Source organism: Mycobacterium sp. NGS41, from assembly GCF_059812725.1.
Map to the genome: position 1 here is coordinate 57,672 of NZ_JCALDF010000018.1, position 43,197 is coordinate 100,868.

Genomic DNA, 43,197 nt, shown 5'->3' on the forward strand with positions numbered 1-43,197 from the left:
AGCCATCGCGATCGATCACGCCCGTGTCCGTCACGCCTTCGGCAAACCGATCGGCGAGCATCAAGGCGTGTCGTTCATGCTGGCCGACAACGCAATTGCACTGCAAAATTGCCGCCTGGCGATCTGGTGGGCCTGCTGGATGATCGACAACGGCGCCAAGGGCCGCCACGAAAGTTCCATGGTCAAGGCAACGGTTTCCGAGCAGCTGTACCAAGTGGCCGACCGTTGCGTGCAAGTTCTCGGCGGAATCGGCATCTCCGATGAAACCCCGGTTGCCATGATCTTTCGCGACATGCGTGCCTTCCGCCTCTACGACGGACCCACCGAAGTCCACAAATATGCCATCGCACGAAAACTGCTGAGCAGCAACGTGAGCCGCGCATAAGCGCTACGGCGCGTCTGCGTCAGTCAACCATCCGGTACTCGACGTCGAGTGAGCGGTACGTGCGCTCCGCCCGGCGGTCACGGGTGAGCAGGATGCGTCGATTAGTCAACGCAGCCTGGCCGACGAGAGCGTCGTAGACCGAGCCGCCGAGGATGTCGCGGTCGGCGAGTTGCCCGAAAAGGTCGCCAGTCGCGGTTGCGTCGAGCCAACATTCCGCCGGAAACGCCTGCGCCAGTACCGATGCCGCTTGAGTTGCACTCAGACGCAACGGAAGCGGCAGACGAGTGAGTACCGAGTACGTTTCGAACGTCGCATGGCCTGCGAGTGCCGGACGAAATTGGACGACTGCTCGTCGGCACGTTGAGTGGGCTTCGTGGGTCGGATCGAGAGCGGCGACGGCAACGCTGGTGTCGCACGCCCAAAGGTCACCGTTGGACGTCATCGCGAAGTCGGCGCACGTCATCGTCCGTCAGCACGGCACCCTCGACGCTGCCGAGGATCGGAAGCCCGTCCCGTGTTTCGATCGAGCGTTGACGCCGCTGGACGGGCTCGATCCGCAGACCAGCTCCGTCCGGAATCAACTCGAGCTGTGTGTCCGGCGTAATGCCGAGCGCTACGCGCAGCACTTTAGGAATGACCAGCCGCCCCAGTCGGTCAACCGTCACCTGCATGGCACCAAATTACCATTCAATTGGCAAAATGGTAGCGGGCAGGCATCAGGAGGTTTCGACATGCAACGGCGTTTGTAGTGTCTTAGGGGCCTCAGCGAGGCGCCAGAAACGTGGACGCAAGCCGACGAAACGTAACGGCGCGCTGCTCGCGCGTTACTGTGCTTCGGTCGGCCTTAACAACGAGCCGACGGAACAGTTGGGCATATTCATGACCACAGCAGCGACAACGCCGGCGATCGAATCACGGGTCGGCCACTACTACCAGATGGACGGCACCTATGTGGTGGGCCGGGAGAAGGTACGTGAGTACGCCCGTGCCGTACAGGACTACAACCCCCTGCACTGGAATGTCGCCGCCGCTGCTGAGCTGGGTTATTCGGGCCTGGTGGCGCCACTGACGTTTACGTCGGTCCCGGGTATGACCTGCAATCGGCGCATGTTCGAAGAGGTGGTCGTCGGTTACACCACCTACATGCAGACCGAAGAAGTCTTCGAGCAGCACCGCCCGATCGTGGCCGGCGACGAACTTCACGTCGACGTCGAACTGACGTCCGTGCGCAGGATCGCCGGCAGGGACTTGATCACCGTGACCAACACCTTCACCGACACCGCCGGCGAGCGGGTGCACACGCTGCACACCACCGTCGTCGGCCTCACGGCCGAGGATGTCGACCCAGCGATCATGACGGCCGTGCAGAAGATGATGATGCACGACGTGGACATCGTGGCAGTCGGTGCCGATGCCGCCTACCAGAAGACGGTGCGTCCCGAGGGCGAGGTCCGAATCTCCCAGGGAGACAAGACCCGCACGCCGGGGACGCCGTCGTTCGACGATGTGAACGTCGGCGACGAGCTACCAGTTCGCCATGCCCGACTGTCCCGCGGCGACCTGGTGAACTATGCCGGCGTAGCCGGCGACGCCAACCCGATTCACTGGGATGAGGACATGGCGAAGCTGGCCGGACTGCCCGACGTGATCGCCCACGGAATGCTGACCATGGGTTTGGGTGCCGGATTCGCATCCGCATGGCTGGGCGACCCCGGTGCGGTCACTCGCTACGCGGTTCGACTGTCCCAGCCCGCGATCGTATCGGCCGCCGAGGGCGCGGACATCGAGTTCAGCGGCCGGATCAAGTCGCTGGACCCGGCGACTCGCAGCGGTGTCGTCCTCGCTGCCGCGAAGTCCGGCGGCAGGAAGATCTTCGGCCTGGCGACATTGAACGTCCGCTTCCGCTGAGTCGTAGGCGGGACGCACCTATCACGCGTTACTACCTATTCAACCGTGCCGAGGCAACGCGAGATGGCCGCCGCCGACGAATTCGTCTTTGTGCCAGGCTTTCTCGTGCCAGCTCCGCCTTCTCGTTGAACAACATTCAGCCGCAGTCTCCATAGGTTCTCAAAGCCGTGTCATGTCACGTCAATCGAGCGCGGCGATTTAAGATGACGCGATGGCGCCGCAGTCGATACGCGTGTACTGGGGTAATTACAAAGGCCGGCTGACATGCAATTTCAACTGGCCGGGGGTTATCGACTTCAGATCTGTGGTCGTCGTCACCGCTGCCGAATACCTTCCGATTCCGGTCGACCCCGGCAGGATACCGGGTTGGTACGAGCCATCTCCCGTACCCGACGACTTCAGGCGCTTCGTCGGAGCCGCAGACATGGTTGTATCCGATATCAGCCCGCACGGACCCGGGGGTACCGACCCCGGCGGGGTCACTTTTGTGGTGAATGTCAACTGGCGCGATCCCATCCCGGTCACTACCGACATCATCGTGTTCGACCCGGTCGTTGATCGAATCTTTTAGCGAGGCAGGAGAATTCCATGGATACGGAACTGTCACATGCGGATCGCCTCTTCGAGGGTCTCGACGATCTCGTGCGCGGGTACGCGCACGCGGTTTGCGACGTCACACCAGGCTCTGCGCGAGCCGATGTTCCAAACGAGTTACGTGATGCAGAACTGACTGCGATGGTGCTGATCAAGCGCCGAGTCGAGGCGCGACTGGCCGAGGTGGGTCCTTACATAGTGGGATGTGAGGAGTTGGACGAATCCGGCTGACGGCACCGCCGCGTTAAGTCATCGCCCACGTGACAATGATGCCTTCGGGGCCGCGGACGTAGCCGGTGTCGGTTCCGGTCGAAAAGTGAGCACACTTCGATTGGTGAGTCACCGATGTGGAGGATTGGGCGGAGATTCGCCGGTGATCAACTGGCGGTAGCGCGGTGGGTATTCGGGCTCGCCCCGTAGGCGCGTTTGAACGCACTGCTGAAAGCGAACGGGGTGGAGTAGCCCACCTGTCGCGCGACGGCGGCGATGGTGGCCTGGCTGGACCGCAGCAGATCGGCGGCCAACGCGAGCCGCCAACTGGTCAGGAAGGCGATCGGCGGCTCACCCACCTGCTCGGTGAACCGACGGCCGAACGCGGTACCGCTAGCTTGGCGGGGTGAACCCCGCCGGCATCGGGCGAATGCTAGGCAAGTTTTTGTCGGGGGCATCCACCATCTGTCGCGCGCTCCGAATCGCCAATGCCGCGGTTAATCGTGCACGGATCACCGCGCGGTGGGCCGACCTTCAATTCGATGGACTGGGATTCGTCTGTCCATCAGCTCGCCATGCTGGAGAGCATGCCGGGCTCATAGGACCCTGCCGGGTTGCACACAATCACGTTGAGGCGGTTGGCGGCGTTGATCATGGCGACCAGAGAGACGAGCGCGACGATCTGGTCGTCGTCGTAGTGCTCGCGCACCTGCGCCCAAGTCTCATCGGACACGCCGCGATGGGCGTCGGCGATACGGGTGCCTTCCTCGGCGAGCGCCAGCGCGGCACGTTCGGCCGGTGTGAACACGGTGGCATCCCGCCAGGCGGCGACCAGGTTGAGCCGCACCGCCGTTTCGCCGGCGGCCGCAGCCTCCTTGGTGTGCATGTCGGTGCAGAATCCGCAGCCGTTGATCTGGCTGGCGCGCAACTCCACCAGCTCCTGGGTGGACTTCGGCACCGTCGACTGTGCGATCACCTGACTGACATTGGCGAACCGCTTGGCGAACTTGGCGCCGATCTCGGTGGTGAACAGGTTGATACGAGGTTCCATAGTTGCGTCCTTACTTCTAAAGGTGCGTGCCGCAAAGGTCGTTCGCGCGGCGTCTTACGTACATAAGATGCCGGGCAGCCGATCCCTGTGACAGCACAGCCGTGTGATGCGCACCACTTCCAGGGGGTTGGGCCGCAAACGGACAGCGGATCATCGCTGAAGTACCAGACCTGACAACGACCCCTTTGCCCGCGAAGGCCGACCGCCTCGACGTACGGGACGGCCGGTCCGCTGCGCGATTCAGAAGGCGATCAAGTCGTCGATCTGGTTGATCGCCGAGGTGGCGCCCTCGACGACGCCCATGTCCAACACCTGCTGAAGCGCCTCAGCGGACTCGAAGGTGCTCACGTAGGTCGCACGAGTGCCGCCTTGGTGCTCGGTGAAGGTGTAAACGTTCCTGGATACCGGCAGCCCGGGATTCGGGTTGAAGTCCAGATCGGCGAAGCCGTCGTCGAAGGAGAAGCTCGTCGGCTCGTCCACAGCCGTGATCTCCCAATATCCGGCGTGCTTGTCGCCGTCGGGTCCGGTCATGAAGTAGGTCGTGCGGCTGCCGGGCGTGAGGTCGTGGTCGACAAAGGTCGCTGGATACGTCGGCGGACCCCACACCTTTTCCAGCTGACGCGGGTCGGCGTAGATCTGCCAGATCCGCTCCACCGGCGCAGCGAAATCGGCGGTGATCGTCAGCGTCAGGTTGTCGAAGTCCTGCTGGACGTCGGTCACGGGCATGGTTCAGCCTCCTTAGTTGGGGTCGGATGAGATGAGTCCGTCGATGCGTGCGATGCGACCACGCCACACCTGTTCCAACTCCGTGAGCATGGACGCCACCGACCGCACCGCTGCTACGTCACCGCTGGCCAGCTGCTCACGACCACTGCGTCGCTTGGTTAGCAATCCGGCCTTCTCCAGCACGGCGACGTGCTTCTGTACTGCGGCGAAGCTCATCTCGTACTTCGCCGCGAGCGTGGAAACCGAGTGCTCCCCGGCCAGGGCCCGGCGCATGATGTCACGCCGGGTCCGGTCAGCAAGCGCGTGGAACTGGGCGTCTACCCGGCGCTCGTCGTCCTCGGTCACATACCGAACATACAACCAATTGGTTGTATGTTTCAACGCCCCCTCGCCGTAGAGCCGAGAGCCCGCAGATCAGACCGCCGGACTATCGGCCAGACAGCGATGCCGAGCCAGGTGCGTGTTGGCTTTGGTATCCGCATGGCCCCGGAGTAGGCGGGCGACTAGCCCGCTATCGAATCGCGTGTGTCTAGCACTCGGTGGGTGACCGCGCGCTGCTCGACCTCTAGGCGGCCTTGACCCTCCGCACGGTCTCGGCAAGAAGCTCGTCGAGCGTATTCAGCGCCAGCGGCGGCGTGTCCGCACCGAAAAGGCCACCTTCATTCGAACTACTGATGATGATCAACCCCCGCACCTGGCTGACTCTCATGGCCTCGACGCCTTCGCTACACATGTCGTGGCCGCGGACCGAAAGCGTCCGCATCCATCGATGCGTCAAACGCACCGTGTCCTCGCCTTCGGCGACCGCCGAGTCTGCTTGGAGGAATTGGTGATTCTGCCGGTCGGCACACACCGACGGTTTCGTCGACAGATGCGCGGTGCAGTTGGCGATCTCGCTCCGCAGATCGGCCAAGTAGTCAACGCCTACACGTGCGTGCTTGACGATCACGAAGGGTCGAGGTGGTTTACCCTGCTGATCCCACTTCGATTGGTCGAAGTCCTGCCAACTTGCAAGCGGGTCGTAGTGGGGTGTGGAGCCATGATTGTCAGACGGGCACAGCGACCAGCTTGGGCCGCCGGGGACGCTGCTAGTAGCAATGCTGAAGTTGGTGCTGGCTTCGATGGAAGTGTCCGTTGACAGGGGCGGAAGCAGCGTCGAGATCTGGGCCAGGCTCCAGTCGGCGAGGTTGGGCGGCAGCGCCGAGCGTGGGCGTGGTCGTCCCGCTGCGCGGATCAATTGGGACAGAGTGTGATTCCGCGACGTCGCCGACGGATCGGTGGTGCGATACCACGCCTGAACTATGACCCCGTTGGCATGCACGGTCGCGGCCATATGGGTGACATAAGGCCATTGCCCGTCGATGTCACCCGCCTGGTACCGGGTGAGCTTCTCGCCAGACTCGGCGACCTGCCACCCCTCGACCCCGTTGTCGTCCATCGTGCGGGCAATGCCCCACATGGGACATTGGTGCGCCCACGCGGCCATCGCAGCGATGAGGTCATTGCCTTCGCCTGCGACGAGCACCCGAAGGTGGACGGACTCGCCGCCGCGCGACAACCGATTGTCAAAAGGCGTTCCATTGGCGTCGGTGGCCGGGCGGTACTCCACATCCAGTTCTGGTCCGTCCTTCGCTGCGAGCCTGGACAGATGCTGGCAATCAACCGGCGCAGACTCCCGAGCCGCTCCGGGCGGTACTGCGGCGAATCCTGGCCGGGCCGCGAACACGTCGACGGCGTCGAAAAGATTGGCGTCGACGTCAGCCAACCCAGGTATACAGCGCGCCAACCGATCTGGTGCACAGTCCGCGAGTTCTGTCGGCGCGGCTGTGAGCGTTGCCGGTGTCGCCTCGGGTTTCGGCCTGTGCGCCGTACATGAGCACAGGGTCACGGCGAGCGCGGCGATAATGCCCAGGCCCGCCGCCGAATGAGCGAAGCGCCGCGAAACTGAGACCAGGTGTTTGCCCGGCACTCCCTTATGCACCGCCTGGGATCGCGTCCAACCACGTGAAGGCGGCTACAACGAACGACACGACAACTATCGCCAGGCCGACCGTCGGCCAGATCCACATCATCCAACGGCGCACACCCGCGACGACTGTGCCGGTGCCGGCCACCAGAACCGCAACAACGGCTGCAATCCAGATAACCGCAACTCCGCTCCACACGTGATGGTAAAGGCGTGCTATCTCCGGGCTGTCACAGTTGTCGCTGCAGATGGGCATCATCATCCATAAGGACGGAAAAAGTGAGACAACCACCGACAACCCGATTGCCACCAGAAGCGCCGTGAACAAAACCACCGTCGCGACGATGTCAGCAGTTGATCGCGTTCGGGCCCGCGCGTCGGCCGGCGGCGAATGCCAGTAGCCGGAGACATTGCCGCCGTATGGGGTGCGCGGATCTGGCATCAGGCCCTGCTGAACTCGCCCGCGGTGTCCTGGCCGGTCTAGGTCATCCACACTTAAACGCGTCCCTCATGGGAGTCATCGGATCACCCTAGCGCTGGCTCGTTCGCTGCTCACCTGCGGTCGCTCAAAAGCACGCCAGGGCTGAGTTGCTCGCCCGGACAAACGCAAAAGGCCCCAATTCTGTTGTGAATTGCGGGCTTTCGCGCCTGCGCGTCAAACTGGCGCTACCTCGCCTGCACGAGCTGATTTCCGTCCGCGTCGAAGAGCTCCTTGGACCAGCGGTCGAGGACCTCGGTGCTGTCCCAGTCGTCCGGGTGAAATCCCGGGCGGGTGTAGGAGGCGATGCGACGACGGGTCTCGGCGCTCAGCAACGGCGATTTGCGGAAATCGTTGAGGCTGCGCAGCAGCCGTCGCGGGTTGTAAGACGCGCGGTCGCGGGCCATGGACCGGACCGTCTGGAGGACCATTTCGGCCAGGAAGATCACCGTGGCAATCCGCATGGCCCGCACCCGGGTCCGCTCTGTTCCGCCGACCGCTTGGAAGACATCGAAGGCCACCGCTTTGTGCTCACACTCTTCGAAGGCGTGCCACAGCAGGATCGGGCGCACGTCCGATCGGCCCAGCAGGTCCAGCATTTCGTCGTCGGTCAGCAGGAGCTCCGCCAGCGTCGCCGTGTAGTGCTCCAGGGCAGCCGTGCCGGCCAGAGCCATCTCGGTGGAGAACACCTTTTCCAGCTTGCCGAGTAACCACGTGACGTGGCGGTCCATCCGTGCGGTGGGATAACCCATGTCCTGCAGTCGGTCGTTGAGTATCCGATGCTGGTGGCGGTGGGTGGCCTCCTGGGCGATGAATCCCTTGACCGCCTGCTGCAGTTCCGGGTCGGTGATCTGGTCGCGATAGTTGCGCACGGATCGGATGAAATAGTCCTCGCCCTCCGGGAACGCCGCAGACAACATCGCCATGAAGTGGCTCATCACCAGGTCGTCGCCGGCGTAATGCTTCCGGGCGCCCGTGGGAAGCGTGAACTGGACCCGACGAGCTTTCAGTGCAGGGCGTTTGGACGGCACTGTGCTGGACATATCGGTCTCCTGTCGGTACACGATTGCATCTGACTTTATGCGTAGTCAGATAAGAATGACAGACTGTAGGCCGTGAGCCCGGCGCGGATCTATGGCGGCATGACGGCCGAGCAGCGTGAGGCCGGACGTCGAGCACGCCTGATCGATGCGGCGATTGAGCTGATGGGCACCCGAGGCGCTGCCGACACCACGGTGACCGCGCTCTGCGCCACGTCCGGGGTTACCTCGCGCTACTTCTACCAGCACTTCGCTGATCGCGACGCGCTGCTGCGCGCCGTGGCTGAGCAACTCCGCGCCACAATGCAAAGCGCCATCGTGCGGGCTATCCCAGAAGGGAGCCTCACGCCCGACGCGCTGGCGCAGGCCCCAATCCGCGCGATGCTGACCATGATCCACGACGATCGGCGGCTGGCCCGGATTCTGTTCGTAGAATCCGGCACCGAACCCACCCTGCGCCAACTCCGCAGCGAGCTCCTGGCCAGCTTCGCCGACCTCGTCTGGCAACAGGCCCGGCTACATCTGGACATCTCCGATTCCGCGGTCAAGGTCGGCCAACTCGCCGCAATCCTGGGCGTCGGCGGGGTGTTCGAAGTGCTGCGCCGCTGGGCCGACGGCGAACTCGACTACCACCCGGATCAACTCGTCGAGCACTGCGCCGGGTTGTTGGGCAGCCTCGCCGGCTACGTGTTGACGGACCGCGCCGCTGAATAGCGTCGGCATCTCGGGGTGGTCAGCAAGTTGCGGTGCCGCCTCAACAAGCGCCGCCGCCAACCGTTTCATGATGTCCTCGATTTGCGGCGGTTGGCGACGGTTTGCCGCGGGCGCGGCGCGCGCCTGATCGTGGACAACACGACCGTCACGCCACTAGGACAACAACCGCTGGCACTGGATGCTGACCTCGTGGTGGCCAGCGCCAGCAAGGCCCTGTCCGGTCACAGCGACCTATTGGCCGGGTACGTGGCCACCAACCAGCCCGAATTAATCGCCGCCGTAGAACGCCAACGGTTGCTCGCGGGCGCGACCCTGGGCGCATTCGATGCATGGTTGCTGCTGCGCAGCTTGGGCAGCGCCGGACTGCGCTTTGAACGCCAATCCGACAACGCCCAGGCTCTAGCGAAGATGCTGCGGGACCATCCGGGCGTACGGACGGTGCGCTACCCAGGGCTGGTCGAGGATCCGGCGCATCGAGTGGCCGCGGCGCAGATGCGCAGATTTGGTGCCCTCGTCGCCGTCGAGTTCGCCGACGCGGGCACAGTGCACCTTCTCGTGCAGCGCAGCGAGCTACTGATCGCGGCGACCAGCTTCGGGGGCATCCACACCTCGGTAGATCGCCGGGCCCGCTGGGGAGACTCCGTCGCGGACAGCTTCGCGCGCATCTCGTTAGGAATCGAGGACACCGATGACCTTCTGGCCGACGTAGAACGCGCCCTCGGAGCCAGCTAAGGAATACCTTTCTCGTATCGATGAGTTCGCGGACGCCGAAGCGAGTTTCATGTAACACGTCGAAACGGATCAGGGAAGCGTCTCACCGCGCCATGTTGGCGAATCGCGACAAGTGCAGTTGATGCGCGACGGTGACCGTCTTGGTCGGACCATTACGGTGTTTGGCGAGAATGAAATCCGCCTCTCCCCCACGTGGATCATCACGCTCAAACGCATCCGGGCGGTGCAAAAGAATTACCACGTCAGCATCTTGCTCCAAAGAATTATGCAAATTAATTCCATTTGCCACAAAATTATGAGTACCATCTACAGTTCCGTCATAAACGTCATATTCGCCGATGCTGGTGATTTCCACAATTCGATCCCAAAAAACGTCGGAGGTAGCCAATTCGTGGAGTTCAGCATCGTCAAGCCTCGCCGCGACCCTGTGTAGCAGCGGCCTTCCTGGTGCATGTTGTGACCGCGACTCACACAGCAGTGCCTTCGTAGCGGCCCTGAACTCGCTGGGCATGACAGGGTTGCGGGCCATAACTTTTCGTACCTTTTGCCAAACTTCCACGGGCGAGGTATCACCGCCTGGACGCCGGGTGCGCGACGCTAGCTGTTGGAGCACAAACTCCGCGGATCTACCACGCGCACCGTAGACACCAACTTTGGTCAAGAATGCCGTTTGATTCTCTGCGCCGTCAATCCACAAATTCCAGCAATCGCGATAACCCATCTTGCGCATCCGCGTCACCCGGCTTTGAACGCCCAGCCGAAGCAACAATTGCGCGACGTCGTCAATTAGACGTCGGCTGGTCGACGCGTAATAAATCTTGCCTTGGCCTGCGACATGTTCCCACCGCACTGACCCATCCGTGGCCCACAGATGCCGCAAGAACAGCGCCACCTGGTCGTTGGGGGCGCGAAATACGGCTTCTGGCACGAACTTTTCGCAACTGCGCAGCCCGAACAACCCTAGGCCGTCTAGCCAGGCCGCGATGGGGTTGCGCTTGCCATGCGTCAGCCGGTACGGCGCCGGCATCTGCAGCGTCGTCACTCGTGCGGCCGGGTACTCGTCGCGGACAGCGGTCACGCCGAAGTGCGCGGCCGATACCGTCACGGCGACGAGGTTCGCTTCGTCCACCGACGCATAGCGAATCGGCTGGTTCTTCACACACAATCCGTCGCCGATCATGTGGGCCAGCATGATCAATTCGGACTCGTCCATCCGCTGCGTGTCAACGGGTTCTGGCACCCGCCGGGGTGTTGCGATTCGATCGCCAATCTTCAGCTGCTCCAACGGAGTCCAGCCCTCCAGCTTCATGAAGGGATGGTTACCGGTTGCCTCAACCTCCCGACCTGAGGCCAGCCGAAGCCGGAACACCTCCTTGCGGCCGCTGGGGAACACATTGGTCATCGGCCTGGCGACCATGCGCAGCCGCTCGTCCAGCGACCACACCAGGGGACGTTCGCCGGTTTGCATCAGCTCGCCGAACGTGACCTCGGCGCCGTTGTCGGCGCGCAGGATTCGCGTTGCGGCGGTAAGGCATCCCGACTCGCGAAGATCGGCCAGCATCGGTTTCTTGTCGGTACGCTGCTCGGGCCCACGGTTGAGCTGGCTGATCGCGACCACCGGAACCTCGAGCTCCTTGGCCAACAGCTTGAGATGCCTTGAAAACTCCGACACCTCCACCTGCCGCGACTCATGCTTCTTGCCCGAGGTCATCAGCTGCATGTAGTCGACCACAATCAGCTTCAGGCTGGCTTTTTGCCGCAGCCTTCGCGCCTTGGCGCGGATCTCCATCATGGTCAGGTTGGGCGAGTCGTCGATATACAGCGGCGCCTCGCTGATTTCGCTCATCCGTCGCGCCAGCCGGGTCCAGTCGTCGTCGTTCATCCGGCCCGAACGCATGTCGGAGAGTTTGATTTTCGCCTCCGCCGACAGCAGCCGCATCACGATCTCAGATTTGCTCATCTCCAGCGAGAAGATGACGCTGGCCATGCGGTGCTTGATCGAACACGAGCGCATTAAGTCCAGACCCAGGGTGGAGTTGTGGGTCGGGATCATCCCGCGGCCGGCCAGGTACAGATGTGCAGCGTTGTCGACCTGAACGCAGCGCACCGCGATGCTGGGTACGCGGCGCACGGAATCGACTTGCAGCACCGGAGCCAACACCGCGGTCCGCCCCTCGGGGTAACGCGCGATCGATCCGGCTGCGCCGATGGTGTCAAAGCCGCGACGCAACCGAGACGACGTCCGGATGCCATAACTCGTCGGCCACTGGTGTTTAGCGTCGGCGACTATGACTGTGCCGTCTGAGAACTCGATCTCGTAACAGGGGCGGCCCAGCATGATGTCGGTCGCGGCCACCACCCGCGTCGGCAAGCCATCAGCATCAAGCAACTCATCGCCAACGCTGACATCGCCCATCGTCGTCCAACCGGTCGGCGTCGGCAGCGGCGTGTCGAGCGCGAGCGCTTTCCCAACACCGGGCCGCGCCGCGACGATGATCATCTGCCCCGGATGCAGACCGTTGGTCACCTCGTCGAGTTCGGTGAAACCCGTTGGGACCCCACGCGCCAGGCCCCCGTTGGAGGCGATGGCGTCGATCTCGTCCATCGTCGGCTGCAGCAGGTCCTCGAGTGGGACGAAGTCCTCGGAGAGCCGGCGGTCGGCGACGTCGTAGATCTCAGCCTGCGCACGATCGACCACCTCGGCGACGTCGGCGCCCTCGGCGCCGGCGTAGCCGTACTGCACTACCCGCGTTCCGGCTTCCACCAGCCGGCGCAGCAGCGCCTTCTCGGCGACGATGCCCGCGTAGTAGCCCGCGTTCGCGGCCGTCGGCACCGTCGAGATCAGGGTGTGCAGATAGGGCGCGCCGCCGATCCGCCGGAGCAACCCGCGACGGTCCAGCTCGGCGGCCACCGTCACGGCGTCGGCCGGCTCCCCCCGCCCGTACAGGTCGAGAATGGCGTCGTAGACGTTCTGGTGCGCGGGGCGGTAGAAGTCACCGGGCCGCAGCCGTTCCAGCACATCGGCGATCGCATCCTTGCTCAGCAGCATCCCGCCCAGCACCGACTGCTCGGCGGCGAGATCCTGCGGGGGCTGACGGCCGAAGTCCTCACTGGGCGGCGTGGCATCCATGCCCGGGTGCCCCAGCTCGTCGACGACCGCCATGCGCTCTCACCTCCTCCGGACACCCGAACATACATTCGACGACTGTTCTCCAGAGCGTAAGTCTCGGCACTGACACACCCACCCCATGCACCTGCCATCGCCTCGCGCCGGGATGACGCTAGACGTTGCTGGGAAGTACTCCAAGGGGGTGCTGTTCATTAAGCTGTGCATCGCGTGTGCATATCCGTCGACACCTGTGTTAAGCGGGGTGTGGAAAACCTGTGGATCAATGCGGGGCGGTACTACATCACTGCTGATAAACGTCCCACGACGCGGCACATCCAGTGTGGACAACAATCTCTTCGGCGTGTCGGCCCAGGTTACCGAGTCGGGCGTGTTGGTTTTCGGCCAGATTTTCGGTGCGTTAAGCCCCGGTAACTACGGGCGGCCCTCGAGTCGGCCGAAATAGTTCGCCAGAGGCGTGGCCGATACCGGAAATTGTGACTATGCGGACCGATTTCTCGACATGATGAACGTCGTGTGGCAGAGAGGAGCGGTATGTCGCAGTACTTGACCGACAAGGTCATCATCGTGACCGGCGCAGCGAGCGGCTTCGGCAAGCTGATTTCGGAGAAGTGCGCCGCCGGTGGCGCGAAGGTCGTCGGCGTGGATGTCAGTGCGGAGAGCCTGAACGAGGTTTTCGAGGGCATCCGGGCCGCCGGCTTCGAAGGCACCGCCCAGGTCGCCGATGTCACCGACATGGCACAGGTCAAAGCGGCGGCCCAGCATGCCGTCGACACGTACGGCGCCATCGACGTGATCGTGAACAACGCGGGGGTGATGCCGCTGGCGTTTTTCGCCGACCACGAACGCGCCTGGGAGAAATGGCACAAGGCGATCGACATCAACATCAAGGGCGTCGTGAACGGCATCTCAGCCGTCTACGACACGATGATCGCGCAGGGCCGAGGCCAGGTCGTCAACATTTCGTCCATCTACGGCAACGCCGGAACCGAAGGCTCGGGCGTCTACAGCGCGACCAAGGCGGCAGTCAATGCGCTCTCGGATTCGTTGCGGATCGAGGCCCAGGGCAGGATCAAGGTGACCACGATCAAGCCGACCGGCGTCCTCGGCACCAATCTGGCCAGCGGAGTCGTCAACGAAGCGGCGGCCATCGGCATCGTCGGGCAGAAGAGCCCTCAGTTCTTGGAGAACGTGGGCAAGTTGCAGACCGGAGCCCTGCAACCCGAGCAGACGCAGGTGGACTCAATGGGGTACTGGCTGATCACCCCCGACGACCTGGCAAACGCGGTTGTACACGTCATCGACCAACCCTGGGGCATCAGCATCAGCGACGTCACGGTACGGGCGAGCGGCGAGAACTACGTCTACTGACCGCCGAAATCAGCTTCCGGCGACGACCTCGAGTGCAATCTCGACATCGACCTCGGGGTGCAGATGCACCGACACCGGATGGGTACCGACGGCCTTGATATGCGCCTTGGGCAACCGGACGATTCGCTTGTCGAGGTTTGGCCCACCGGCCTTCTTGATGGCGGCGACGACGTCGCCGGCGGTCACCGAGCCGAACAACTTACCCGAATCGGACGCGGACTTCACCGGCAGCGACACCGGCCCCAGCGCCTCGATCGCCGTCTTGATTTCGTCGGCGTGCTCCCGGTCGCGCACGGTCTTGGTTTCGCGGGCGCGGCGGATCTCATCGGCCTGCTTCTGGGCTCCACGCGAGGCGACGATCGCCAACCCGCGCGGCAGCAGGAAGTTGCGGCCGTATCCGTTCTTGACTTCGACCGTGTCGCCGACGGCACCGAGGTGGTCGACGTCAGCCGTCAGAATCAGCTTCATCGTGTTGCATACTCTCCGTTGGACAAGTGGCCGGTTACCGGGCCGACGAGGTGAAAGGCAGCAGCGCCACCTCGCGGGCATTCTTCACCGCGAGCGCGACGTCGCGCTGGTGCTGCACGCAGTTGCCGGTGACCCGGCGCGCCCGGATCTTGCCGCGCTCACTGATGTAGGTCCGCAGTAGGGCGGTGTCCTTGTAGTCGATCGATTGATCCTTCTTCGCGCAGAAGACGCACTTGCGCGCCTTGACCGGCTTCTCCGGAGCCGGGCGCCGCTTACCGCTGGACTTGGCCATGTCTGTCTTTCTTTCCGTTCCTAAAGTGCCTTGAAGTATTGATCAGAAGGGCGGTTCGTCGTCGCCGCCACCGAAGGAGCCCGACGCCGGGGCGCTGCCCCACGGGTCGTCAGCCGGTGCGCCGCTTGGCTGTGCGGGCGGCGCCTGACGGGATCCGCCGCCGCCTCCGCCAAAGCCGCCGCCACCGCCGCCGCCGCTGCGGCTGGCCTTGTTGACCTTGGCCGTGGCGTACCGCAGCGAGGGACCGATCTCGTCGACCTCGACCTCGACAACGGTCCGCTTCTCGCCTTCGCGAGTCTCGAAAGAGCGCTGCTTGAGCCGGCCGCTGACGATCACCCGGGCCCCGCGAGTCAGGCTTTCGGCCACGTTCTCAGCGGCCTCGCGCCAGATATTGCATCGCAGGAACAGCGCCTCGCCGTCTTTCCATTCCCCCGCCTGGCGGTCATAGATCCTGGGTGTGGATGCCACGGTGAAGTTCGCCACGGCGGCACCCGACGGGGTGAACCGCAGTTCGGGGTCGGCGGTCAGGTTACCGACGACGGTAATGGTGGTGTCACCAGCCACAATTTTCCTCCTGAGTCCGCCCTGGTCTCGACTTGGTCATCACGAGCTTTTTAACAGACTAAGCAACCGTTCTGACAGGTGGCAGTCAGTGCTTGTCGGTGCGCATCACCTTGGTGCGCAGCACCGACTCGTTGAGGCTGAGCTGACGGTCAAGCTCGGATACCGTCGCCGGTTCGGCCTTGAGGTCGACGACGACATAGATGCCCTCGGCATGCTTGGCGATCTCGTACGCCAGCCGGCGCTTACCCCAGATGTCGATCTTCTCGACGGTCCCGCCGTCCTTGCGGACGACGTTGAGGAACGTCTCCAGGGACGGAGCAACAGTGCGTTCGTCGAGCGTGGGGTCAAGAATGACCATGATTTCGTATGGACGCATGGAAACCTCACCACCTCCTCTGGTCTGTGCGGCCACGGCCTGTCCGTGGCAGGAGGGTCGCCTGCGTCGGCAACCCCGCTAGGTTACCGGACCGCGGGGCACCCCCAAAATCCGTGCCAACGACGGTAGGGGGGGTCACTTCCTGGTCTGCAGGAATTCCGCGGCTCTGGCCCTGGTCGCCTCGTCGGCCTTTGCGAACGAGCCCGAATCGAACGGGGGCTGCGGGTCGTATTCGATGAGCAGCTGCGCGGCCTGCGCAGCCTGTCGATCGACCAGCAGCTCAACCAGCCGCAAGGCCATGTCGATGCCGCTCGACACACCCGCCGCGGTGATGATCCGCTGCGGTAGATGCTCGACTACCCGGTTGGGCACGTAGCGCGCACCCAATGTGTTGAGTAGTTCTGCCGCACCCCAGTGGGTGGTCGCGGTGAGTCCATCGAGCAGGCCCGCGGCCGCGAGGAGCAGCGAGCCGGTGCACACCGACGTGGTGAACGTGGTGTGCGGATGCACCGATTGCAGCCAGTTCCGGATGACTTCGTCGTGGATCAGTTGGCGGGTGCCGATACCGCCGGGGACGACCACGACGTCAGGTTCTCCGATTTCGTCGAACGTCGCGTCGCAGCTGACGCCGAGCATTGCGTTCTCCGTACGCATTTCACCGCGCCGGTGGCCGACGAACACCACATCCACCGCCGGAATGCGTTGCAGCACTTCGTAGGGGCCGATGGCGTCCAGCGCGGTGAATTGCGGGAACACTGGAATGGCGACCAGCATCAGGTGCTCCTGACACCGGCCGGGGTATCGCCTTCGGTCACTGCCTCGGTGGGGATCTCGGCGGTACCCACTGACCGGACCGATCGCCCGAGTCCCGCCGGCCGCAGCTCCTTCGGCAGCCAGCCGGGTGGAGCGTCGGGAGCGCGGTCGAACGGCCCACCCACCGGATCGTCCAGCCGTCCGTTCCACCGCACCAGATCCTCGTCGGGCCGGTAGATCTGCCGGATTATCAACGCACACAACGCCACAACGGCGATGTCGCGCAGCAGCACCGTCGTGGTGAACCACTGCTCGGGAAGCGAGCGGTTTGGGTTGCCGTAGAGGTAATACATTCGCGGTACCCACACCAGCGCGTCGATTGTCATCCACGCCAGCAGAATTCGGCGGTGCGGCAAGGCCAGCACCGCCAGCGGTACCAACCACAGCGAGAACTGCGGGCTCCACACCTTGTTGGTCAACAGGAACGCGGCCAGCGTCAAGAATGCCAACTGCGCCAGCCGTGGCCGCTGTGGCGCAGTGAGCGCGACATAAGCGATTGCCGCACAAGATACTACGAACAACACGGTGACCACCGCGTTCAGCATCGTGGGCGGCTCCCAAAAGCCCAGCTTCGGATCGAAACCCCGCCAGCCGGTGAACGATTTCACCACGTTGTACAGCGAGTCCATGTCGTCGCCGCGGCGGGTGTTGAGCCGGAAAAACTCCGACCAGCCGCGCGGAAACAGCACCAAGACCGGCAGATTCACCAACAGCCAGGTCACTGCCGCCGAGGCGGCCGTGCGGCCCACCGCCCGCAGGCGGCCGGTGCGGATTCCCAACAGCAACAGCGGGACCAAGAACAGCAGCGGATACAGCTTGGCCGCGGCACCCAGCCCGATCAACGCTCCGGCCAGCACCGGTTTGCGCCGCGCCCACGCGAGCAGTCCGCCCATCGCGAATGCCGTTGCCAGCGCGTCGAAGTTGGTGAATATCTGAAAGATCACCAATGGCGAAGCCGCCACCAGGGCCGCATCCCATATCCGGCGGCCGGCCAGACCCGAGGTTGCCCACACCGTCGCCAGCCAGGCCAGTGCCAACCCGAATGCCGCCACATCGAAGAACACCACCACTTCGGCGATCACCGGAACGGGGACGATCTTGCTGAGCGCGGTGTAGGTTTTGGCGACCGCCATCGACAGGTACTGATAGACGCCGGTCAGCACCGGATACTCCATGTAGCGCACCGCGGGCTTGCCGTCGTAACGGGTCTGAGGCGTGCCGCTGCCGTCGGTCTCGATCCAACTGGACTTGTACGGAAACTTGCCCTGGTTCAACAACTCCGCGCCATACAGCGGCACCGTATCGGAGTAGCACAGCTCGTAGTAGGCGCGTTGGTTGTCCCAAACGGCGACCCGTTGATCACCCGGTCCGGTGCCGGTGCTCTGCAGGCAGGCCGCCTTCGTCGACCAGCCCAGCGCCAGAAACACCAGCGCGATCGCGAACATCACCCGCAGCGGTGTCATCAGCCGGGTGCGGCCGATCAGCGCATGCCGACCGATAGGTCCGCCGGCGAGATCTGCAAACGCGGCGCCCAATGAGTCGGTGCGACTGGGGCAGTCGCGATTGTCGGCGCTGCGCCGATCCGCGGCCAACGGACGCGGCGAGATGATGGCGCTCTGCTGCTGAGCGCCGGTCACGGTGGCGGGAGTTCAGCGGACGGGGCGGGGGCTGGTCCCGGGGGCGGCGCAGGCGCGACGGTGATCGTGGTAGGCGGACCTACCGGGATGGTGATGCCCGGCGCCACTTCGACAGTCGGCTGGATGACCGTCTCCGATGGCGGCGGCGGCGCCGGCCGCGGGGGCGGAGCGGGCACACCCGCGTAGCCGCCGATTTCAGTGGGCTTGGGGAAGGTCTCGTTGGAGGTGCCCTTCAGCGCCCCGTCCATGGTCGACTTCCAGATATCCGACGGCAGGCCCGAGCCGTAAACCGCTCCGCCCGAGGCGGTTACCAGCGGTTGGTCGCCCTTGGCCGTGCCCACCCAGACAGCCGTGGACAGCGACGGTGTGTACCCGACCATCCACGCGTCCTTATTCGACTTGGTGTCGCCCAATTGCGTGGTGCCGGTCTTGGCCGCCGACGGCCTACCGCCGGCCAAGTTGTGGCCGCGGGAGTAGCCGGCGATCGGCTGCATGGCCGCGGTCACGTTGTCTGCCACCGCTTTGGGGATGCGCTGGTCGCCACTGTTATTGGTGTTGCTGGCGTCGAAAAGTACCTGGCCTTCCGCGTTGACGACCTTCTGCACGAGGTGCGGCCGGTGATAGCTGCCGGAGGCGGCCAGCGTGGCGTAGGCGGAGGCCATATCGATCACCCGGGTTTGGTACTGGCCCAACACGATTCCGTTGTTGGGCGGTCCGCCCTTGCCGTCCTCGGACAGGGTGTGCGCGACGCCGGGGAAGCTGGCCGCGATGCCCGCTTGATGCGCGGCGTCCGCGACGGCCTGCGGTCCGTTCTTGAGCTTCAGCATCAACCGGTAATAGGACGTGTTCAACGACTGCTTGAGCGCCTCGGCGATATTGCAGGTGCCGCAAGCCTCGCCGTCGACGTTGGTGATCTTGATGCCGTCAACGGTCAGCGGGGAGCTGTCGACCTGGTAGCCCAGACCGATGCCTTGTTCGAGCGCGGCAACAAGAGCGAACACCTTGAACGACGAGCCGGTCTGTAACCCGGCCTGAGCGAAGTCGAATCCGTTTGCGTCGGAACCGCCGTAGTAGGCGCTTATCGCGCCGTTGTGCGGGTCGATCGACACCACGGCTGCCCGCACCCCGGGATTCTGGCCGTCGAGGTATTTGGATACCGCCTTTTCCGCTGCCTGCTGAGCCTGCGGTTCGATCGTGGTGGTGACTTGCAGCCCCTGGGTGTTCAACGTCTGCTCGTCGATGTTGAACAGCTCCATCAGTTCCTTGGTGACCTGCCGCTCGATGAGGCCGTTGGGACCGGTGGTCTGGTTCGCCACGCGGGCCTGCTCGGGCGGAACGGTCGCCGGAAACACCTGTGCCGCTCGGTCACTCGGTGACAGGGCCTTGGTTTCCACCATGCCGTCGAGGACCCAGTTCCAGCGCGCATTGGCCCCCCTGGGATCGACCGCGGGATCCAGCGTCGAAGGGCGCCGAATCAGCGCCGCGAGCAGTGCCCCTTCGGAAACGGTGAGCTGCTCGACGGGCTTGCCGAAATAGGCCTTGGCGGCCGCAGAAATCCCATAGGCGCCGCGGCCGAAGTAGATGATGTTCAAATAGGCCTGCAGCACCTCGTCTTTGGACCACTCCCCCGACATCTTGGTGGCGATGACCAATTCCTTGGCCTTGCGCATCAGGCCGCTCCACCCGTGCTGTGCGGAACCGACCAACGCGTTCTTCACGTACTGCTGGGTGATCGTCGACCCACCCTGCAAACCACCGCTGCCGAAGAGGTTGTTGTTCACCGCCCGCGCGAAGCCGCTGAACGAAAAGCCCGGATTCGAGTAGAAATTGCGGTCCTCGGCGGCGATCACAGCCTGGCGCACATGCACCGGCACTTGGCTGATGTTGACGTCGACCCGATTGCCTTCGGGCGGAACGATTTTGGCGATCTCCGAGCCATCGCTGGCCAGGATCGTCGAGACCTGATTGGTGCGGATGTCGCCCGGCTTGGGAATGTCGACGATGAAGTAGGCCATGGCGAATGTGACGATCGGCAGCAGGAAAATGATCACCGCGGTCAGAACGAGTGCGCGTCGCACCCATCGCCAGTTGACCCGCCGACTCAGCTGCTGGAGCGAAGACAGGTTCATACCCGGTCGCTGGCCGTGCCCGGCGGGCCCTCTGGAAGGTCCGGAGGGGGGCGGCGGTCCGCCGGGTGGACGGCGTCCCGGCCGTCGCTGCCGCCCCGGCGCGTCCAGCGCTGCCTTGACCTCCTCGATCGGGTCACGCCGCGCGGGTGCCTCACGCTGCACGGGGGCATCGCGCTTAACGGGGGCGTCGCGGTGCAGGGGTTCCGACAACTGCCGCTTCTCCGACGCGGGGCGCTCCAGTGCGGCCTTGACCTCATCGAGGGGGTCGGCCCGGGCAGGTGAGCGGTCGTCGCGTACGGGCGGGATGATCGAGGTCAACCGGTCGTCGGGCGGAACCTCGCGGCGCTTGGCCGGCCGCGGAGCCGTGCCGGCGGGCGGGGCGTTTGTCTCGGGATCTGAATCCTTGCTCGCACGCTCAGTCGGTGGCACCTTCGGGTCGTCACTGGACGACTGATCCTGGCGCCCTTCGTTATTCACTGGCCGTGCGGGCGCCGTTGCGGGCCGTCCGCGTGCCTCGTGTCCCCCTCGGGGGAGGTGCCTGGCGCGCCGCGCCCAGGACATACGACTTGACCAGGTGATTCCAGCTGCAGGTTCGGCATACCTCCACCACGTGGACAGCAAACTCCGAGAAACGGGTTGCCAGCAAGACCAGTTCTTCGGCTGTGCGGGCCGAGCCGGAGACCGCACCCAGCTGGTCGCCGAACACCCACGACACCAGGGTGAGCTGCTCCTTCCGGCATATCGGGCACATCACCTGACTCGGTTTCCCGTGAAACTTTGCGGCCCGCAGCAGATAGGGGTTTGCGTCGCACACTTCGGAGACGCCGGTGCGGCCCGAATACACCTCAGCCAGCAGTGAGCGCCGCCGGAGCGTGTAGTCCACCACCTGTCGCTGCAGTCGCACGCTGACCAGAGTACGTCCCCCATGCCAACGCCGTTAGGCAGCCAACGCGGTTATCCGTCCCGTTTCCCGGCATCAACGGCGGTATTCGCTGATCACGATTGGCGCGCTACTTCTACGATCAACCCCGTGGCGAAATGGCTCGGGGCATCCCTTGGCAGCGGGGCCGTCGGAACCGTCAGGGCAACAGCGTCGACGCGAGCCAAAGACAGCGACCGGCAGGACACCTGCAAGATCCTCGACAACGCCCTCAACGACGGCGAACTCTCGATGGAAGAGCACCGGGAACGCATCGGCGCCGCGACCAACGCCGTCACACTGGGCGATCTGCAGACGCTGGTGGCCGATCTGCAGATCGACAACTTCCCAGTGCATTCCCCGGGCAACTTGCCTGCCGTCGCATCGCCCGCGAAGTCCATCCGGTGGCGCGTCATGGCCGTCGCCTTCGTCGGGTCGATCTTGCTGGGCATGCTGATCGGCTGGGGCCTCTACGGCAACACCGGCTCGCCGTTGGACTTCACCACCGATCCCGGGGCGAAGCCCGACGGGATCGCGCCATTGGTGCTGACTCCGCCGACCCAATTGCACTCGCTCGGGGGGCTCAGCGGCTTGATGGAGCAAACACGCAAGAGGTTCGGAGACACCATGGGCTACCGGATGGTGATCTACCCGACCTACGCCGTCTACGACCGCCCGGACCCTTCCGACGACCGACGTGTGCTGGCCTACGACTACCGCGGCGGCTGGGGCGACCCGTCTAGTTCCGCCAAGTCCGGCCTCGATGCGGCCGCGCCGGTTGACCTCGGCAAGTTCGACGTGACCAAGGCCGTCGGCATCATGCGCGGGGCCCCCGAGACGCTCCGCATCAAGCCCGGCGACGTCAAAAACACCTACCTGATCATCGAGCCCGCAAAGGACCCGCTCAAGCCTGACGCGTTGACGCTGTCGGTCTACGTGTCCAGCGATTACGGCAGCGGCTACATCAACTTCGCAGGTGACGGCACTATTAAGCGGTTGAACTTGCCGTCCTAGCGGCCACTTGGCGCCGCACCGGCGTCGATGTGACCAATGGCGCACCAACACCAGGTGGTGTTGTCGCAAATATATCGAAACGATACGATGACACGAGGCGTCGAGCCGCTAATTGGCCGACTACCGCGCCATGCCACTAGCCGAGCAAAGGAGGTGCATCGATGCTGGAGCTCGCCATCCTGGGTCTCCTCATCGAATCACCGATGCACGGCTACGAATTGCGCAAGCGGCTCACCGGTTTGCTCGGTGCATTCCGCGCCTTCTCCTACGGTTCGCTGTACCCCGCCCTGCGGCGGATGCAAGCCGACGGCCTGATCGCCGAGAATGCCGCACCGGCCGGCACCCCGGTCCGGCGCGCCCGGCGGGTCTATCAGCTAACTGACGAGGGCCGGCAACGCTTCACCGAGCTGGTGGCCGACACCGGTCCGCACAACTACACCGACGACGGCTTCGGGGTACACCTGGCCTTCTTCAACCGCACTCCCGCCGAGGCGCGGATGCGCATCCTGGAGGGTCGTCGACGTCAGGTCGAGGAACGCCGGGAGGGTCTGCGCGAAGCGGTAGCCCGGGCCAGCAGCTCGTTCGACCGGTATACCCGCCAGCTGCATCAACTCGGACTCGAGTCCAGCGAACGTGAAGTCAAGTGGCTCAATGAGCTCATCGCTGCGGAACGGGCCGCGCCCGGCCTCTCCGAGCAAACGTGAACCCCGCACCAAACGAACAGTCAAATCAATCCACGAGGCAGCAGGTTATGAAGTTAGGAGAACGCCCAATGAGTCAGCACCAGCCGTCGAGGCCGGAGGCAGCAGAGACGCAGACGGACGTACGGGTCGCCATAGTTGGCGTCGGTAACTGCGCGTCCTCGCTGGTCCAGGGCGTCGAGTACTACCAGAACGCTGACGAGGCGTCGTCGGTGCCCGGCCTGATGCACGTGCGGTTCGGCCCGTACCACGTCCGCGACGTCAAGTTCGTGGCGGCGTTCGACGTGGACGCCAAGAAGGTCGGCTTCGACCTTTCGGACGCGATTTTCGCGTCGGAGAACAACACCATCAAGATCGCCGATGTGGCGCCCACCAACGTGGTCGTCCAGCGCGGCCCGACCCTCGACGGCATCGGCAAGTACTACGCCGACACCATCGAGCTATCCGACGCCGAGTCCGTCGACGTGGTGCAGGTGCTCAAGGAGGCCAAGGTCGACGTGCTGGTGTCCTACCTGCCGGTGGGCTCCGAAGAGGCCGACAAGTTCTACGCGCAGTGCGCCATCGACGCCGGTGTGGCGTTCGTCAATGCGCTGCCGGTGTTCATCGCCTCGGACCCGGTGTGGGCCAAGAAGTTCGCCGACGCCGGGGTGCCGATCGTCGGTGACGACATCAAGAGCCAGGTCGGTGCGACCATCACCCACCGCGTGATGGCCAAGCTGTTCGAGGACCGCGGTGTGCAACTGGACCGCACCATGCAGCTCAACGTGGGCGGCAACATGGACTTCCTCAACATGCTCGAGCGCGAACGGCTGGAGTCCAAGAAGATCTCCAAGACCCAGGCCGTCACCTCCAACGTGCGACGCGAGTTCAAGGCCAAGGACGTGCACATCGGCCCGTCCGACCACGTCGGCTGGCTCGATGACCGCAAATGGGCCTATGTGCGGCTGGAAGGCCGTGCCTTCGGCGACGTGCCGCTGAACTTGGAGTACAAGCTCGAGGTGTGGGACTCGCCGAACTCGGCGGGCGTCATCATCGATGCGGTGCGGGCGGCCAAGATCGCCAAGGACCGCGGGATCGGCGGGCCGGTGATCCCGGCGTCGGCCTACCTGATGAAGAGCCCCCCGGAGCAGCTGCCCGACGACGTCGCGCGCGCTCAGCTCGAAGAGTTCATCATCGAGGCGTAGCCCGAACCTCAACCACACGAGCCACTTCAGCACCACCATCGGTGGCTCATGCGGTTACGGGAAGCGCTATCGCATGCGATAGCAGCTTCCCTGAATCCGACGGGCCCGCCGCCCGCCTGCCAGTAACACGCAGCAGCCGGCGCAGTGGTTCACCAGAAGAGCCAAAAATTTTGTCGGCGCCCATCGGCCTGGCAGATGCTGCCAGTACCACCTATAACCAGCGACTCTCTGTAGGCCACTAACCGCACTAGCGTCAGCGGGTATACATCCGCACCGACCAGCGTTTCCGGGGCTACAACTACTTCGGCGAGCACCCCGAGATCGCCATCGAATGGTTCGACACCCACATGAAGTAGCGGCCGCGGCAGCTGCACGTAATCTCAAGATCGTGACTGAGATCTCCGAAGACGAACTGGCCGGATTGTCCGAGTTCTCACTGTTGGCCGAGAACGCTGAGCAGGCGGGCGTTTCGGGTCCGCTGCCGGACGTAGAGCGGGTCGAGGCGGGCGCGGGCGAAGGCAGAATCAGCGCGCTGCGCTGGGGTATGCGGCCGCGGATCATCTTTCTGCATGGCGGCGGGCAGAACGCGCACACCTGGGACACCGTGATTGTCGGCCTCGGTGAGCCCGCGCTGGCGGTGGACCTTCCCGGCCACGGCCACTCCGCTTGGCGGGAAGACGGCAACTACTCCCCGCAGCTCAACGCCGCCGCGTTGGCGCCCGTGCTCCACGACCTCGCCTCGGACGCCGAACTCGTCGTCGGCATGTCATTGGGCGGTCTGACCGCGCTACGACTGGCCGCCCAAGCACCCGACCTGGTCGACGAACTCGTCCTCATCGACGTCACGCCGTCGGCGTTGCAGCGGCACGCCGAGCTGACCAAGGAGCAGCAAGGGACAGTGGCGCTGATGCACGGCGAGCGAGAGTTTCCCAGCTTCCAGGCCATGTTGGACCTGACCATCGCCGCGGCACCGCATCGCGAGGTCAAGGCGTTACGGCGCGGCGTGTTCCACAACTCTCGCCAGCTGGACAACGGCAACTGGACCTGGCGCTACGACGCCATTCGCGAATTTCCGGACTTCGCCGCGCTGTGGGACGACGTCGACGGTATGTCGGCACCCGTCACGTTGATCCGCGGCGGCTCGTCGGGCTTCGTCACCGACGATGATGCGGACGAACTCAGCAGACGCGCAAAGCATTTCCGCGGCGCGCACGTCGTCGAGAATTCCGGGCACTCGGTGCAAAGCGACCAGCCGCGCGCGCTGATCGAGCTGCTGCGCGGAGTCCTCGGCGGGCACTAGCCACCAGACATGAAAGACGACGACCGTCCCGGCAGGTCCATCGGGCGTCCGCGCGACTCCTCGATCGATGAGCGGGTGCTATCGGCGACGCGTGAACTGCTCATGGAAGTTGGCTGGGACGAGCTGAGTGTGCGCTTGGTCGCGGCGCGCGCCGGGGTGGGCCGGTCCAGCTTGAACCGTCGCTGGGCGTCCAAAGCGGAGTTGGTGTTGCATGCCATCTTGGGCGAAAGCCCCGATTTGTCACCGTTTTCCGGCACCGATGTCGGCGGCTGGATTGATTGGGTGGTACATGGGAGTCACCAGCTCTTCAGCAGGGCTGATGTGCGGACAGCGGTGCCGGGATTGCTGTTGGCCCTGCGTGAGAACAATGACCTGCGCAAGACCTTGTGGGCGGAGTTCAGCGGCCCAGCCGTAGAGCTTTTCGCCGATGACGTGCGGGCGACGTCGCCGGCCGAACGACGGCGTGCCGATCTCGACGCTCGGGCGACGCTGGCGATGGCGGCCGGAGCGGCGCTGTTCGTCACGACGATCGCCGTGGAGGACGACTCCGACGCGCTACGCAACCGGATCGCGCAATTGTTGCGGACGGCCATCGAGACCCGTGCGCAATGACTCGACGATTGCGGCTTTCGGGCAGCGCCAGCTGATTCCGAGCTCCTGCAGCGTCTTGCTGTCGTCGGTCGGCGTCGCCGCGGTAAGCAGCGCCGCCGCCTCGTAACTGAGCCCGTCGGCGAGCGGGAAGTACCGGCCGGCCACGTCGGCGAGTCGTCCACTGGACGTAACGCTTTTGCCGATAGTCGGACTCGCCGCACCGGGCGTCCCAAGCCCTCTTCGAGCGCGTCGATCATTTCATCGAACGTGAGCAGGTGGCCTCCGCAGACATAGCGGCGTGGGCCGCGGCCGGCCTCCATAATGCGCACGTGCACGTCGGCGACGTCGCGTACGTCGACCATCTGCATGCCGCCGCGGACCTTCGGCGCGACCGCCCAGCGAAGGATCGGTGCCCATCCGCGCTCGGTGACACCGGGGGCCGTGCCGAAGGCCGGGCCCACGACACTCGATGGATACGTCACCACAATCGGTGCGCCCGCCTCCTGCAATCGCCGCGCGACACGGTCCGCGTAACCCTTGGTCTTGGCGTATGAACTACGGCCGGAGGCGGTCGGCGAGTCTGGCGAGATGATTCCGTTGGGCGGCGGAAACAGGGCGCTATAGCTGCTCACCGACACCACCGGGTCAAGCCCGAGCTCGACCGCGCGGGTCAGAATCGTTTCCGTGGCAAAGGCGTTGATATCCCACATCGCCTGGGCTCGGCGTTCGTCGGTGCCGACAATGCCGGCGGCATGCAATACGGCGTCAGCGCCGCCCAGAAGTTCCTCGATCGTCGAGGCTGCGCGCACGTCACCGACGACGACGGTCACGTCGCCGAGCGTGCGGAACTTTTCGACGACAGCGGCGGGATCATTCGGTGCCACCAGCAGCCGGACCTGGTGACCGGCTTGAAGCAGTGCACGCACGGTATGCGCGCCTAGATAGCCGGTCCCGCCGGTGACGGCAATACGCACTTATGGCCTCCTCGCCCGGGTGGGCTCCCCATCGTGATATATTTCGATGCCAATGGTATCGAAACAAGCTTTCACGTCAATGCCGCTGGGTCCGCTGACCCTGAAGAACCGATTCGTCAAAGCCGCGACCTTCGAAGGTCTGATGCCGCGCGGCCAGGTCACCGATGCACTCATCGACTTCCACACCGAGGTGGCCCGCGGCGGAGCGGCCATGACGACCGTCGCCTACTGTGCAATCTCCCCCGGCGGCCGCGTCCATCGCGACACCGTCGTGCTGCACCGCGACCGCATACCACAGTTGCGGCGGCTCACTGACGCGGTGCATGCCGAGGGCGCCCTCGTCTGTGCGCAGATCGGGCATGCGGGCCTGGTTGCCAACACGGCGTCGAATCGGACGCCGACGCTTGCGCCCTCGACCCGGTTTAGTGCGCCCGCAATGGGATTGGTTCGCGCGGCCACTAGCCAACAACTCGACCAGGTCGTCGACGACTTCGGTGCAGCCGCCGGCCACGCGGTCGAAGCCGGCTTCGATGCGATCGAAATCCACATGGGCCACGGCTATTTGCTCAGCTCATTCTTCAGCCCGGGGTTAAACAGGCGATCCGATCGCTACGGCGGCAACACCGTTCGCCGCGCCGAACTGGCCCGCCGCGTCGCCGAACGGGTCCGGCTCACGGTCGGCCAGTCGGTCGCGGTCACCGCGAAGTTCAACATGGACGACGGCGTACGCGGCGGCTTCTGGCTGACCGACAGTCTGCCCACCGCGCGACTATTGGAGTCCGACGGACACCTCGACGCGTTGCAGCTCACCGGCGGAAGCTCGCTGCAAAACCCGATGTACTACTTCCGCGGGGACGTCCCGCTTGACGAATTCATCGCCTCCCAGCCGCGTGCGGTCGGCCTGGGGCTCCGGGTCATCGGGCGACGGCTGTTCCGCGCCTACCCTTTTGAAGAGGCTTTCTTCTTGCCGCTTGCCCGTCAGTTTCGAGCGGCGCTATCCATGCCGCTGATGCTGCTCGGCGGGATCAACCGGCTCGACACGGTTGAGAACGCCCTCGCCGATGGCTTCGAGTTCGTGGCCATGGCTCGCGCGCTGCTGCGAGACCCTAACCTGGTCAACCGTTTTCGCCAGAACATCGCCGCCGAAGGCCTCTGCATCCATTGCATGAAGTGCATGCCCACGGTCTACAGCGGAACGCATTGCGTCGTCCGCGAATCCACAACCCCGCTGCCCATCGGTTGACCTGATCGGGGCCGCGCCGGCCGCCGCCTCGGCGCGGCTACGGTGGTCACATGACCCCCGCCTTTCCCGTTCGTATCGGCGTGCAACTGCAGCCTCAGCACGCCCCGCACTACAGCAGCATGCGTGACGCCGTCCGCCGCTGCGAAGACATCGGCGTCGACATCGCCTTCACCTGGGATCACTTCTTCCCGCTCTACGGCGATCCCGACGGTCCGCACTTCGAATGCTGGACCGTGCTGGCGGCCTGGGCCGAGCAGACGTCGCGCATCGAGATCGGTGCCCTGGTGACGTGCAACTCCTACCGCAATCCGGAGCTGCTGGCCGACATGGCCCGCACCGTCGACCACATTTCCGACGGCCGGCTGATCCTGGGAATCGGGTCGGGCTGGAAGGAAAGGGATTACGAAGAGTACGGCTACGAGTTCGGCACGGCCGGCAGCCGCCTGGACGACCTGGCGGCCGCGCTGCCCCGGATCAAGTCGCGACTGACGAAGCTCAACCCGCTGCCCACCCGCGACATTCCGGTGCTGATCGGCGGCAAAGGCCCACGCAAGACGCTGCGTCTGGTCGCCGAACACGGCGACATATGGCACGGCTTCACCACCGTGGAGACCTATCCGGCGGCGGCGGCGGTGCTGGACGAACACTGTGCGGCCGTCGGGCGAGACCCGGGCACCATCGAGCGGTCCGCCGGGGTGGAGAACGACACCGGCGTCTCCCGCGGCGAAGGCACCAGCGCGCTGATCGCCAACGCCGAGGGACTCACCGCGCTCGGCGTGACACTGCTGACCGTCGGCTGCAACGGCCCGGACTACGACCTCACCGCTGCCGAAGCGCTGTGCCGGTGGCGCGACCGCCGCTGAGCATCGCAATTTGCTTCGGCTTCATCTGCCAAACACCTGAACGTGCGCGCCAAGTCGTGAGAAACTTGCCGCGCTGATCTACGGGTTTTGAAAGAGGCCACCAGAAACCCATGCCGAAGAAATACGGAGTCAAAGAAAAGGACCAGGTTGTTTCGCACATCCTGAACCTGGTGCTTACCGGCAAATTGCGCAGCGGCGACCGAGTCGACCGCAATGAGATCGCGCACGGCCTCGGAGTCAGTCGGGTCCCGATTCAAGAGGCGCTGGTCCAACTCGAGCACGATGGCATTGTTTCGACCCGCTACCACCGGGGCGCGTTCGTCGAGCGATTCGACGAAGCCACCGTCTTGGAGCATCACGAGCTCGACGGACTGCTCAACGGCATCGCCTCGGCCCGCGCGGCCACCAATCCCACGCCGCGGATCCTCGGGCAGCTCGACGCACTCATGCGGGCGCTGCGCTCGGCGAAGGAATCGCGGGCGTTCACCGAAGTCGCCCGGGAGTACCGGCGCACCATCAACGACGAATACGCCGGACCAAGGCTGCACGCCACCATCCGGGCCTCACAAAACCTCATCCCCCGGGTGTTCTGGATGACCTACCAGGTCAACCGCGATGACATGTTGCCGTTCTACGAAGACGAGAACGCCGCGATTCACCGCCATGACCCGGAAGCCGCGCGGGCTGCCTGCGTCGGCCGCTCCCATCTGATGGCGCAGACGATGCTGACCGAATTGTGCCGGCGCCGGGTGTTCGCCGCACCTGAGGCTTCCGATATCGAGATCCCCGGACCGCTGCGGGTGCTCGCGGGAGCCGACTCGGCGCGCGGCGCGCCATCGATTGCACTCTGAACGATTCGAACTGGGCGCCGGTCGATACGGTGGCGGTGATGAGTTTGTGTGTGAGTCTGCGCGCCGATCGCGGTGCGAAGCTGCTTTCAAAGCTCCTGGTACAGGCCGCCACGGTCTTAATGGTGTGCGGCCTGACCTCGGCGGCGCTGGCCGCGCCCGCGAGGGCTGACCGCAACCAGTGCGCACCACCGGGGCTGGAAAGCGCGACGACCTTGCCGAAAGACCTGACCGAGAACCCGGCGATGGCCCAAGACGACCCGAACACGACCCCTACGGTCGAGCCGCTGAGCTCGGTGAACGTCGCTGCCCTGGGGCTCGGCACGCCCGGCGTGCTTACCGTCGGCACGCTGTCGGACGCCCCGCCTAACACCTGCATCAATCCCACCGGACGTTTCAGCGGGTTCGACAATCAGCTGTTGCGTGCCATCGCCAAGAAGCTGGGTTTGCAGGTCCGCTTCGTCGGCACCGATTTTGCGGGACTGCTCGCCCAGGTGGCGTCCCGGCGGTTCGACGTGGGTTCGGCATCGGTCAAGGCCACCGAGGCGCGGCGTCGCACGGTCGCATTCACCAACGGCTACGACTTCGGCTACTACGCGCTGGTGGTGCCCCCGGGTTCGCCGATCAAGAAGTTCAGCGATCTGGCCGAGGGCCAGCGCATCGGCGTCGTGCAGGGCACGGTCGAGGAGTCGTACGTCGTCGACACCCTGCAACTGCAGCCGGTGAAGTATCCCGACTTCAACACGGTGTATGCCAGCCTCAAAGCCCGCCAGCTCGACGCGTGGGTGGCACCGTCCCTGCAGGCACAGACCGTGATGCGGCCGGGCGATCCGGCGGAGATCGTCGCTAACACCTTCAGCCCGGGTTCCTTCGTCGCCTATGCGGTCGCCAAAGACAACCAGCCGCTGGTCGACGCCCTGAACTCCGGGCTGGACGCGGTGATCGCGGACGGCACCTGGATGCATCTGTACACCGAGTGGATCCCCCGGTCCCTGCCACCGGGCTGGAAGCCCGGGTCCCGAGCCGCACCCGGCCCGATCCTGCCGGATTTCGCCAAGATCGCCGCCAGCCACCACCGCAAGCCGGTAGGCCCCACCCCACCGAAGTCCACCCTGACCCTGCTGCGCGAATCCTTCCTCGACTGGAGCATGTACCGGCAAGCTATCCCCACCCTGCTAACCACTGGGCTGCCGAATACGTTGATCCTGACCGGCAGCGCCAGCGTCATCGGGCTGGCTCTCGGAATGGCGCTGGCGATGGCGGGAATATCCAACTCGCGCTGGCTGCGCTGGCCGGCGCGGGCATACACCGACGTCTTCCGCGGTCTCCCGGAAGTGGTGATCATTCTGATCATCGGGCTGGGCGTCGGACCGATAGTGGGCGGGCTGACCAACAACGATCCCTACCCGCTGGGCATTGCGGCGTTGGGGTTGATGGCCGCCGCCTACGTCGGCGAAATTCTGCGGTCAGGCATCCAGAGCGTGGACGCCGGCCAGCTGGAGGCCTCCCGCGCGCTCGGGTTCAGTTACCCGGCCGCGATGCGGCTGGTGGTGGTTCCGCAGGGTATCCGGCGGGTGTTGCCGGCACTGGTCAACCAGTTCATCGCGCTGTTGAAGGCGTCGGCGCTGGTGTACTTCCTGGGTTTGGTCGCCCAGCAGCGCGAGCTGTTTCAGGTCGGCCGCGACTTGAACGCGCAGACCGGCAACTTGTCGCCACTGGTGGCTGCCGGAGTCTTCTATCTGCTGTTGACTGTTCCGTTGACGCATTTGGTGAACTACATCGACGCCCGGCTGCGCCGCGGCCGTACCGCGGTTGAGCCAGAAGAGACTCCCGACATGCTCAAGTCCACCTTCGGTCAGGAAATGACATGACCGAAGAGGCAGAACTGGGCCGGACGTCAGTATCCTTGGCAGCCAAGGGTATTCACCAAACCCTGAACGAAACCGTGGTGCTGCGCGGCGTAGATATCGAAGCCGAGGCGGGCAGCACGGTGGCCGTCGTCGGACCGTCCGGTTCGGGCAAGTCGACGCTGCTGCGCACCCTGAACCGCTTGCACGAGCCCGACAGCGGGGACATCCTGCTCGACGGCCGCTCGGTATTGCGCGACGACCCCGACAAATTGCGTCAGCGCATCGGCATGGTGTTTCAGCATTTCAACCTGTTCCCCCATCGCAGCGTGCTGGACAACGTCGCGCTGGCGCCGCGCAAGTTGCGGCGACTGTCCGCCGACGCCTCCCGCGAGCTGGCCCTGAAGCAACTGGACCGCGTCGGCCTGAAGCACAAGGCCAGTGCCCGCCCCGGGATGCTCTCCGGCGGGCAACAACAACGGGTCGCGATCGCGCGGGCGCTGGCCATGGCCCCGCAGGTGATGTTCTTCGACGAGGCGACCTCGGCGCTGGATCCCGAGCTGGTCAAGGGAATTCTGCAGCTCATTGGCGACCTCGGCGCTGAGGGTATGACGATGATTGTCGTCACCCATGAAATGGGATTCGCCAGGTCGACATCAGACACCGTCGTTTTCATGGACCACGGCAAAGTCGTGGAATCCGGGCCGCCCGAGCAAATATTCGAGGCCGCACAAACCGAGCGCCTACAGCGGTTCCTTTCCCAAGTACTTTGACGATCTAAGACTGGGCCCCGATAGCTACCCTCTACGTGCGGCATAGCAGGTTAGACTCCCGACTTATGGCGGACAGCGAACCCACCGCGCCCGAGTTAACGGAGCTGGCGGAAGGGCTGCATCGGGCGTTGTCCAAGCTCTTTTCGCTGCTGCGTCGCGGTGATCCAAACGGGGCCGCGGCCGGTGAGTTGACGCTGGCGCAGCTGTCGATTCTGGTCACGTTGCTCGACCAGGGGCCCATCCGGATGACCGACCTGGCCGCGCACGAACGGGTACGGACGCCCACCACCACCGTCGCGATCCGCCGACTGGAAAAGATCGGGCTGGTAAAGCGCACTCGCGACCCCTCTGACCTGCGAGCGGTGCTGGTCGACATCACCCCGCGGGGACGCGCCGTTCATGGTGAGTCGCTGGCCAACCGGCGCGCCGCCCTGGCCGCGATGCTCGGTCAGCTGCCCGCTTCCGACCTCAACACCCTGTTGAAGGCCCTCAAGCCGCTGGAGCGCCTGGCGTCCGGCGAACCGGCGGCCAGCGCTGCGGGCGACTCACCCGCCCGCAAGCAGGCCTGAAGATATGAATCTCAACAGCATTGACTAGGGGTTTCGCCGACCGCCCGTAACCTGGAGCGATGCCCACTGCACTGATCACGGGGGCCGGCGGTGGCATCGGATCCGCTATCGCCGACGCACTGGCGCCGACGCACACCTTGCTGTTGGCCGGCCGGCCCTCCGACCGGCTTGATGCGGTCGCGGAGCGGCTCGACGCCACCACCTTCCCGCTGGACCTGACCGACGCCGACGCGATCGCGGCCAGCTGCGAAATCGTGGACGAGCTCGACGTGCTGGTGCACAATGCCGCGGTGTCCATCCCCGGCGAGGTGGCCGAGTCGAGCGTCGAGGAGTGGCGCGCCACCTTCGACGTCAATGTCTTTGGGGCGGTTGCCCTGACCCTTGCACTGTTACCAGCACTGCGACGCGCGCGTGGTCAGGTGGTATTGATCAACTCCGGGGCGGGGCTTCGAGTTTCGCCCGGCATGGCCGCCTATTCGGCAAGCAAATACGCGTTACGTGCGTTCGCCGACTCGTTGCGCCAAGACGAGCCCGAACTGCGCGTGACCACCGTGTACCCGGGTCGCACCGACACCGATATGCAGCGGGAAATCATCGCGTTCGAGGGCGGCGACTACGACCCTTCCAAGTTCTTGCGGCCCGAGACCGTCGCGGCAGCCGTCGCCACCGCGGTCACTACACCCCGCGATGCCCAACTCCACGAGGTTGTGATCCGCCCGGGCCGAACCTAGCGGGCCCTCGCTGGGGTTTAAACGACCAAATTGACCAGCCGGCCCGGAACGACGATCACCTTGCGGGGGCTGGCGCCCGCCAAGAAGGCCTGCACCTTGTCGTCGGCCAGGGCGGTAGCTTTCAGGGTTTCTTCGTCGGCATCGGCGGCCACCACCACCCGGCCGCGCACCTTGCCGTTCACCTGCACCGGATATTCGACGGTGTCGTCGACCAGATATGCCGGATCGAACTGGGGGAACGGACCATGCGCCAGCGACGTGGTGTGCCCCAGCCGCAGCCACAGCTCCTCTGCCAGGTGCGGGGCCAGCGGCGCCAGCATCAGCACCAGCGGCTCGACCGCCGCCCGAGGCACCGAGTCACGATGCTCTTTGGTGAGGTGGTTGGTGTACTCGATCAGCTTGGCTGCCGCGGTGTTATTACGCAGTGCCGCATAGTCTTCCGAGACTCCGGCAATGGTGCGATGCAATGCTCGCATGGTGTCGGCAGCCAGCTCGCCGTCGACAACCGTCGTTTCGCCGGTGATCTCGTCGACCACCAATCGCCAAACCCGCTGCAGAAAGCGATGCGCGCCAACAACGTCCTTGGTGGCCCACGGGCGAGCGGCCTCCAGCGGACCCATCGACATCTCGTACACCCGCAGCGTGTCGGCGCCGTACCCGTCGCAGATCTCGTCGGGCGATATCGAATTCTTCAGGCTCTTACCGATTTTCCCGAACTCCTGAAAGGCCTCGACCTCACCGTCGGGTCCCGGGTAGACGAATCCGCCGTCGCGCTCGATCACTTGGTCTGCGGGCACATACGATCCCCGCGCGTCGGTGTAGGCGAATGCCTGAATCATGCCCTGGTTGACCAACCTGCGATAAGGCTCCCAAGAACTGACCTGCCCGAGGTCGTAGAGGACCTTGTGCCAAAACCGCGAATACAGCAGGTGCAGGACCCCGTGCTCGGCTCCCCCGACGTACAAGTCGACGCCGCCAGGGTCGTCGGGGCCGTGCTCGGCCGGACGCGGCCCCATCCAGTAAGCTTCGTTTTCCTTGGCGCAGAAGCGATCTGGATTGTGCGGATCGGTGTAGCGCAGTTCGTACCACGAGCTGCCGGCCCAATTCGGCATGACGTTGGTGTCGCGGGTGTAGGGCTTCAGACCGTCGCCGAGATCCAGCTCCACGTGCACCCATTCGGCTGCCTTGGCCAGCGGCGGCGACGGCTCGCTGTCGGCATCGTCGGGATCGAACAACACCGGCGAATAGTCCGGCACATCGGGCAGCTCGACCGGCAGTGCGGCCTCGTCTAGGGCATGCGGGCGTCCGTCGCTGTCGTAGACGATGGGAAACGGTTCGCCCCAATACCGCTGCCTGGCGAAAAGCCAGTCGCGCAGTTTGAATTCGACGCGGGCCCGGCCGCGTCCTTCAGATTCCAGACGCTCGGTTATGGCCTTTTTGGCGTCCGCCACGTTCATGCCGTCGAGATAGCCGGAGTTCACCAGCGTGCCGTCGCCGGTGTGCGCGGCTTCCGAAATGTCGCCACCGGCAATGACTTCGACAATCGGTAGACCGAATTCTCGGGCAAAGTCCCAGTCCCGCTGGTCGTGGCCGGGAACTGCCATGATCGCGCCGGTGCCGTAGCCGACCAGCACGTAATCGGCGATGAAGATCGGAACGGGTTTGTCGTTGGCCGGGTTGATCGCCTGTGTGCCCAGGAAGACGCCGGTCTTCTCCCTGCTCTCCTGACGCTCCAGTTCCGACTTGCCGCCGATCGCGTGGCGATAGGCGGCGACGGCCTCAGCCGGTGTGGCGGCACCGTACGTCCAACGCGGGTCGGTCCCATCCGGCCAGGCGCCGGCCACCAGGTCGTCGATCAGTTCATGTTCAGGCGCCAACACCAGGTACGTGGCGCCGAACAGGGTGTCGGGCCGGGTGGTGAACACGTCGATGTCAAGCGCTTGACCCTTGCTGCCGGTCGCCGAGAACAGGGCCGCGGCGCCGGCGGAGCGGCCGATCCAGTTGCGCTGCATGGTTTTTATCTGCTCGGGCCAGTCGAGCACGTCCAGGTCGTCCAGTAGCCGGTCGGCATAGGCCGTGATACGCATCATCCACTGCCGCAACCGCTTCCGGAATACCGGGAAGTTGCCGCGTTCACTGCGGCCGTCGGCGGTGACCTCTTCGTTGGCCAGCACGGTGCCCAGTCCGGGACACCAGTTCACCATCGAGTCCGCTCGGTACACGAGCCGGCAGTTGTCGACGACGTCGGCCCGCTCCCCCGCCGACAGCTTTGTCCAATCTCTACCATCTTCCAGACTGCGTGCACCGGAATCGAATTCGGAGATCAGCTGTGAGATGGGCCGGGCCTTATTGGCCGCGACGTCAAACCAGGCATTGTAGATCTGCAGAAAGATCCACTGGGTCCACTTGTAGAACTCGACATCGGTGGTCGAGAAACTCCGTCGACTGTCATGACCGAACCCCAACCGGCCCAGCTGACGCCGGAAGTTCACGACATTGGCTTCCGTCCTGGCCCGCGGGTGGGTGCCGGTTTGCACGGCGTATTGCTCGGCGGGTAGTCCGAAAGAGTCGAAACCCAAGGCGTGCAGCACATTACGGCCCCGCATCCGGAAGTAGCGGGCGTAGACGTCGGTCGCGATGTATCCCAGCGGGTGCCCGACGTGCAATCCATCGCCCGACGGGTAGGGAAACATGTCCTGGACGAACAGCTTGTCCTCCGGCACGGCGCTGCCGTCCGCCGGAGCCAGCGAGCCCACCGGGTTTGGCACATTGAACGTCCCGAGCTCAGCCCACTTCTGCTGCCATGCGCTTTCGATGCGGCCCGCCAGCTCCGCGGCGTAGCGGTAGCGCGGCGCATCTGGGTCCGGGGCAGCGGTGCCTGCGCTGCTCCCGGGCGCAGCGATCGGGGATTCGGTCACGTCAACAGGGTAGATGGCGCTGTTGGCGGACCCGCCGGCCACAGGATGGTATCGGTTGCGTAGCGCACCGATCAGAGCTTCATCCCAGCTCTATTTCGGGCCTATTCACCCTGTTGACCACTGGTTACAGTCGGCCTCAACGACGGGCGAGGGTGCCCGGGCCAGGAAGGATCGACGCAAATGTTTCAGGTCACACGGACGTGGCTGGCAGTCACGGGAGGTCTGGCCGCCGGTGCGATCGGTGTCACCGCCTTCGCAGGTGCCATCGCATCCGCGGCGCCTCTGCAGCCAGTGCCGGCACCCACGCCCGGCGTCACGGCGCCGGCACCGGTCCCACAGAACGTCACGGGTCTGCCGGGCAATAACAACAGGGTCGTCACCGCTCCGCCGGGGTCCAACCCGGTCAGCGCGCCCGTTCCGTCGGCTGCGCCGGCGCCTGGCGCGGGAGTTCCGCTGCCGGCCACGGTCACCACTCCGGTCACCGGCACGATCCGCGACTACCTGCAGTCGAAGGGCGTTCAACTCGAGGCGCAGAAACCGCAGGAATTCAAGGCCCTCGACATCACCCTGCCGGTGCCCACTCGCTGGACTCAGGTGCCCGACCCCAATGTGCCGGACGCCTTCGCGGTGATCGCCGACCGGCTCGGCAGCAGCCTCTACACGTCGAATGCGCAGGTCGTGGTGTACAAGCTGGTCGGCAACTTCGACCCCAAGGAGGCCATCACTCACGGCTTCGCCGATAGCCAGCAACTGCTTGGGTGGCAGACCACGAACGCCTCGCAGGCTGACTTCATGGGCTTCCCGTCGTCAATCATCGAGGGCACCTACCGCCAGAACGACATGGCGCTCAACACGTCGCGCCGCTACGTCATCGCCACGTCCGGAAACGACAAGTATCTGGTGTCGCTGGCGGTGACCACCGCCCTTTCGCAAGCGGTTGCCGACGGGCCCGCCACGGACGCCATCATCAACGGGTTCCGCGTTACGGCGCCGGCGGCTACTGCCCCGGTCGCGCCGGCAGCCCCCGTGTCGCCGGTAGCGCCCGTAGCGCCAGTAGCGCCGGTAGCCCCCGCGGCGCCGGTAGCCCCCGCGGCGCCGGCAGCCCCCGCCGCGCCGGTAGCCCCTGTCGCGGCTCCCGCACCGGCGCCCGTCGCGACTCCCACACAGGTATCTGCTGCGGCGCCGGTCGGCGTGCCCGCGCAGGCACCCGCTGTGGCTCCTGGCATCGCGCCCGCGCCACTTCCGGCGCCGTCGGGACTTCCGGCCACGGCGCCGGCGCCCGGTCAGTCGCTCTCCCCGCAGCCCACGCCGAACCTGCTGGCGATTCTCCCCGGACTGCCGCCGCTACCGAACCTGCACCTGAACCTGCTGGGAACCCAGCCGCACTAAGCCGCGCCGAGCGCCAACCCCGGCACGTGGGTCGGCGGCCGGACTCGTATTGTGAGCCCATGGTGATCGCGGGCGTGCTATGCGTGTGTGCGGCGGTGGTCTCCGCCGGCTTCGGAACCTGGTCGCTTTCCCACGCCCCAACCGCCGACAACACCCAGGCGGCGCTGCGTGCCATGGCGCCGACACAGTTGGCGGTCGCGGTGATGCTCGCGGCAGGCGGCGTGGTGGCTTTGGTCGCGTCACCGCCCACCGCGCTGGTAGTGGTGATCGTCTGTGTCGCAGGCGCTTTCGGTACGCTGGCCGCCGGCTCATGGCAGAGCGCACGCTTCGTGCTGCGCCGCGAGGCATCCCGTTTCGAGTCGGCCGACTGCGCAGGCAACTGCGCGGCCTGCACGCTTTCCTGTCACTGACGATTGGCGCTGGCGCTTGTCCCCGCCGCCCCAGCCTCAGTTTCTGCTGACGTCGATCGGGTGGGTGGCCAGCAGCGACAACGGCAACGGCTGGCGGCGCAGCACCTGGCCCCACAGGTCGGACCGCGGCCCGACTAGAACGTCGGATGGCAACGCAGACAACACGATCCAGTCGTCGCGCTCGATCTCCCCTTCGAGCTGGCCGATGGTCCAGCCGGAGTACCCCGCGTAGATTCGCACCCCCTCCACCAAGGGTGCGATCTGATCGGGTTCGGCGTCCAGGTCCACCATCACCATCCGGCCGGCCACATGCCGCAGGCCCGGCACACCTTCCGGGTCGGCACCGATGCGCAGCACCGCCAAGCACAGCGCGGCGTCACGCTTCACCGGTCCACCGATGAACATCGTCTTCGGCTTGGCCGCAAGTTTCGCCCACTGCGGCAACACGTTATAGACCGCGGTCTCGCTGGAACGGTTCAACACCACGCCCAACGTGCCGCCGTCATTGTGCTCGACGATGTAGATCACGCTGCGACGAAACGTGGGTTCCAGAAGATCGGTGTTGGCCAGCAGCAACGTACCGGCACGGACCCGCTGGGCGGCGGGTGCGACATAGTCCTCGGGGTCCTCGGGCTGCGGCACCCCTCCATCATCGCACCTCCGTGAGCGTCGCCGGGGCAAACGTGGACGCCTCGCGATGATTTGTAATGTTGTTGGGTCGGCGTCGAGCGAGGTGAACCTTGCTCTGCCCCAATCGTTGGAAGTTGGTTCTGTGGATCAATCCCGGATGCACGGGAGCGCGCCCGGCAGCCTATGGCGGTCGGTGCGCAGTTTGCCGGACTTCTGGCGACTACTGCAGGTGCGCATGGTAAGTCAGTTCGGCGACGGCCTTTTTCAGGCGGGCATGGCCGGTGCGCTGCTGTTCAACCCCGATCGGGCCGCCGACCCGATGGCAATCGCTCGCGCGTTCATCGTCTTGTTTCTGCCTTACTCACTGCTGGGACCGTTCGCCGGCGCCCTGATGGACCGGTGGGATCGACGGCTGGTGCTGGTGGGCGCCAACCTCGGACGGCTGGTGCTGGTGAGTGCGATCGGCACGATTCTTGCGGTGCGGGCGGGGGAGTGGCCGCTGCTGTGTTTGGCGCTGCTGGCCAACGGCTTCACCCGGTTCGTAAACTCCGGGCTTTCCGCGTCGTTGCCCCACGTGGTGCCGCGCGAACAGGTGGTCACCATGAACTCCGTCGCCACCGCGGCGGGCTCGGTCGCGGCGTTTCTGGGTGCCAACTTCATGCTGTTGCCCCGCTGGCTCGCCGGTGCCGGCGACGAGGGCTCCTCGGCCGTCATCTTCATCGTCACGATCCCGCTGCTGATCGCGTTGCTGTTGTCGTGGCGATTCGCGCCGCGGATACTCGGCCCGGACGACACTCAGCGCGCGATTCACGGATCGGCCTTCTACGCGGTGATCACCGGCTGGGCACATGGCGCGCGAACGGTGGTACAACTTCCCTCGGTCGCGGCAACCCTGTCCGGCTTGGCCGCGCACCGGATGGTGGTCGGCATCAACTCGTTGCTGTTGTTGCTGCTGGTCCACCACCCGAAATCCCCTGGGGAAGGGGGGCTGGGAACCGCGCTGATTTTCTTTGCTGCGTCGGGGCTGGGAGCCTTTCTCGCCACCGCGCTTACCCCGCCCATGATCCGTCGCTGGGGGCGCTACGCCACCGCAAACAGCGCACTGGTGGCGGCCATGATCATCCAGATCGCAGGCGCCGGACTGCTGATCCCGATCATGGTGGTGTGCGGCTTCCTGCTCGGGGTAGCCGGTCAGACGGTCAAGCTGTGCGCCGACTCGGCGATGCAGATCGATGTCGACGACGCCCTTCGCGGGCACGTGTTCGCTGTGCAGGACGCGCTGTTCTGGGTCGCGTTCATCGTCTCGATAAGCATAGCTGCGACAATGGTTCCCGACGACGGGCGCGCACCTGCGTTCGCGTTGTTCGCCGCCGGACTCTACTTCGTCGGGCTCGTTGCTCACGGCATCATCGGACGTCGCGGGCAGCCGACGCCTGCAGTCGACAGTTCCTTGAGGAGGCAATAATGGCGGCTGCAGCTCCGATGGTGGCCGACCTGCGGGCCGAAAGCGACGACCTTGACGCGTTGGTGGCGCCCCTGGCGGCGGACCGATGGGCCGACCCGACGCCGTCCCCGGGATGGACCATCGCGCACCAGATCGCGCATTTGCTGTGGACCGACCGGGTGTCGTTGACCGCGATCACCGACGAGGCCGGATTCGCTGAGGTGCTGACTGGCGCGGCAGCCGACCCTGCAGGTTTTGTCGACGCGGGTGCCGAGGAACTGGCGGCCATGCCGCCGGACGAGCTGCTCGCCGACTGGCGGGTGACGCGCACGCGGCTGCACGACGAGCTGTTAGGCGTCGCCGACGGTCGCAAATTGCCGTGGTTCGGGCCTCCGATGAGCGCGGCGTCGATGGCCACCGCGCGGTTGATGGAGACCTGGGCGCACGGGCTCGACGTCGCCGATGCTCTCGGCGTCGAGCGGCGCGCCACCGAGCGGTTGCGCTCAATCGCGCATCTCGGGGTGCGCACCCGCGACTACGCCTTTCTGGTGAACAACCTGACGCCGCCGGCCGAGCCGTTCCTGGTCGAACTGCGAGGGCCCGGCGGTGGCCTCTGGTCCTGGGGTCCACCCGACGCGGCGCAGCGCGTCAGCGGTTCGGCGCAGGACTTCTGCTTCCTGGTCACCCAGCGGCGAGCCTTGAGCAGCCTGGACGTCGACGCTGTCGGTTCAGACGCGCAGCGCTGGCTGGAGATAGCTCAAGCCTTCGCCGGACCACCCGGCCCCGGGCGATGAGCGCGCTTAGCGCGCGAAGAGAGACGGGGCCGTTCTACTCAAGCCCCGGGCGATGAGCGCGCTTAGCGCGCGAATCTGCGCTGGTGGCGTCGAAACTGCGCTCAGGGCGCCTCCGCGGCACATTCGGTAGCCCTGTGCGCAGTTTCGATCCATCCCAGACTCGGGCGAAACGCTTTACTGGGGGATCTTCGCAGCGATGGCATTGGCGATGGCAATTGCCTGGTCGCCGACGTTCAATCCTTGAGCAGCCACGTCGATGATGATGTTGTTACGGGCGGTCAGCACTCGCTGAGCACTGGCCGCGCTACGAACTTGGGAGGTGAAGGTCATCACCAGGTTGCCGTCGGGGGTGGTCAGCGGGCCGAATGTCCAGCGATTCGGGGTTTCGTTCGGGACCGTGAGCGTGAACGTTCGCCCAGCGCACGCGGCCCACTGCCGACGCTGATCGTCGAATACTTTTCGCGCGGCATCGGCGGAGACGAAAGCGATCACCGCTTGTGCGGCCGCGTTGGGGCCTGCGGGGTTGGTCAGTATCTGAGTTGCCGTACCAATCGATCCCGCGTTGGCGTATGCGTCCAGGTCGGCCGGTGCATACGGACCGGTGCAGTCCTTGTCGGAAACGTTGGGCTTATGGTCGGTGAATCCACGATTGGAGGCGGTCTGCACGATCATCGTGGGGACGCCGAAGATCGTGGCGGTCTGTTGCGTGGACAGCAGAAATCCGGTCAGCGCCGAGGCGGGCTGCGACGGCGCTGGACCGGTAGACGTGGTGGCGGTTGACGAGCCAGATGGGGGAGTGCTCGATGCCGGCGCGCTTCCTTCCGGCGGGGCTGTGGCATGCGGTGACTGGGATCGCGCGGTCAGTGTTACGGCAACGGCCGCCGTGGTGGCAATCGCCAGGGCGACGGCGGTCAGGGTGACGATCCTGCGGCGGCGTGGCCGCGTGACAGGCGGCGGGGGAGGCAGGCCCGGCCGCGGCGCCCACCCCGGGTAGCCAGGCGAGGGCATCGTCGTCGGGAGCGCGCCGGGCTGCCCCCAATTCGGGCCGCCGGGTTGCATCGGCGGGGGATAGGGCCTGGGCGCGCCGGCGGCCGGTTGTGGCGCAACGGTTATCGGCACCGCGGCATCGGTGAGGGTGTCGGCGGCGGCGGCGGCCAACTCGCGCGCCGACGAGAAGCGCTGCGCGGGATTTTTGGCCATCGCGGTCGCGATCACCGCGTCCATGCGCGCTGACAGCCCGGGCAGGCGATCGGTCACACGTGGGGGTGGCGCGTACAAATGCGCGGCCACCAGGGCGGCCATTCCCTCAGCTGCTGCGAACGGCTCGGTGCCGGTGAGCAGCCGAAACAGGGTGCATCCCAAGGAATACAGGTCCGCCTGAGCGTCAGCCAGCCCGCCGGCGAGTACCTCGGGTGCCGCGTAGGGCAGCGTGGCGAGCAACGAGCCGGTGACGGTCACTCCCGCATCGCCGATC

General features: G+C 65.1%; 42 protein-coding genes and 3 pseudogenes (1 of these 45 cut by a window edge). 23 read left to right on the plus strand and 22 right to left on the minus strand.

Annotated elements, in window-relative coordinates; genetic code table 11:
• Positions 1-385, plus strand: partial view of an acyl-CoA dehydrogenase family protein gene (locus AC5Y21_RS16930; RefSeq protein WP_499913894.1) — the 3' portion only. The gene continues 803 nt to the left of window position 1, outside the view; 385 of the gene's 1,188 nt are visible here — the last part of the coding sequence; its start codon lies beyond the left edge, outside the window; its stop codon occupies positions 383-385.
• A 19-nt stretch (positions 386-404) separates the two neighbouring features.
• Here the strand turns inward: AC5Y21_RS16930 and AC5Y21_RS16935 are convergent, their stop codons facing one another.
• Together AC5Y21_RS16935 and AC5Y21_RS16940 are read right to left on the minus strand one after the other, a co-directional pair.
• Positions 405-848: a type II toxin-antitoxin system VapC family toxin gene (locus AC5Y21_RS16935; protein ID WP_499913896.1), complete on the minus strand. Its 444-nt coding sequence runs from the start codon at positions 846-848 to the stop codon at positions 405-407.
• The gene (locus AC5Y21_RS16940; RefSeq protein WP_499913897.1) at positions 811-1,056 is read right to left on the minus strand and encodes an AbrB/MazE/SpoVT family DNA-binding domain-containing protein; all 246 of its coding nucleotides are present in this window, start codon (positions 1,054-1,056) and stop codon (positions 811-813) included. The genes AC5Y21_RS16935 and AC5Y21_RS16940 overlap by 38 nt, the downstream gene beginning before the upstream one ends.
• 208 nt (positions 1,057-1,264) lie before the next feature.
• On the opposite strand from AC5Y21_RS16940, the gene AC5Y21_RS16945 reads away from it, so the two are divergent.
• The 3 genes from AC5Y21_RS16945 (at position 1,265) to AC5Y21_RS16955 (ending at position 3,118) form a co-directional block, all read left to right on the plus strand.
• On the plus strand, positions 1,265-2,293 hold the full coding sequence (locus AC5Y21_RS16945) for a fused (3R)-hydroxyacyl-ACP dehydratase subunits HadA/HadB (RefSeq protein WP_499913899.1): 1,029 nt from the start codon (positions 1,265-1,267) through the stop codon (positions 2,291-2,293).
• Between the two features lie 211 nt (positions 2,294-2,504).
• The gene (locus AC5Y21_RS16950; RefSeq protein WP_499913901.1) at positions 2,505-2,864 is read left to right on the plus strand and encodes a hypothetical protein; all 360 of its coding nucleotides are present in this window, start codon (positions 2,505-2,507) and stop codon (positions 2,862-2,864) included.
• A gap of 17 nt (positions 2,865-2,881) precedes the next feature.
• Positions 2,882-3,118: a hypothetical protein gene (locus AC5Y21_RS16955; protein WP_499913903.1), complete on the plus strand. Its 237-nt coding sequence runs from the start codon at positions 2,882-2,884 to the stop codon at positions 3,116-3,118.
• A 146-nt stretch (positions 3,119-3,264) separates the two neighbouring features.
• Here the strand turns inward: AC5Y21_RS16955 and AC5Y21_RS16960 are convergent.
• The 7 genes and pseudogenes from AC5Y21_RS16960 to AC5Y21_RS16990 form a co-directional block, all read right to left on the minus strand.
• Positions 3,265-3,480 (minus strand): annotated as a pseudogene (locus AC5Y21_RS16960) (helix-turn-helix transcriptional regulator); the annotation flags it as partial.
• 182 nt (positions 3,481-3,662) lie between these two features.
• Positions 3,663-4,148, minus strand: a complete 486-nt coding sequence (locus tag AC5Y21_RS16965) for a carboxymuconolactone decarboxylase family protein (RefSeq protein WP_499913904.1) — start codon at positions 4,146-4,148, stop codon at positions 3,663-3,665.
• 240 nt (positions 4,149-4,388) lie between these two features.
• Positions 4,389-4,874: an SRPBCC family protein gene (locus tag AC5Y21_RS16970; RefSeq protein ID WP_499913906.1), complete on the minus strand. Its 486-nt coding sequence runs from the start codon at positions 4,872-4,874 to the stop codon at positions 4,389-4,391.
• Positions 4,875-4,886: 12 nt separating this feature from the next.
• A complete protein-coding gene (locus tag AC5Y21_RS16975) occupies positions 4,887-5,219 on the minus strand; it encodes an ArsR/SmtB family transcription factor (protein WP_499913908.1) in 333 nt (110 codons plus the stop codon).
• Positions 5,220-5,439: 220 nt separating this feature from the next.
• A complete protein-coding gene (locus tag AC5Y21_RS16980) occupies positions 5,440-6,639 on the minus strand; it encodes a hypothetical protein (protein WP_499913909.1) in 1,200 nt (399 codons plus the stop codon).
• A 208-nt stretch (positions 6,640-6,847) separates the two neighbouring features.
• Positions 6,848-7,282: a hypothetical protein gene (locus tag AC5Y21_RS16985; RefSeq protein WP_499913911.1), complete on the minus strand. Its 435-nt coding sequence runs from the start codon at positions 7,280-7,282 to the stop codon at positions 6,848-6,850.
• A 224-nt stretch (positions 7,283-7,506) separates the two neighbouring features.
• Positions 7,507-8,361: a metal-dependent hydrolase gene (locus tag AC5Y21_RS16990; protein ID WP_499913913.1), complete on the minus strand. Its 855-nt coding sequence runs from the start codon at positions 8,359-8,361 to the stop codon at positions 7,507-7,509.
• Positions 8,362-8,433: 72 nt separating this feature from the next.
• Between AC5Y21_RS16990 and AC5Y21_RS16995 the strand changes: the two genes are divergently transcribed.
• Together AC5Y21_RS16995 and AC5Y21_RS17000 are read left to right on the plus strand one after the other, a co-directional pair.
• Entirely contained in the window at positions 8,434-9,072 is a 639-nt protein-coding gene (locus tag AC5Y21_RS16995) for a TetR/AcrR family transcriptional regulator (RefSeq protein WP_499913914.1), read from the plus strand.
• Positions 9,073-9,132: 60 nt separating this feature from the next.
• A pseudogene (locus AC5Y21_RS17000) lies at positions 9,133-9,804 on the plus strand (PLP-dependent transferase); the annotation flags it as partial.
• A gap of 82 nt (positions 9,805-9,886) precedes the next feature.
• Here AC5Y21_RS17000 and AC5Y21_RS17005 read toward each other — a convergent pair.
• Entirely contained in the window at positions 9,887-12,967 is a 3,081-nt protein-coding gene (locus AC5Y21_RS17005; RefSeq protein WP_499913916.1) for a replicative DNA helicase, read from the minus strand.
• Between the two features lie 498 nt (positions 12,968-13,465).
• Between AC5Y21_RS17005 and AC5Y21_RS17010 the strand changes: the two genes are divergently transcribed.
• Positions 13,466-14,302: an SDR family oxidoreductase gene (locus tag AC5Y21_RS17010; protein ID WP_499913918.1), complete on the plus strand. Its 837-nt coding sequence runs from the start codon at positions 13,466-13,468 to the stop codon at positions 14,300-14,302.
• Between the two features lie 9 nt (positions 14,303-14,311).
• On the opposite strand, the gene rplI is transcribed toward AC5Y21_RS17010, so the two are convergent.
• The 8 genes from rplI to AC5Y21_RS17050 form a co-directional block, all read right to left on the minus strand.
• Positions 14,312-14,770: a 50S ribosomal protein L9 gene (gene rplI, locus AC5Y21_RS17015; RefSeq protein WP_499913919.1), complete on the minus strand. Its 459-nt coding sequence runs from the start codon at positions 14,768-14,770 to the stop codon at positions 14,312-14,314.
• A gap of 34 nt (positions 14,771-14,804) precedes the next feature.
• Complete coding sequence (rpsR, locus tag AC5Y21_RS17020) at positions 14,805-15,062, minus strand: 30S ribosomal protein S18 (protein WP_499913921.1); 258 nt, start codon at positions 15,060-15,062, stop codon at positions 14,805-14,807.
• 42 nt (positions 15,063-15,104) lie between these two features.
• The gene (locus tag AC5Y21_RS17025) at positions 15,105-15,626 is read right to left on the minus strand and encodes a single-stranded DNA-binding protein (RefSeq protein ID WP_499913922.1); all 522 of its coding nucleotides are present in this window, start codon (positions 15,624-15,626) and stop codon (positions 15,105-15,107) included.
• A gap of 85 nt (positions 15,627-15,711) precedes the next feature.
• A complete protein-coding gene (gene rpsF / locus AC5Y21_RS17030) occupies positions 15,712-16,002 on the minus strand; it encodes a 30S ribosomal protein S6 (protein WP_046182478.1) in 291 nt (96 codons plus the stop codon).
• 135 nt (positions 16,003-16,137) lie between these two features.
• Positions 16,138-16,776 carry a DJ-1/PfpI family protein gene (locus tag AC5Y21_RS17035; RefSeq protein WP_499913923.1) on the minus strand — a complete coding sequence of 213 codons (639 nt, stop codon included), beginning with the start codon at positions 16,774-16,776 and terminating at the stop codon, positions 16,138-16,140.
• Positions 16,776-18,452, minus strand: coding sequence for a glycosyltransferase family 87 protein (locus tag AC5Y21_RS17040; RefSeq protein WP_499913924.1), 1,677 nt, complete (start codon positions 18,450-18,452; stop codon positions 16,776-16,778). The genes AC5Y21_RS17035 and AC5Y21_RS17040 overlap by 1 nt, the downstream gene beginning before the upstream one ends.
• The gene (locus tag AC5Y21_RS17045; protein WP_499913954.1) at positions 18,449-20,899 is read right to left on the minus strand and encodes a transglycosylase domain-containing protein; all 2,451 of its coding nucleotides are present in this window, start codon (positions 20,897-20,899) and stop codon (positions 18,449-18,451) included. The genes AC5Y21_RS17040 and AC5Y21_RS17045 overlap by 4 nt, the downstream gene beginning before the upstream one ends.
• A 151-nt stretch (positions 20,900-21,050) precedes the next feature.
• On the minus strand, positions 21,051-21,485 hold the full coding sequence (locus AC5Y21_RS17050; protein ID WP_499913925.1) for a DUF5318 family protein: 435 nt from the start codon (positions 21,483-21,485) through the stop codon (positions 21,051-21,053).
• Between the two features lie 126 nt (positions 21,486-21,611).
• Here AC5Y21_RS17050 and AC5Y21_RS17055 point away from each other — a divergent pair, with 126 nt between their 5' ends.
• The 5 genes from AC5Y21_RS17055 (at position 21,612) to AC5Y21_RS17075 (ending at position 26,311) form a co-directional block, all read left to right on the plus strand.
• On the plus strand, positions 21,612-22,514 hold the full coding sequence (locus AC5Y21_RS17055; RefSeq protein WP_499913926.1) for a DUF1707 SHOCT-like domain-containing protein: 903 nt from the start codon (positions 21,612-21,614) through the stop codon (positions 22,512-22,514).
• 161 nt (positions 22,515-22,675) lie between these two features.
• On the plus strand, positions 22,676-23,218 hold the full coding sequence (locus tag AC5Y21_RS17060; RefSeq protein ID WP_499913927.1) for a PadR family transcriptional regulator: 543 nt from the start codon (positions 22,676-22,678) through the stop codon (positions 23,216-23,218).
• 68 nt (positions 23,219-23,286) lie between these two features.
• Positions 23,287-24,399, plus strand: coding sequence for an inositol-3-phosphate synthase (locus AC5Y21_RS17065; RefSeq protein ID WP_499913928.1), 1,113 nt, complete (start codon positions 23,287-23,289; stop codon positions 24,397-24,399).
• A 388-nt stretch (positions 24,400-24,787) separates the two neighbouring features.
• Entirely contained in the window at positions 24,788-25,699 is a 912-nt protein-coding gene (locus AC5Y21_RS17070) for an Rv0045c family esterase (RefSeq protein ID WP_499913930.1), read from the plus strand.
• Positions 25,700-25,708: 9 nt separating this feature from the next.
• Positions 25,709-26,311 (plus strand): TetR/AcrR family transcriptional regulator, encoded by a 603-nt coding sequence (locus tag AC5Y21_RS17075; protein ID WP_499913931.1) that lies wholly within the window; start codon positions 25,709-25,711, stop codon positions 26,309-26,311.
• Here the strand turns inward: AC5Y21_RS17075 and AC5Y21_RS17080 are convergent.
• Positions 26,255-27,264, minus strand: a pseudogene (locus AC5Y21_RS17080) (NAD-dependent epimerase/dehydratase family protein). The gene AC5Y21_RS17075 and the pseudogene AC5Y21_RS17080 overlap by 57 nt on opposite strands.
• Positions 27,265-27,316: 52 nt before the next feature.
• On the opposite strand from AC5Y21_RS17080, the gene AC5Y21_RS17085 reads away from it, so the two are divergent.
• From AC5Y21_RS17085 to AC5Y21_RS17115, 7 genes are all read left to right on the plus strand, one after another.
• Complete coding sequence (locus tag AC5Y21_RS17085) at positions 27,317-28,507, plus strand: NADH:flavin oxidoreductase (RefSeq protein ID WP_499913956.1); 1,191 nt, start codon at positions 27,317-27,319, stop codon at positions 28,505-28,507.
• Between the two features lie 50 nt (positions 28,508-28,557).
• Positions 28,558-29,370, plus strand: a complete 813-nt coding sequence (locus AC5Y21_RS17090; RefSeq protein WP_499913934.1) for an LLM class F420-dependent oxidoreductase — start codon at positions 28,558-28,560, stop codon at positions 29,368-29,370.
• A gap of 110 nt (positions 29,371-29,480) precedes the next feature.
• On the plus strand, positions 29,481-30,221 hold the full coding sequence (locus tag AC5Y21_RS17095; RefSeq protein ID WP_499913935.1) for a GntR family transcriptional regulator: 741 nt from the start codon (positions 29,481-29,483) through the stop codon (positions 30,219-30,221).
• A gap of 38 nt (positions 30,222-30,259) precedes the next feature.
• Positions 30,260-32,089 carry an ABC transporter substrate-binding protein/permease gene (locus AC5Y21_RS17100; protein WP_499913936.1) on the plus strand — a complete coding sequence of 610 codons (1,830 nt, stop codon included), beginning with the start codon at positions 30,260-30,262 and terminating at the stop codon, positions 32,087-32,089.
• Positions 32,086-32,838 carry an amino acid ABC transporter ATP-binding protein gene (locus AC5Y21_RS17105; protein WP_499913937.1) on the plus strand — a complete coding sequence of 251 codons (753 nt, stop codon included), beginning with the start codon at positions 32,086-32,088 and terminating at the stop codon, positions 32,836-32,838. Before AC5Y21_RS17100 ends, AC5Y21_RS17105 begins: the two co-directional genes overlap by 4 nt.
• A gap of 65 nt (positions 32,839-32,903) precedes the next feature.
• Entirely contained in the window at positions 32,904-33,407 is a 504-nt protein-coding gene (locus tag AC5Y21_RS17110) for a MarR family winged helix-turn-helix transcriptional regulator (protein ID WP_499913938.1), read from the plus strand.
• Positions 33,408-33,466: 59 nt separating this feature from the next.
• Positions 33,467-34,138 (plus strand): SDR family oxidoreductase, encoded by a 672-nt coding sequence (locus AC5Y21_RS17115; RefSeq protein ID WP_499913939.1) that lies wholly within the window; start codon positions 33,467-33,469, stop codon positions 34,136-34,138.
• A 17-nt stretch (positions 34,139-34,155) separates the two neighbouring features.
• Here the strand turns inward: AC5Y21_RS17115 and leuS are convergent, their stop codons facing one another.
• A complete protein-coding gene (gene leuS, locus AC5Y21_RS17120; RefSeq protein WP_499913940.1) occupies positions 34,156-37,056 on the minus strand; it encodes a leucine--tRNA ligase in 2,901 nt (966 codons plus the stop codon).
• A 180-nt stretch (positions 37,057-37,236) separates the two neighbouring features.
• Between leuS and AC5Y21_RS17125 the strand changes: the two genes are divergently transcribed.
• Together AC5Y21_RS17125 and AC5Y21_RS17130 are read left to right on the plus strand one after the other, a co-directional pair.
• On the plus strand, positions 37,237-38,445 hold the full coding sequence (locus tag AC5Y21_RS17125; protein WP_499913941.1) for an LpqN/LpqT family lipoprotein: 1,209 nt from the start codon (positions 37,237-37,239) through the stop codon (positions 38,443-38,445).
• A gap of 59 nt (positions 38,446-38,504) precedes the next feature.
• A complete protein-coding gene (locus AC5Y21_RS17130) occupies positions 38,505-38,855 on the plus strand; it encodes a hypothetical protein (RefSeq protein ID WP_499913942.1) in 351 nt (116 codons plus the stop codon).
• Positions 38,856-38,891: 36 nt separating this feature from the next.
• Here AC5Y21_RS17130 and AC5Y21_RS17135 read toward each other — a convergent pair whose 3' ends face one another.
• Positions 38,892-39,497 (minus strand): YqgE/AlgH family protein, encoded by a 606-nt coding sequence (locus AC5Y21_RS17135; RefSeq protein ID WP_499913943.1) that lies wholly within the window; start codon positions 39,495-39,497, stop codon positions 38,892-38,894.
• Between the two features lie 103 nt (positions 39,498-39,600).
• Between AC5Y21_RS17135 and AC5Y21_RS17140 the strand changes: the two genes are divergently transcribed.
• Positions 39,601-40,950 (plus strand): MFS transporter, encoded by a 1,350-nt coding sequence (locus tag AC5Y21_RS17140; protein ID WP_499913958.1) that lies wholly within the window; start codon positions 39,601-39,603, stop codon positions 40,948-40,950.
• Positions 40,950-41,723: a TIGR03084 family metal-binding protein gene (locus AC5Y21_RS17145; protein ID WP_499913944.1), complete on the plus strand. Its 774-nt coding sequence runs from the start codon at positions 40,950-40,952 to the stop codon at positions 41,721-41,723. Before AC5Y21_RS17140 ends, AC5Y21_RS17145 begins: the two co-directional genes overlap by 1 nt.
• Before the next feature lie 174 nt (positions 41,724-41,897).
• Here the strand turns inward: AC5Y21_RS17145 and AC5Y21_RS17150 are convergent.
• The coding region (locus AC5Y21_RS17150) for a sensor domain-containing protein (protein ID WP_499913946.1) at positions 41,898-43,197 on the minus strand (1,300 nt) is incomplete at its 5' end.

Excerpts from the sequence above, each read along its gene's own strand:
- rplI (WP_499913919.1), bottom strand. The coding sequence starts at position 14,770 with ATGAAGCTGATTCTGACGGCTGACGTCGACCACCTCGGTGCCGTCGGC.
- AC5Y21_RS17105 (WP_499913937.1), top strand. The coding sequence starts at position 32,086 with ATGACCGAAGAGGCAGAACTGGGCCGGACGTCAGTATCCTTGGCAGCC.
- AC5Y21_RS16970 (WP_499913906.1), bottom strand. The coding sequence starts at position 4,874 with ATGCCCGTGACCGACGTCCAGCAGGACTTCGACAACCTGACGCTGACG.
- AC5Y21_RS17115 (WP_499913939.1), top strand. The coding sequence starts at position 33,467 with ATGCCCACTGCACTGATCACGGGGGCCGGCGGTGGCATCGGATCCGCT.
- AC5Y21_RS16955 (WP_499913903.1), top strand. The coding sequence starts at position 2,882 with ATGGATACGGAACTGTCACATGCGGATCGCCTCTTCGAGGGTCTCGAC.
- AC5Y21_RS17110 (WP_499913938.1), top strand. The coding sequence starts at position 32,904 with ATGGCGGACAGCGAACCCACCGCGCCCGAGTTAACGGAGCTGGCGGAA.
- AC5Y21_RS17065 (WP_499913928.1), top strand. The coding sequence starts at position 23,287 with ATGAGTCAGCACCAGCCGTCGAGGCCGGAGGCAGCAGAGACGCAGACG.
- AC5Y21_RS16940 (WP_499913897.1), bottom strand. The coding sequence starts at position 1,056 with ATGCAGGTGACGGTTGACCGACTGGGGCGGCTGGTCATTCCTAAAGTG.
- rpsR (WP_499913921.1), bottom strand. The coding sequence starts at position 15,062 with ATGGCCAAGTCCAGCGGTAAGCGGCGCCCGGCTCCGGAGAAGCCGGTC.
- AC5Y21_RS17075 (WP_499913931.1), top strand. The coding sequence starts at position 25,709 with ATGAAAGACGACGACCGTCCCGGCAGGTCCATCGGGCGTCCGCGCGAC.
- AC5Y21_RS17145 (WP_499913944.1), top strand. The coding sequence starts at position 40,950 with ATGGCGGCTGCAGCTCCGATGGTGGCCGACCTGCGGGCCGAAAGCGAC.
- AC5Y21_RS17085 (WP_499913956.1), top strand. The coding sequence starts at position 27,317 with ATGGTATCGAAACAAGCTTTCACGTCAATGCCGCTGGGTCCGCTGACC.
- AC5Y21_RS17010 (WP_499913918.1), top strand. The coding sequence starts at position 13,466 with ATGTCGCAGTACTTGACCGACAAGGTCATCATCGTGACCGGCGCAGCG.
- AC5Y21_RS17095 (WP_499913935.1), top strand. The coding sequence starts at position 29,481 with ATGCCGAAGAAATACGGAGTCAAAGAAAAGGACCAGGTTGTTTCGCAC.
- AC5Y21_RS17125 (WP_499913941.1), top strand. The coding sequence starts at position 37,237 with ATGTTTCAGGTCACACGGACGTGGCTGGCAGTCACGGGAGGTCTGGCC.
- AC5Y21_RS16990 (WP_499913913.1), bottom strand. The coding sequence starts at position 8,361 with ATGTCCAGCACAGTGCCGTCCAAACGCCCTGCACTGAAAGCTCGTCGG.
- AC5Y21_RS17035 (WP_499913923.1), bottom strand. The coding sequence starts at position 16,776 with ATGCTGGTCGCCATTCCAGTGTTCCCGCAATTCACCGCGCTGGACGCC.
- AC5Y21_RS17060 (WP_499913927.1), top strand. The coding sequence starts at position 22,676 with ATGCTGGAGCTCGCCATCCTGGGTCTCCTCATCGAATCACCGATGCAC.
- AC5Y21_RS16985 (WP_499913911.1), bottom strand. The coding sequence starts at position 7,282 with ATGCCAGATCCGCGCACCCCATACGGCGGCAATGTCTCCGGCTACTGG.
- AC5Y21_RS17100 (WP_499913936.1), top strand. The coding sequence starts at position 30,260 with ATGAGTTTGTGTGTGAGTCTGCGCGCCGATCGCGGTGCGAAGCTGCTT.
- AC5Y21_RS16965 (WP_499913904.1), bottom strand. The coding sequence starts at position 4,148 with ATGGAACCTCGTATCAACCTGTTCACCACCGAGATCGGCGCCAAGTTC.
- AC5Y21_RS17005 (WP_499913916.1), bottom strand. The coding sequence starts at position 12,967 with ATGGCGGTCGTCGACGAGCTGGGGCACCCGGGCATGGATGCCACGCCG.
- AC5Y21_RS17090 (WP_499913934.1), top strand. The coding sequence starts at position 28,558 with ATGACCCCCGCCTTTCCCGTTCGTATCGGCGTGCAACTGCAGCCTCAG.
- AC5Y21_RS16945 (WP_499913899.1), top strand. The coding sequence starts at position 1,265 with ATGACCACAGCAGCGACAACGCCGGCGATCGAATCACGGGTCGGCCAC.
- AC5Y21_RS16950 (WP_499913901.1), top strand. The coding sequence starts at position 2,505 with ATGGCGCCGCAGTCGATACGCGTGTACTGGGGTAATTACAAAGGCCGG.
- AC5Y21_RS16935 (WP_499913896.1), bottom strand. The coding sequence starts at position 848 with ATGACGTGCGCCGACTTCGCGATGACGTCCAACGGTGACCTTTGGGCG.
- rpsF (WP_046182478.1), bottom strand. The coding sequence starts at position 16,002 with ATGCGTCCATACGAAATCATGGTCATTCTTGACCCCACGCTCGACGAA.
- AC5Y21_RS17130 (WP_499913942.1), top strand. The coding sequence starts at position 38,505 with ATGGTGATCGCGGGCGTGCTATGCGTGTGTGCGGCGGTGGTCTCCGCC.